Below are 45,910 nucleotides of genomic sequence, written 5' to 3' on the forward strand. Positions count from 1 at the left end.
GACGATAGAGGCCTACGACGTCGCCGCGGGCAAGGCGGCGGTGAAGGAGGCATGGGAGCACGCCAAGACCAAGGGCGAGCCCGCGGTGCTCATCTTCAGGCACCCGTGCATGCTGCTGCGCCCTGAACAGCCGTCGATCCCGGTCAATGTCGACCCGGAGAAGTGCATAGGCTGCAAGTTCTGCATTAACTTCTTCAACTGCCCCGGGCTCGTCTTCTCCGAGGAGACCGGCAAGGCGTACATAGACGAACGGTTCTGCGTGTCGTGCGGTGTCTGCGTGTCCGTATGCCCGCACGGAGCGATCCTCGCGACTTCCGGGGGGGTGGAGTAAGATGCAGTACATCATAGTGGGTATAGGCGGCCAGGGGATACTCTTCTCCGGAAGGGTGCTGGGCGCGGTGGCGCTTGCGAAGGAACAGCGCGTCACGGGCAGCGAGGTCCACGGGATGGCCCAGAGGGGCGGCTCCGTGATAAGCCACTTCAAGACCGGCGACTTCATCAGCCCGCTGGTGAGGGCCGGGGAGGCCGACGTGCTCCTCGCCTTTGACCAGAACGAGGGGATCCGCAACCTTCACTTCCTGAGAGAGGGCGGTGCCTTCGTGGTCAATGTGCACGACAAGGCCGCGTTCGAGAACGAGAAGCTTAAGGAGTTCCTCGAGCAGCGACGGATCTCCCTCTTCCCGCTGGAGGGATACAGCATCCTCAAGGAGCACATGGGGGGTAACTTCCTCTTCTTGAACGTGCTCCTGATGGGGGCCATGAGCGCTGCCGGGATCGGTGCACCGTCGTTCGAGGATACCGAAGCCGCGGTGAAGTCCCTGTCGCCCGCCAAGTTCGAGGATGCCAATATGAAGGTCCTCAGACTTGGCTACGAGGCAGTGGCGAAGTAGGGCAAAGGACAGTATCCGGTCGAAAGGGGGCCTCCGGAAGGAAGCCCCCTCTTTGGCCTTTTCCCTCGTGGAGCTCCTGGTGGCGCTGTGCATATCCGGGGCTCTCTTCGGGGCCCTGGCGCTCGGAGGGGCAAACCTCTTCGGTTCGCCCTCGCCGGAGACCACCAGGCGGGAGGCCGAAAGGGCGGCCTCCTGGCTGCAGAGGGTGCACCACAGGGCTCTGCTGTCGAAGAGGGGCTTTGATTTGGAGGTCCTGCCGTACATCTCCAACACGAAAATCGTCGTCTACTGGGCGGACGCCCGGAAAGAGACGTTCAACAGCGGGGGGAAGGCGTACTTTCTGAACCACGCCGTGGATCAATCCAGGTGCCGATACTCCCCGGTGTGGAACACTCTTACTCCCGCCTTGACGATCAGGGTGGGGGCGTCGAAGGTGCCCAGAAAAAGCTTCCTGACCGAAGCATACATCATCGTCTCCCCCTTCATGCGGATCTCGGTCACCTCCTCGCCGCCGTAACCGCCCCGCCCCCGCGCTCGGCGTCTTTTCTTCGCCCGCAGGATTGAATCTATCGCCCGATAGAGGTATAAAGGATCGGGTGGGATAATAATCGCCTTTTTTTCGCATCTGCTCATCCACTTAGAAATGGAGGTCATTGTATGGCGGCGGCAAAACCTTGGTGGCGCGAGACCATCGAGACTATCATCTGGGCCCTGGTCCTTGCCCTGATCCTGCGCACGTTCGTGGTGCAGGCCTTCTGGATCCCCAGCGGATCAATGATACCGACACTGGAGGTCGGCGACAGGGTACTGGTGGCGAAGTTCTGGTACCATCTGCAGAATCCGGAGAGGGGACAGCTCTTCGTCTTCAAATACCCGGTCGACCCGAAGCGCGACTTCGTAAAGCGGATAATCGGTCTTCCGGGCGAGATGCTGGAGGTGCGCAACGGCGTTGTATATATCGATGGGCAGCCGATACAGGAGGAATATGTCAAGAACCACGACCACTTCTCGCTCGCCGTCGGGCCTGTCTTTCGCGAGGTCCCGGTAAGGATACCCGACGACTCCTACTTCGCTATGGGGGACAATAGGCCGAACTCGCAGGACAGCCGTTTTTGGGGCTTCGTCCCGAAGCAGAACATTCGAGGCCCGGTCTTCTTCCGCTACTGGCCGCTGAACAGGATCGGGTTGGTGGACTGATGTCGCGCACCGTCTGGTATCCCGGTCACATGGCGAAGGGAAAGAGGCTGCTCGCCGAGCTCGCCGGGAAACTCGACATGATCATCGAGGTGAGGGACGCGAGGGCGCCGGAACTTACCTCGTCCCCGCTGATGGAGGATCTTTCAGGAGTCTGCCCGGTGGCGGTCGTCCTCTCGAAACAGGACCTCGCGGACGAAAGAGCCACCGCACGGTGGCTCTCTTACTTCGGGGAGTTCGGAGTCTCCGCCTGGGCGCAGAACCTGTTGAGGCCGAAGGTCGACCGCATCCGAAAAGATCTGGCCCTCTTCGCCCCCTCCCACAGGGAGGTCAGGCTGGCAGTGGTCGGCATCCCCAACGTGGGAAAGTCCATGCTGCTGAACGCGCTCGTGGGCAAGTCGTCCGCCAAGGTCGGTGGAATTCCGGGGATAACGCGCGGTGTCTCGTGGTACAAAGGCAAGGGGATTCTCGCGGTGGACTCGCCCGGTATTCTCGATCCGAAAGCGGATGCCTCCGTGCAGCTGAAGCTGGCGTGGCTCGGCTGCAGCAAGGCCGAGGTTATCGGCATAGAGAGCGCTGCGCTCGACCTTGTCTCGTTTCTTCGCAGCAGGGGGTTTTGGGGGATCGTCGAGGGAAAGTGGAACATCTCCGCCCCGGAGGAACTCGCCGACCTGGAGGTGCTGGAGGCCGTCGGAAGGCGGCTGGGCTGCCTGGTCGCGGGCGGCGGGGTCGACATGACTGCGGCGGCGAAGCGCCTGCTAGACGCCTTCTCGACCGGGCGCCTGGGCCGAGTGACCCTGGAGACGCCGGAGGCGCCGATGTGACGCCGGAAGGCTGCGATAGGATAGCCGGAACGGACGAGGCCGGGAGAGGCCCTCTTTGCGGTCCCGTCTTGGCCGCATCGGTGGTGCTGACCGACGAACAGGCGTCCGAGCTCCTCTCCCTCGGCCTGGCCGACTCGAAAAAGCTGACCGCCCGCAGGAGGGAGCTCCTGTTCGACAGGATGAACGAACTCCGGGTGGTCTGGCGGGCGCAGGCCGCCACCCACATCAGGATCGACGGGATGAACATCCTGCGCGCCACACTGTGGGCGATGGCGCGCAGCCTGGCCAGGCTTCCGCCGGTGTTCGACGAGGTCATAGTGGACGGGACTATCACGCCGCCCGGCCTGCTCTTCCCCGCGAGGGCCGTCCCGAAGGCGGACTCGCTGCATCCCCAGGTCGCCGCCGCCTCGGTGGTCGCCAAGGTGCTGCGGGACCGGGCGATGAGGGCCCTTGATTCGGTCTACCCCCAGTACAAACTGGCGAAGAACAAGGGGTACCCGACCGGGGAGCACAGAGCCGCGCTGCTTTTGCACGGGCCTTCCCCGGTCCACAGACGCAGCTTCACATGGAGGTCGCGCCTATGAGCATATCCAACGTTAGCGGGCCGCAGATCCGCCCGAACCTGCCGGACTCCCAGCAGCCCCGAATAGATGCCGACAGGCCGCAGCAGCCAGTCAGGCAGCAGCCGCCTATCCCTGACGGCGCGGTGGTGAGAGGCACGGTGCTCGCCGCGCGCGAGGAGGGTTCGTACCTCGTAAACGTGGAGGGAAGGACTCTGCTCGCGCAGGCCAACATCCAGATGTTGGTCGGGCAGCGCTTCAGGGCGATATGGGATTCCTCCGGCGAGGTACCCGTTCTTCGCCTCTCGGAGGAGGAGCTGGCTCTGCTGGGCAGGCTGTCAGCCGACGACAGGGATGTCGCAGGAGCGCTGCTGTCACGCGGCCTCTCCCTCGACCCCAAGGCCCTGGCGTCCATCCGTACCGCGTGGCTCGGCATGGGTGCACTTCCCGGGCAGCTCGCCCCGTTGGCGGAGCTTTGGGCCCGCGGACTTCCCATGACCGAGGCCAATGTGCAGCTTCTCTCATGGTACCTGTCTCTCGACGAGAAAAAGACGTCGGAGCTGTGGAAAAGGACCAGGACGGAGCTGCGCGATCGCCTCTCCCGAGGGGACGACCCGCGCAAGGCCGTGCGCTCGCTGCTTGCGGGCAGAGACGAACTGTCGGACTTCCTTCGAGGGCACGGTCTGCTCTCGTCCCCCGCGCGCGAGGGTGTGGACCCGTCGTTTCTCGCCGGGGCATTCCTGCCGGCGGGCGAGGAGTCCAAGCCCCTTAACGCCAGGGTATCGGCGGGCGTCTCCAGGCGGGGGGGCAAGTCCCTCTGGTCCGTCTCGTTCGACATGGAGGGCGACAGGCTCGGACCGGTGTCCGGCGTCGTGGAGACGGACGGGACGTCGCTCAGCGTCATACTCAGGGCGGAGCGCGAGCCGGCGTACGTGGAGCTGAGCAGGCGCGCGCGCCACCTGAGACGTGAACTGGAGGGAATCCCGCTCGTCCTTCAGAACGTGGCGGTCGCTCACGGCGTGCGAAGGCTGCGCACGCCGGGGCGGGGGTTGGACGTGACGGCATGACCCGGCAGGGAAAGAAACGCGCCAAGGCGGCCGCCGTCCAGTACGACCAGAAGACAGACGATGCCCCGAGGCTGCTCGCATCCGGAGAGGGATTCATCGCGGAGAGGATAATCGAGATCGCCAGGCAGGCGGACGTCCCGGTGGTGGAGGATGCCGCCCTGGTCAGCGCCCTGCTCGTCCTGGAACTTGGGGAGGAGATCCCCGGGGAGCTCTACGAGGCGGTGGCCAAGGTCCTGGCGTTCGTCTACAAACTTGACAAGGGAGAGAGTATATGACGGCGGAACACCTGCGGACCGGAGTTCGGGGCGAGGAATTGGCCGCCTCCTACCTGTGCGACCTGGGCTGGACGATACTGGAGCGCAACGTCCGCTTCAGGGGAGGCGAGCTCGACATAGTCGCCCGCGACGACGACGAGCTCGTCGTCGTGGAGGTGCGAACCAGGTCGCCGGGGTGGATGCAGACGGCGGAGGAGTCCGTCGGCCCCAGGAAGATAGGCAGGCTGGTCCGCGCAGGGCGTATATACATGGAGCATATCGATTGGGACGGCCCCTGGAGGATAGACCTGGTCGCCGTAACCCTGCACGAGGACAAGCCGGAGATAGAGAGGTTCGAGGACATAACCTACGGGAGGTGGCGCACGTGAGCTCCGTCCAGGGCATAACCCTCCGCGGCATAGAGGCGGTGAGCGTCGAGGTGGAGGTGGAGATAGCCGGTGGGCTCTTCTCCATCTCGATCGTCGGCCTGCCGGACGCGGCCGTGCGTGAATCAAGAGAGAGGGTGCGTGCGGCGTTGCGCCGTCTTGACATGGCGGTGAAGGGAAGGGTGGCCGTCAACCTGGCCCCCGCCGACCTACCCAAGGAGGGGGCTGTTCTCGACCTTCCCATAGCGATCGGCATAGCCTCCGCGATGGGGCACATCCCGCCCGTCCCGAGGGGCATCTTCCTGGGAGAGCTCGCGCTCGACGGCAGGCTGCGGGGTGTCAGAGGCGCGGTGGGGGCCGCGATACTGGCCCGAGAAACGGGAGTACCGCTCTTCGCCCCCGCCGACAATGCCGAGGAGATCTCACTGGTCAAGGGGTGCGAGGCCTACACGGTCGATAACCTCGCCGACCTGTTCGCCTTCTTTCGCGGGGAGACGTCCCTGCCCCCCGTGCCCGAGTACGAGCCAGGAGAGCATCGCATTCGTCCCGACCCGGACTTCGCCGACATACGGGGGCAGGCCGGGGCGAGGAGGGCGCTGGAGATAGCAGCGGCCGGACATCACAACATCCTGCTCATAGGTTCGCCCGGCAGCGGAAAGACCCTGCTGGCCCGGGCGCTGCGCGGTATACTGCCGCCGCTTTCGCACGAGGAGCTGCTTGAGGCCACCCTGGTGCGCAGCACCCTTGGACACCTCTTCGAGGGAAGCCTCGAGCCTCCTTTCCGATCCGTGCACCACACGGCCAGCACTGTCTCGATCTGCGGAGGCGGGGCTAACCTGCGCCCGGGCGAGGTCAGCCTCGCCCACAGGGGCGTGCTCTTCCTCGACGAGTTCCCCGAGTTCCGCCGCGATCTGCTCGAAGGGCTGCGACAGCCTCTGGAGGATGGTGTGATCACGGTGAGCAGGGCGTCAGGCTCCGCTCTATACCCGTGCCGCGTCCTGCTCGTGGTTGCTGCCAACCCCTGCCAGTGCGGCTGGGACGGGGATCCCGTCCAGCAGTGCGTCTGCTCGCACGTAGAGCGGGAGCGATACCGCCGCAAGATCTCCGGCCCCATACTCGACCGAATAGACCTTCACGTCTCCGTGCCTCGCCTGCTGCCGGAGGAGCTTGTTGCGGTGGAGGATGCCGGGGGCGAGGGCAGCGAGGCGATAGCGGTCAGGGTCAGAGCCGCCAGGGAGATACAGAGGGACAGGTGGGCCGACCTGGGATTTTCGTGCAACGCGGAGCTCCCGGAGCGGGTGATAAAGCGCAACCTGCTCCTGTCGTCCGACGTGCGCCCCTTTCTGTCGTCCATGGCGGGAAACCTGCGCCTGTCGGGCAGGGGAATCAGCCGCGTGCTGAAGGTGGCTCGCACGATAGCCGACCTGGCGGGCAGCGAAAGGGTCGAAGTCCCGCACGTCGGCGAGGCGATAGCCTACCGAGACGGAGGCGCCTTCCGATGAGTCCTCTGCTCCGAGCCCTGTTGCTTATATCGGCTTCTGGCGCCCCCGCATCGCGCCTGTGGAGCGCGATTGAGTCCGAGGGTCTGCCGCCGGAGGCCCTGTGGCAGGAGGGACCGCCCCTGTGGAGGCGCCTCGGCTGCTCCCAGTCCGTGATCGACTCGCTCCGGACCTTGTGCGAGTCCTCTTGGCCCGAGGAGGAGGCGGAGCGCGCCGATGGGCTCGGCGTGCGTTTGGTAGCCTTCCGAGACGACTCGTGGCCGAAGGATCTGTCCGGACAGCCGGACTCCCCTCGTCTTCTCTACGTCGCAGGCGAATGGCCCATGCGGGGTCCGTTCGTGTCGGTCGTCGGCACCAGGCGCTGCTCCCAGTACGGGTCGCGCGCCGCCTTCGAGATAGGCCGAGCGGTGGCCGACGCCGGTGGGACGGTCGTCAGCGGAGGAGCGGCGGGCATAGACAGGGCGGCGCACGAGGGATGCCTCTCCGTCGGCGGGGCAAGCACGGCGGTGCTCGGCACGGGGGTGGACGTCGCCTACCCTCGGGGGCACGAGCCTCTCTTCGAACGGCTTGCCGGGGGCGAGGGAACACTGCTGTCGGAGTACCCGCTCGGCTCGGGGCCGAAACAGTGGCGCTTTCCCGAGAGGAACAGGATCATCGCGTCTTTTGCCAGGCCGCTCGTGGTGGTGGAGGCGCCTGTCAGGAGCGGCGCCATGATTACGGCCCGGCTGGCGCTCGAGCTGGGGCGCGAGGTGTGGGCCGTGCCGGGGAGGATCAACGAAGGAACCTGCGAGGGGTCGAATCGCCTGATATACGACGGGGCTACGCCGCTCGTCTCCATACCGGACTTCATATCGTTGACGTTCAACCGGCAGCTCTCCCTCTTTTGCGACCTTCCACCGGACGACAGGAATACAGCGGTCTTGTCCGAAAAAGAACAAAGAATTCTTTGCCTTTTGGAAAAATCGGGCGACAGAACTGTTGACAACCTGGCCGTTGAAGGTAAAATGACTCCCGCTGACGTTTTTTCAAGCCTCGCCGCTCTCATGGCCGCGGGGCAAGTCTTTCAGGCGGGACCGGGCCGATGGAGCTCGACGCCGAAGTGAATAAAACCGAATCGGGAAAGGATGGAACCTGTTGTCCACTAATAATCACTCATCAAGGCACGGCCGACGCACACTGCCGCCCTGCGGATTCAAGAGAGTGCTGCACGACCTTGAGCGCAGGTACCTGGCGCCGGATGCCCAGGCCGCCGTATACCACTATTTGATAACCGAGGAGATCCCGTTCGAGGTGACCGAGAGGGCTATCCTCGAGGCCGTCTCTCTTGCACGTTTGAAGAACTCGACGGTCGACGCGCCTCTGTTAGCCTGTCTCGTCGACGCACTGCTGGACGACTGCTCCTTCGAGATACCCGGGACCGCGTCGGAGAGGCTGTATCCGGCAAGCTGCACCCTCTGCTGAGGAAAGGTCCGAAGGATGCCGCGTAAAGAGGATGTCTCCAAGGCGGAGGAAACGAAGGCCTTGAAGCCCTCCGGGAGGAGAGGCGCGAAGAAGGACGCGCCCAAGGGAAATAAGAAGACCAGGACGGGCGCCTCCGACGGGGCGAAAAAGAAGCTCGTCATAGTCGAGTCCCCTACCAAGGCAAAGACCCTGACCAAGATACTGGGCCCGAAGTACGTCGTCAAGTCCAGCGTCGGGCACATCAGGGACCTGCCAAAGAGCCGCCTTGCGATCGACGTCGAGAACGGGTTCACCCCGGAGTACATACTTGTCAAGGGCAAGGCCAAGCTGAAGAACGAGCTCGTGGCCTCGGCCAAGAAGGCCTCCCGGGTGCTGCTCGCGTCCGACCCGGACCGGGAGGGGGAGGCCATAGCCTGGCACTTGGCCGAGCTGCTGGGCATCCCGCCCGAGGACGAGTGCCGCGTCAGGATCTACGAGATGACGCCCTCCGCGGTGAAAGAGGCCCTGGATCGCCCCGAGCCGGTCGACATGAACAAGGTCGAGGCGCAGCAGACGCGCCGCATCCTCGACCGGCTGGTGGGCTACACCCTCAGCCCCCTGCTATGGAAGAAAATCCGCCGGGGTCTTTCCGCCGGCAGGGTTCAGTCGGTGGCCCTGGCGCTGGTCTGCGCCAAGGAAAGGGCGATAGAGGGCTTCGTCCCGAAGGAGTACTGGAACATCCTCGTCCTTGCGAAGGCCTCGGACGGCAGAAGCTATGCCCTTAAAGTCGACTCGTTCGGCGGAAAGAACCTCTGGAAGGAGGGCAAATCCCTTCTGATAGACTCGGCGGAATTCGCGGACGAGATAGCAGAGGAGATTCGCAAGTCGCCCCTCTCCGTGACGGATTTCAAGGTACGGGAGACGGCGCGCGCGGCGCCCGCCCCCTTCAAGACCAGCACCCTTCAGCAGGAGTCCGCCCGCAGGAACGGCATGTCGCCGCGCAGGACCATGAGAGTGGCCCAGGAGCTCTTCGAGGGGGTCTCCATCCCCGACAGAGGGCCGACCGGGCTCATCACCTACATGCGCACCGACAGCCTGAGGATAGCCCCGGAGGCGGTCGCAGCCTGCAGAGCCTACATATCCTCCTCCTACGGCAAGGGCTATCTACCTACGAAGGCAAACGAACATGCGTCAAAGGGCAGGTCACAGGACGCGCACGAGGCGATACGCCCCACGGACGTGGGGATCGCACCGAACAGCCTCGAGGGCGTTCTCTCCGGCGACCAGATGAAGGTCTACTCGCTTATATGGCGAAGGTTCGTCGCCTCTCAGATGACCAAGGCGAAGGTGGCCAACGCGACCCTGAAGGCGGAGGCCGGGAAGGCCGGCATGAGGCAGCTCGGCGAGTCGCTCGTATTCCCCGGATGGAGCGCCGTCTGGCCTATCGACCTCAAGGGGGAGGCCATCTCGCCCGCGAAACCGGGAGAGCCCCTGGGAGTGGAGGAGATCGAGCGGGAGCAGAAGTTTACCCGCCCCCCGGCCCGCTACTCCGAGGCTACCCTGATCAAGGTGTTGGAGGAGGAGGGCGTGGGACGGCCGTCCACCTACGCCAGCATCGTAGAGACTCTGTACGACCGAGGCTACACCGTTCGAGGCGACGACAGGCGCATCCAGCCTACAAGCCTTGGCATGACGGTGGACTCTTTCCTAAGAAAGTACTTCGACGAGAAGAGTCCCTCGGCAATAGTCGACACCAAGTTCACCGCCGACATGGAGGAGAGGCTTGACGGCATAGAGGGGAACAAGGCCTCCGGCGTCGCTGTGCTCGAGGGTATGTGGAGTGCCTTCACCAGCGCTATGCAGGAGGCCGAGAAGGCCCCGGCTGAGAAGCTGCCGCCGCCCGAGCCCACCGGGGAGGACTGCCCCGAGTGCGGAAAGCCCCTGGTGATAAAGAACGGGCGCTTCGGCGAGTTCATAGCCTGCACCGGCTACCCCGAGTGCAAGTTCACAAAGCCCAAACTCACCAAGACGGGCGCGGTCTGTCCCAAGTGCGGCGAGGGAGACGTGGTCAAGCGCAGAAGCCGCAAGGGGAAAGTCTTTTACGGTTGTTCCCGCTACCCGGACTGTGACTTCGTCTCGTGGGGCCCGCCGTCGGGCGAGAAGTGCCCCCAGTGCGGCGTCCACCTGTTCATGAAGGGAACCAAGACCGAGGAGTGCCCTAAGTGCGGCTTTACCCGACCGAAGGAGAAGGCGGACGGCGATGAGTAGCCTCGTATCGATAGTCGGTGGAGGGCTCGCGGGCGCCGAGGCGGCCTGGCAGCTGGCGCGCCGAGGCATACCGGTCGATCTCTACGAGATGCGGCCGGAGAAGACCACCCCCGCCCACACCACCGGCCTGCTTGCAGAGATAGTATGCAGCAACTCGCTCGGTGCGGACGGGCCGACCAGCCCGGCCGGCATCCTCAAGGAAGAGCTAAGGAGGCTCGACAGTTTGATACTCTCCTGCGCGGATGACTCCCGCGTTCCGGCGGGCAAGGCTCTGGCGGTGGACCGAGACAGCTTCTCGGAAAAAGTTTCCGACAGGCTGGGCGATATGCCAGGCGTGAGGGTTATTCGAAAGGAGCTCGCGGCCCCGCCCGGGGGGCCCGCGATCATCGCAAGCGGACCCCTGACCTCGCCGCCTCTGGCCGACGAGCTGAAGAGGCTGGCGGGCGCCGATCACCTGGCCTTCTTCGACGCGGTAGCCCCGGTGGTAACGGTCGACTCGATAGACATGTCTAGGGCCTTCCGCGCCGGTCGGTGGGGCCAGGAGGACGACTATATCAACTGCCCCTTCACCCGCGAGGAGTACGAGGCCTTCTGGCGCGCGCTGGTCTCCGCGGAAAGAGCAAAACCTCACGACTTCGAGGACTCCCCCTCATTCTTCGAGGGTTGCCTGCCGGTGGAGGTAATGGCCTCTCGCGGCTTGGACACCCTGCGCTTCGGGCCCATGCGACCCGTCGGCCTGCCCCTGCCGGACACGGGCAGGGAGGCGTGGGCCGTGGTGCAGCTTCGCCAGGATAACCGCGAGGGAACCCTATACAACCTCGTCGGCTTCCAGACCAATCTGAGATGGGGGGAGCAGGAGAAGGTCTTCCGCATGATCCCCGGGCTGGAGAAAGCGGAGTTTGCACGCCTTGGGGTCATGCACCGCAACATCTACGTCAACTCCCCGGCGGTGCTCGACGGCAGGCTGAGGTTTCGCGGAGGTAGGGAGGATCTCTTCCTCGCCGGACAGATAACCGGGGTGGAGGGGTACGTCGAGAGCACCGCCATGGGCTGTGTCGCCGCACTAAACGCGGCCGCTCTCGTACGTGGGACGCCCTTCCCTGACTGGCCGAGGGAGACCGCTATCGGCTCGCTGCTGCACTACCTTGCGGACGCTAACCCCGATCGTTTTCAGCCCATGAACATGAACCTTGGCATAATGCCGAGGCCCGAGGGCAGGATACGGAACAAGGCCAAGAGGTGCGAGATAGTTGCCGCGGCGGCCTCCAGAGCGCTCGGAGTCTTCCTGGAGGGGCTGAATCGAGATCTCCCCGTCGGCGGGACCGAGGAATAGGGTTTTTTCTCTTAATTATCTTGGAAAATTAAATTGACTCAAAGAGCCAAATAATCATATGAACCAGCTGTTCATGAGCTTTTGGACACCTCCACCGAGATCAAATAGATTCTTTAGAAAAATAGCGAGTATCTAGAAAACATGATAAAATGACTTCATGTTGGAGAACATATCCTCAAGCATGGATGCATTTATCGATCATCTGCGCATGGAGAGGGAAAGCTCGCCTCACACGGTGACGAACTACGCCGTGGACCTGGCGCAGTTCAGCGAGTTTCTGGCCATGCGCGGCGCGGAGAGCCTCGCCGATGTGGACTCGCGCGCGATCCGGTCCTTCGTCCGGGAGATGATGGGATTCGGGTACTCGAACACGACAGTCGCAAGAAAGCTCTCGGCCGTCAGGAGTTGGTCCGCCTTCCTGAAGGAACGTGGGTTGATCGAGACGGACGCCGCGAGGGGGATCAAGGGACCGAGGACGCTGGAGCCCCTTCCACGTGCCCTCTCCCGCGAGGACGTCGCCAGGATGATCGAGCAGGGGCCCGAGGGAAGGACGTTCGCGAGGGACCGAACCATCCTCGAGTTGCTCTACGGGTGCGGTTTGAGAGTCGCGGAGCTCGTGTCGCTGAAGTGGGAGGATATGGAACCGGTCGAGGACCGGATGCTCAGGGTCCTCGGCAAGGGCGAGAAGGAGAGGATAGTGCCCTACGGGAGGTTCGCCCTGGAGGCGCTTCTGGAGTGGAGGGATCTGCTGCCCGAGGGGGCCGCGCTGGTCTTTCCCGGTACCAAAGGAAGGCCGATCACCGTGCGCACCGTGCACAGGGTAGTGGTGAAGGCGGCTGCGCGGGCAGGGCTCAACGAGGTGACTCCCCACACGCTGCGCCACAGCTTCGCCACACACCTGCTGGAGGGGGGGGCCTCGCTGGCGGCGGTCAAGGGGCTTCTCGGACACGAGAGCATGCTCACAACTCAGCGCTACGTCGCTGTGAGCGCGGAACACCTGAGGGAGAGCTACCGGCTCGCCCATCCGCGCGCAAAAGGAGAGGACTGACTTGTTCAAGGGAACGACCGTGGTCTGCGTCAGGCGAGGGGACATGGTGGCCTTGGCCGGTGACGGGCAGATAACTATGGGAGACCAGATAGTGAAGTCGGGCGCCAGGAAGGTGCGCAGGCTGTACAAGGGCTCGGTGCTGGCCGGGTTCGCCGGGAGCACCGCCGATGCCATGACCCTGCTGGAGCGCTTCGAGTCCCGCCTGGAGGAGAACTCCGGCGACCTGATGCGCTCGGCCGTGGCGATGGTCAAGGAGTGGCGCACCGACCGGGCTCTGAGAAGGCTGGAGGCGCTGATGATAGTCGCGGACGCGAAACTCTCTCTTCTGATGTCAGGCTCGGGCGACATAATCGAGCCGGAGGACGCCATAGCGGCGATAGGCTCGGGCGCCGGGTTTGCCAAGGCTGCCGGGGTCGCGCTGCTCGAGACCTCCGACTGGTCTCCGTCAAGGATAGCCAGGCGGGCGATAGAGATCGCGTCGGAGATATGCATATACACGGACAACGTTGTGACAGTGGAGGCAATCGGCGAATGAACTCGGACCAGTTTGAGACGGAGCTCACCCCCAGGCGTATCGTCGAGTTCCTTGACAGGTACATAGTGGGACAGGACAAGGCAAAGAAATCAGTAGCCATCGCGCTCCGGAACCGGGTACGCAGGAGAAGGCTGCCCCGTGAGATAGCCCGCGAGATTGCGCCGAAGAACATACTGATGGCCGGGCCCACCGGTGTAGGCAAGACGGAGATTGCCCGAAGGCTCTCAGATCTCGTCAATGCTCCGTTCGTCAAGGTGGAGGCCACCAAGTTCACCGAGGTCGGCTACGTGGGCCGCGACGTCGAGTCCATCATCAGGGACCTGGCCGAGACGGCCGTGGCCATGGTGAAGAGCCGCATGATCGAGGAGGTCCAGGTCTCGGCGGCCGAGAGGGCCGAGCAGAGGCTGGTGGACGCCCTTCTCCCCGGCTCCGAGAGGAGAAGATCGATGCCGGACATCATGAAGATCTTCGGCGGAGAGAAAGAGGAGGCGCCCAAGCCCGCCCCCGAGGAGGAGCGAGCGAGGGAATCCACTCGCAGGAAGCTCCTGGCACTGCTCGAGGAGGGGAAGCTAGATGACCGGGAGGTAGAGATCGACGTGGTCGAGAGCCAGTCCGTCGGCATTCCGATACTCGGCGGCTCGGGCATGGACTCGATGGGGATCAACATAGGCGACATGCTCGGCGGGCTTCTCCCCAAGAGGTCCAGGAGGCGCAGAGTGAAGGTGTCCGAGGCAAGGCGCATCCTCCAGGCGGAGGAGGCGGAGAAGCTTGTGGACATGGACGCGGTCGTCCGCGAGGCACTGGAGAAAGCGGCCGAAGAGGGAATAGTCTTCATCGACGAGATAGACAAGGTCGCCTCCCGCGGCGGAGGTGGAACCGGCCCGGACGTGAGCCGCGAGGGGGTCCAGAGGGACCTTCTGCCGATAGTCGAAGGCTCTCCCGTGCCGACCAAGTACGGCACGTTGAACACGGACCACATACTCTTCATAGCGGCCGGGGCCTTCTCCAGCGTGAAGCCTTCGGATCTCGTCCCGGAGCTGCAGGGGAGGTTTCCCATAAGGGTGGAGCTTCAGCCCCTGTCCAGGGAGGACCTAGCCAGGATACTCGTGGAGCCGGAGAACAGCCTGCTGACCCAGTACTCGGCTCTTCTGGGGGTGGAGGGAGTGGATCTGGAGTTTCAAGACGACGCGGTGGCAGAGATAGCGCTACTCGCGGAGAGGATGAACGCCGAGATGGAGAACATCGGCGCGCGCAGGCTCCACACCATGATCGAGCAGCTTCTTGAAGAGGTGAGCTTCGAGGCCCCGGAGAGCGGCGCGAGAAAGTATCCGATCAGCGCGGAGTTTGTCAGAGAGCGACTCGAGCCCCTGATCTCGGACGGCGACATCAGAAGATATCTTCTGTAGGTGGTAAATAAACGAATTGTGTACGAATATCCGCGCAATGCGGATCATCACTCAGGAGGGATATAAAAATGGCAGCGAAGAAAAAGAGCACGGTTGAAAAAAAGAGCGAACGCACGGCGAAGGAGGTCTTCCCCCACATGGAGGACGAGGATCCCGGGCTTAAGGATCTCCTCGAGCAGACCAGGCAGGTTGGCAGGGCGCTTCAGAGCAGGCGCGAGGGCACAAGGCCGGACTTCAACAAGCTGGCCAAGCTGCTGGGCGAGTTCTCCACCGCGAACGTATATCTTATAAACAGGGAGGGAATGCTCCTGGGCCACTCGTGGGTGTCGGAGTACCACTCCGAGGAGCTCTCCAACTACATCGAGAAGGGCTACATGCCGGAGCACTTCGTCGAGAAGATGAACCAGATCAGGGAGACATCCTACAGCGAGACTGACGGCTATCTATTCGACGACGACGACGGAGACACGCCCGTAAAGCACATGGTCTACATACCCATCTACGGCGCTGCAGAGCGCCTGGGCACCCTCTTCTTTGTCCGCTTCTTCGACAGGTTCACCATCCGCGACCTGGTTCTGGCGGAGTACCTGGCGACACTCGTGGGCATCGAAATTCTGCACGAGAGGACCAAGATCATCGAGGAGCGTGCCCGCGAGCGCCTGATAGTCCAGATGGCGATGAGAGCCCTGTCGTACTCCGAGGTCGAGTCGGTAAAGCACATCATAAACGAGCTCGGATCGTTCGAGGGAGTCGTCATAGCGAGCAGAGTCGCGGACCGGGTCGGAGTCACCCGCAGCGTCATAGTCAACGCGCTGCGCAAACTGGAGAGCGCAGGCATCATAGAGAGCCGCAGCCTGGGAATGAAGGGGACCTTCATAAAAGTCCTCAGCCCTCTCTTCACCGAGGAACTCGGGCTACTTCTGGACGACTAGCCGGGAACTTAAGTTATCGGCGCGTCTCGCCGATAACAGGAACGCAGGTCATTATTGGGAGGTATGCGGTCATGATGGGCGACTTTAACTGGAAGGTGATGGAGAAGACCATGGAGGGGCTTTCGAAGCGATTCGAGGCCACCTCGCGCAATCTTGCCAACGCCAACACGCCCGAATACGGCCGCCGCAACGTCTCGTTCGAGGACGAGCTTCGCGACCTCGTCGACGGACCCAGGAGACTGCCGATGACCGTCACGAACGAGGGGCACATCCCCTCCATGCCGATGGCGGTCAGCGGAGTCATCCCGCTGGAGACAAGGATCTACGACGAGAAGTTCAGACTCGACGGAAACAACGTCGATCCGGAGAGAGAGATGGCGGTCATGTCCCAGACGAGGATGGCCTACAACGCCATGACCCGCTTCGCGGCGAAGAAGAGCTCTCTGTACCGCCTCGTGATAGGAGGTAGATAAGCCGTGAGGATGTTCAGATCCCTTGACGTCTCCGGAAGCGCCCTGACGGCCCATCGCCTGTGGATGGACGCGATATCGTCCAACCTGGCCAACGTCAACACCACTCGAACGCCGGAGGGCGGCCCCTACAGGAGGCGCGTCCCGGTATTCGCCGAGATGCTCGACAAGACGATAGGCGGATACGAGGACATAGGCGGAGTACGTGTGACCGAGATCGCCAGGGACAGCCTGCCGCCTCGCCTCGCCTACCAGCCGGAGCACCCGGACGCGGACGAGGAGGGGTACGTCGCCTTCCCCAACGTCAACGTCGTCAGGGAGATGACCGACATGCTGGTCGCAAGCAGGGCCTACGAGGCCAACCTGGCGGTGGCCGACGCCGCGCGCAACATGTGGTCGGGCGCCCTGGAGATCATGAGAGGGTAGCCGGGCGTTTTTTCAGTAATAATCGTGGTTTTTCCAAAGGACGGTTCTTTAGTCCTAGCCGTGATGATCCGGGAGGCTTGTCATAAGCCTCCCGCTTTTGTTATAAATTAACGGTTGTGTTACAATGACGATAATTGAGCTCTCATCACTATCGGGGAGGTTATCCAAGTGAACCATTTGAAGCTCGATCTGACGAAACTGGCCGACGTAAAGAAGGGGCCGGCCGTCTCTCCCGTGGCGGAGTCAACCGGCTTGAAGCGCGGACTCGGCCTCACATTCGAAGACCTCCTGGAGAGTTCCATAAAAAACGTGAACGACCTTCAGCAGGATTCGGACAAGATGGTCAACAGACTGGCGACCGGCGATGTGGACGATATTTCAGAGGTCGTACTGTCGGCCCAGCGTGCCGAGTTTGCCCTGCGCCTGATCACCGAAGTGCGCAACAAGCTCGTGGACGCGTACCAACAGCTCGGGCGCATGTCGGTTTAGGTTAGCCGATGGACTGGTTGCGCCAGGCGCTTGCACGGGGCGGCCTATTCTGGTCGTCGTTGAGGCCGTGGCAGCGATTATCCATAGCCGGAGCAGCGGCGGCCGTCGTGCTCGCTCTGGTCTTTGCCGTTTTCTGGGCCGGACGATCGCCGTACGAACCCCTCTTCACGGCCCTCGAGGTGGAGGACCAGTCCGCCATAGTGGCCTGGCTCCGCGAGAACAAGGTGGACTACAAGCTTGACCCTGCAGCGAATGCCATCTTGGTCCCGAGGACGCTGGTCTACGAGACCAGGCTCAGCTTGGCGCAGGGCGGTCTTCCTAAGGGGGGCAGTGTCGGATACGAGCTGTTCGACACGGCCAAGATGGGCCTGAGCGAGTTTCAGCAGAAGGTCACCTACACAAGAGCCCTGGAGGGAGAGCTCGAGCGCACCATACGCCAGATCGACGCCGTCGACTACGCGAAGGTGAACATAGTCATCCCGGAGCAGCGCCTCTTCCTCGAACAGCAGCAGCCATCCACGGCATCGGTCCTCATACGGCTCAAGACCGGGATGAGCATAGGGGCCGACCACGTCAAGGCCATAGTCCACCTGGTCTCGCACGCTGTCCAGGGGCTTCTCCCCGAGGATATAACGGTGGTGGACACGTCAGGAAAGGTCCTCTCCGACCTCCTCGACGAGGAGTTCTTCATCTACACCGGCGCGGGCGAGGGACGCACCGTCTCATCCGTTCAGCGAGAGCTGGAGCGGCAGCAGGAGCGGGAGCTCGAGAACAAGGTCCGCATAATGCTCGAGAAGGTCTTCGGTCCGGGAAAGGTCGTTGTCAGGGTCAAGGTCGACCTCGACTTCGACCGAAGGACCAGTGCCACCAAGGAGTACATCCCTGGAGAGACCGGGAAGGGGGTCATCCGCAGTCAGCAGCAGATGGAGGAGACCTACACCGGAACGGGAGGACCGGTAGGGGGCGCGCCCGGTACCACCACCAACATCCCCGGCTACGCCATAGCCCAGCAGCAGGCCGGGCTGACCGAGTACGAGAAGACCGAGACCACCAACAACTACGAGATCACGACCAGGGAGACGCAGCAGGTGGCGACCCCCGGGGCGATACTGCGCATGACCGCCTCCGTCCTCGTCGACGGAGAGCTTGAGCCTCAGCGGATAACCGAGCTTCGCGCACTGGTGGCGCCCGCGATCGGCCTTAAAGAGGCCAGGGGCGACCAGCTTGAGATCAACGGCATGCCCTTCTCCACGACCTTCGCCGATGCCCTGGCCGAACAGCTGGCTGCGGAGCAGAGGATGAAGCTGATAATCTCCGCTGTCGTCGCTCTCGTCCTGCTGGCTGCGGCCGCTCTCGCCGCGTTCTACCTGATCCGCAGGAGGAGAATGCGTGTCAGGGCGGTTCAGCCGGAGCCGCAGCACTTCCCGACGATACAGGAGCTTCTCTCCTCGCCGGAGCTGCTGGAGGCGCAGGGCGAGCTGGCGGTGCTGGAGGAGCAGCTTCGCGCCTACGCGAGAAGCAAGCCGGAGGAGATAGCCAACCTGGTTCAGGACTGGCTGTCCGAGGAATAGGGGCGGGAGGATCCAGCAATGGCTAAGAGCTTGACGAAGGGGATGCCCGGAAAAGAGAAGATAGCCATCCTGATGGTGGCCCTGGGGAACGAGGTGGCCGCCGAGGTCTACAAGAGGATGGACGACACGTCCATAGAGATAGTCACGCTGGAGGTCGCGAACCTCCGGAAGGTGACGCCCGAGATGCGTCTGGCCGTGCTGAAGGAGGCCCAGGAGCTCCTTCTCGCCCGCGAGTACATGGCCCGCGGCGGAGTCGAGTATGCCAGGGATATCCTGGAGAGAGCGCTCGGCCCGGAGAGGGCTCACAACCTTCTCACTCGCATCACCGCCAGCCTGCAGGTCCGCCCGTTCGACTTCATGCGCCACACGGACGCGCAGCAGGTGCTGGGCTTCATCCAGGGCGAGCACCCGCAGACGATCGCCCTCATACTGTCGTACCTGGAGCCGACGCAGGCCGCGGGCATCATCGGAGGGCTGCCGGCCACCATGCAGGCCGAGGTGGCCAAGCGCATAGCCAAGATGGACCGCATCACCCCGGAGGTTCTTCGGGAGGTGGAAAGAGTGCTGGAGAGAAAGCTGAGCACGGTAATGGGGCAGGACTTCACCCTCGCCGGCGGCATCGACGCCATAGTGAACATCATCAACCAGGTGGACCGGGGCACGGAGCGCAACATCATGGAGCACCTGGAGGAGAACGACCCGGAGCTGGCCGAGGAGATCAAGCGCAGGCTCTTCGTTTTCGAGGACATCATCAGGCTCGACGACCGCTCGCTGCAGAGGGTGCTCCGCGAGGTCGAGATGAAGGACCTCTCGCTGGCCCTCAAGGGCGCCACGGACGAACTGCGGGCCAAGTTCTTCAAGAACATGTCCAAGCGCGCCTCCGAGATGCTCAGGGAGGACATGGACTACATGGGTCCCGTGCGCGTGAAGGACGTCGAGGAGACGCAGCAGAAAATCGTCAACGTCATCCGGGCGCTCGAGGACGTCGGCGAGATAGTCATCTCCCGCGGCGGAGAGGAAGAGCTTATTGTATAAGTTCTCGAAGGCGAAGATCATCCGCGCGGTCCGAGTGCTGCCCGAGGCCGTGAAGATCGGCCTTGCCCCGGAAGAGGCCGAGGCGCCCGAGGAGAGCCTCGATTCTCAAGGCCCTCGGGAGGCGGAGCGTGGCGGCGACGAGTCGCTGCAAAAGGAGATTGAACGCCTGAAAGTCGAGCTGGAGAACGAGCGGCTCGAGAACAGCGACCTCGTCTCCCGCCTGTCGCTCTCCGAGAAGGAGATGGTCCGGGAGCGGGAGAATCTGGCCGCAGAGCGCGACCGGATGAAGGCCGCCATGCAGGCGGAGGCCGAATCGCTCAAAAAGAAGGCCGCCGTCGAAGGGGCCGAGGAGGGGCGCAAGGCGGGCTACGAAGAGGGCGCCGCCACGGCCAGGGAGGAGATCTCCAGGGAGTACGAGGAGAAAGTGTCATCCCTGGTCTCGGTCCTGGAGGGAGTCCATGCGTCCCTGAAGGGGAGCGGAGAGGATCTTGCCGCTCTCGTCATGCCGCGCCTGATACGCCTATGGGAGCTTATGCTCTCCAGGATGCTCCACCGCGAGGTCGAACTCTCGGAGGACACGGTCGTCCCCGTCCTGCGCACCCTGATGGAGCGCCTCAGCGACAGGGAGAGCATACTGGTCTACCTGAACCCCGGCGATGCGGAGCAGACGGCCGACCGCAGGGACGAGTTCGGCGACCTGTTGCTGGGCGTGAAGCACCTGGAGTTCATACCCGACCCGAACGTCGAGAAGGGCAGTTGCGTAGTCGAGACCAACCTTGGTATATACGACGCCCGGTGGCGAACACAACTTGAACAGATACAAAAAGAGATAGACCATCTCTTCATCGAGGGTCGAAAAGATGCTATCGAAAACGACTGACGAAGGGCTGCTGGATATCCTTCGGCACAGGCTGGAGGACGTCCAGCTCACCAGGATAAACGGGCGCATCGTGCAGGTGGTCGGCTTGGTGGCGGAGTCCAGGGGCCCCGACGTCCGCGTCGGGGATCTTTGTTCAATACGCTACAGAAACAGCGACTCCTCCCTCTCAGCCGAGGTGGTCGGCTTCCGCGGAGAGAGAGTCCTGCTGATGCCGCTAGGCAACCTCAAGGAGATAGGCCCCGGATGCGACGTCCTGTCCATGGAGCGCCCACTCGGAGTCAGGGTCGGGCAGGCCCTGCTCGGCAGAGTGCTCGATGGACTGGGACAGCCTCTCGACGACAAGGGACCGATAGCTGCATCCGATTTTTACCCCCTCCACGCAGAACCCCCTCACCCTCTACGCAGAAAGATGATATCCTCCCCCCTCCCGGTGGGAGTGAAGGTAATAGACGGAGTGCTCACCCTGGGCACGGGGCAGCGCATAGGAATATTCGCCGGCTCCGGAGTGGGGAAGAGCACCCTCCTTGCCATGATGGCCCGGTACACGGAGGCGGACATAAACGTCATAGCACTTGTCGGCGAGCGAGGCAGGGAGGTTCGGGAGTTCCTCGACCGAGACTTGGGCCCGGAGGGGCAAAAGCGCTCGGTCGTCGTGATAGCCACGTCCGACCAGCCGCCGTTGATCCGCCTGAAGGCCGCCATGACCGCCACCGCGATAGCCGAGTACTTCCGCGACTGCGGCAAGAACGTGCTTCTGATGATGGACTCCGTCACCAGGGTGGCCCGCGCCCAGCGCGAGGTCGGCCTGGCCGTCGGTGAACCCCCCACCACCAGGGGTTACACCCCGTCCGTCTTCGAGTTCCTCCCCCGCTTGCTCGAGAGGGCCGGCGCGGGAGAGACAGGCAGCATAACCGGGATATACACAGTCCTGGTGGAGGGTGACGACATGAACGAGCCCGTGGCCGACACGGTGCGAGGCGTGTTGGACGGTCACGTCGTCCTGTCTCGCAAGATTGCCGCTCGCAACTTCTACCCGTCCGTCGACGTGCTTGAAAGCGTCAGCCGCGTCATGCCCTTCATAGTCGACGAGGAGCACCTGGAGGCGGCCGGGCGGGTGCGGGAGCTGCTTGCCGTCTACGGCGAGGCGGAGGACCTGATTAACATCGGTGCATACAAGAGAGGCAGCAACCCCAGGGTGGACTGGTCCATAACCCACCTGCAGAAGGTCCGTGATTTCCTCAGGCAGCCCGTGGAGGAGATGGTCTCATTCACGGACGCCGCCCGCGAGCTGAAGAACCTCGTGCCCGACTCGTCCGCCGTAAAGAAGAGCGAGCGGGATGCCGAAACAATAACCGGAACCGGCGAATAGTTACCGGAGGACGTCATGAAAGAAAAAGTGGACAGGTTTCAGCGAATACTGAAGACCAGGGAGAAAAGCCGCGAGGAGGAGCAGCTCCTGCTCGCCGACCAGAGAGGCGAGGAGGAGAGGCTGGTCACTCGTCTCGATGTGCTGCACACCGAAAAGAAAAAGGCCTTCGACGAGTTCCGCACTCAGCAGGGAGAGCTCGTCTCGCCGCGCGAGATGTGGTTTCACCGCAGATCCATAGATGTTGTGGACAAGCGAATCTGCGACGGCAACTCCTCCCTCTGCGACGTCCGTCAGGCCATAGAGGCCACAGAGGTGAGACTTGTGGAGAAGCATCGCGAGGTCAGGATAATGGAGAACTACATAACGTCCATGCTGGACGACTGGCGCACCTCTATACTGAAAAGCGAACAGTCCGAGATGGATGATATAGCAGGAATACGCCACGGCAACGGCACGAGAGGCGGAAGCGGATCATGAGGCTGAATCTGTCGGGCATTGTGCGCGTGCAGAGTCGAATAGAGGAGATCGAGCGCAGGGTGCGGCCAAAGAAGGACGAGCCGAGGCAGGAGGAGAAGGAGCGCTTCGTCGACGTTCTGACGAAGGAGGAGGCCAAGCGACCCTCGCTCCCGGCACCCGCCCCCGCCCCGAAGCTCGACGAAGTCGAGGAGAGGGAGAAGCCGAGGGCTAAGAAGCCGTCCGCCGACTGGGAGGAGAAGCTCCCCGAGCTGGCCGCCAGGTACGGGCTCGACGAGGCGCTTGTAAGGGCAGTGGTGCGGATGGAGTCCGGCGGCAGGATCGACGCCGTGTCGCACAAGGGAGCGATGGGACTGATGCAGCTGATGCCCGGAACGGCGAAAATGCTCGGGGTGGACGATCCTTTCGACCCGGCGCAGAACCTCGAAGGGGGAATTAAATACCTCTCCAGGCTGTCCGATAAATACGAGGGAGACCTCTCCAAAGCGCTGGCCGCGTACAACGCGGGGCCGGGAAGAGTGGACGCCTGCGGTGGCATACCTCCCATAGCCGAGACGCAGAACTACGTGCACGGTGTCCTTGCGATCTACGCCCGTAACTCGAAGGGAGAAAACTGATGCCCGAAGAGCGCGAAGATATCGAGCGCGAGGGGCGTGAAGAGGCGGAGGCCCCCCTCCCTCAGGCCAAGAAAAAGGTCAAGGCCAAGAAGAAAAAGAAGAAGACCGGCAAGCTGGGGATCCTCCTCCTGGCGCTCGCGGTACTGGCTGGAGTCGGCGCGGGCATGCACTTCGCCGGCACCTGGGACGCCAGGCCCTACGTCTACGAGATAGTCCCCAGGATACCCTGGGTCGGCAAGAGGCTGGCCGGGTTCGCCGGGATACCCGAGGAGTACACACTGACAGTGGAGCAGCGTCGAAAGCTCGAGCTGGAGCGTTGGAACCAGCGTTTGGACGAACTGGAGCGCGAATTGATTGAGAAGGAGGCCCTGCTGGAGGGTCTCTCCGACGAGCTTGACGCGAGGGCCGAGGCCCTCGACAGGAGGGAGGCGGAGTTCGCCCAGCGCGATGACGCCCCGCCCGAGAGCACCGAGGACGAGCAGGAGTACCTCGACATGTTGATGAAGACCTACCAGGAGATATCGCCCAGGCGTGCTGCTCTTATCTTGGAGCAGGTGAGCGAGGATCTGGCGGTGAGGATGCTCGCCGCCATGCCCCAGGATGCCAGGGCGTCGATATTGGGCCGCATGGAGGCGGTCCTTGCAGCGAGGCTGACGGAGCGGCTAGCGGCCGGAGCGCCGTGATAACAATACCGGGAGGTGCCACTCATGTATTCAGCCTTCTTTCCCGTCGCGGGCGACCCTCTGTCCGGCCAGGCGCAGGACGCCGGCATAATGCCGCCGTCCAGAACGGCCGGAGACCCGGAGAGGACGGACAGTTTCGCCCGCCTGCTCTTCTCGACCAGGGAGGAGCCCGCGCAGACGCCTGGAGACACGGAACAGACCCCGGAGACACCCGCCGGGAGCATCCTCTTTTTCCCCCTTGCGGAAACCGACCTGTTTCCTGACGAAGAAGACGACCTTGCAGACGACGAACGTGCCCTTGAAATACCCGTGCCTCCTGCGGAGGCCGGGGCGGCGTTTGTCGCGGAGTTCCTTGCCGCGGCGAAGCAGCCGCCTATTACCATGACGACACCTGCCGCCGAAGTGATGGCAGTAGGCCCAGAGGCGGTGGAATCACCGGACTTAGCCGATCCCCGGACGAGCGACGAGAATCGCATGCCGGTGGAGGTTGAACCCGGCGAGCCGCACAGAGATGGTGGCTTCGCTCTTCCCGAGGGCATGCAGCCTGTGCGAGAGGACGATCCGGACGCAAGGGAACTGCTGTCGAGGCCGATTCCCCGCGCGAGGCCCGCAAGCGGCGGCGCACGACAGGAGAGAGCCAGTCCGGTGGAACGGCCGGACGAACGACGGACCTCCCCGACACGCCCCCTTCCATTCATCGAGAGCGCACGGACGGAGCCCGTCAGGACCCTTATGAGCACGGGCCGCGTCCTTGGCGATGCCGGCACATCCGCAGGCCGGGACGAGATCACCGTCGTCCCGACCCTCGAGGAACCCGCCCGGGCCGATGAGACGGCCAGGGCGGCCGGATTCACCCTGTCCATGACCGACAATGTGCGCCCCAGGAGGGGCTTCGCTCTTACCTTCGCACTCGACGGTGGGCAGAAGGCCGGGCCCGTGGAGGCCGAGGCGAACATGCCGGAGCGCCCGGCCCTCTTCGACGACGAATCGGACGATCTCTTCAGGGATGACTCCCCCGAGCGACGCGACCACGCAACCGGCGGACCGGCCGAGCCGTCGGGAGACGAGACCTCGGCGAGGGACAGAGGCGAGAATGTAGCCTCCGGCCTCTCCGCGACGTTCGACCACGAAAGTGGCAGAGGCGCGAGCGCCGCCTCCGGCCTCACCGCGGCCGTCGCGGGAGAGAGGGAGCTGAAGGCCGAGGCAGAGTCCGATCTCTCCACGAACCGCATCCCCGAGGGGCGCGATCGCGAGAGGACCATATTTCCCGAGGAGCGCGACATCTTCGGCGAGAGGGCGCGCGAGACCGCCGCTCCAGCCCTCCCGAGGGCCGCGACTGCTGATACGAGAGAAACTCCATCCGACCCGGTTCGCGCGAGCGCCGATCCGAAGGGCGCGGCCACGCCCGCGAGGAAACCCGCCGACCAGCCATTGAAGAGCGGAGCGAAGGACCAGGAAACCCCGAACCCGACCATGGTCGCACCACGCCCCTGGCACGCCGAGCCCCTCGCCTCGAGGTCGTTCGAGTCGGTCGCCAGGGAGACGGTGCTCCAGGGGCGCGGAGGAGAGGCCCTTGAGGACGGAGTTCAGCACGTGGTGCGCTTCCTCAGGTCCGAGGGACGGCAGGCGGCGAGCATAATCGTCGACCCGCCCGCCCTGGGGAGGATCGAGGTGGAGCTCGTCGCCGTCGCAAAGGGCATCGAGGCCTCGATTAAAGTGAGCAGCGATCAGGTCCGACAACTTGTTCAGGATCATATAACAGTCCTTCGGAACCATCTCGAACAGCAGGGAGTCCACCTGGGCGAGTTCGTCGTAGACCTTCGCGACAGCAGCGAGGGCAGGCAGGATCGCGACGGATCAAGCCACAAGCCGCGCCGCGGGCGGACAACCCCTCTGACGGGAGCCGAGGATACCGAGGACATAACGCCATCCTTCAGGATGGATTTGGAGCACGGGCTGCTTTATCTGCTGGCCTAGGAGGTGTGGAGAAAAATGAGCGTAAACAGCGTAACCAACGGATATTCGACCACCGCGACCAACTCCCCTGCGACCGAGGCGGTTCGCGATGTCAACAACGACCTGGGGAAGGACGCCTTCCTCAAGATACTGATAACACAGCTGAGCAACCAGGATCCCTTGGATCCCTTGAAGGACAAGGACTTCATAGCTCAGATGGCCCAGTTCAGCACGCTGGAGCAGATGACCAACATGAACAAGAGCATCGAGCAGATGGCGGCGCTGAACAAGGCATCCGCGGTCAGCTACATCGGGCGCATCATAGAGTACATGGACGACGACGGTCTGCCCGCCTACTCGCAGGTCGGGTTCGTGCGCTTCGAGAACGGCAAGGTGATACTCAACACCGCCGACGGCGATGTCCCGCTCGAGAAGGTGATATCGGTAGCGTGACAACCGTCGCGCATACCGTGCGAACAACAGGCCCCAAGGACGGAAGGCCCTTATCTGATCGGAGCAACGGAGTGCACCGTCTTTTTCCATACAGCAAGGAGGAGTTACCATGCTTCGATCTTTAATGTCGGGCGTGTCGGGCGCCAGGGGGCATCAGACCTTCCTGGACGTCGTCGCTAACAATATAGCGAACGTCAACACAGTGGGCTTCAAGAAGTCCAACATCACCTTCCAGGACCTGCTCTACCAGACCCACAGGGGCGCCATGCCCCCGGCGGAGGGCAGGGGCGGGGTGAACTCGATCCAGGTCGGCCTCGGGGTCCGCGTCGCGGCCATCGAGACGATCCACACCCAGGGGAACATCAACTTCACCGGAGGCAACACGGACGTAGCCATCCAGGGCGAGGGCTACTTCGTCGTCATGGACGGCAACAGCAGGCTCTTCACCAGGGGGGGCAACTTCACCGTGGACTCGGAGAACAAGATTGTCCAGTCGGGGACCGGGTACAGGGTCCAGGGCTACCAGATGGTGCCGGACCCCAACGACCCGACAAAGTTCAACAGGAGTTCCACCCTTACGGACGTAACCATCCCGATCGGCTCCAAGATGGAGGCGCGCGCCACCCAGACCGTGGGCTTCAGGTGCAACCTCGACAGCAGATCGGCTGTCGTCGAACCCGCAGACTGGGACCCGGCCACGTGGGACCCGTACGCCGACCCGCCCATGGACCCGCCGCCTGCCGCCAGCTCCCACAGGTCGCAGATAGAGATCTACGACTCCTTGGGCAACCCGCACGAACTGATCGTGCAGTGGGTTCACACAGGAGACCCGGCGGACAACGAGTGGAGCTGGGTAGCATATCTGACTGACGGAAACCCGCCGTTTATCGATAGAGGAGTACTTAACTTCGGCCCCGACGGCAAACCCGTGGCGGGAGCAGTCACTCAGCCGCAGGTTACGATCGACTTCACCGCCCTCGGCGCGGCCTCGTCCGACATAGTCCTCGACTTCGCCGGAGAGTCATTCGAGAAACCTCCAATCGAGGGCGTTACTCAGTACGGCTCCCCCTTCACCACCAAGGGCTACTACCAGGACGGCTGCTCGATGGGCGTGATGGACAGCTTCGCCGTCTCGGCCGACGGCACAGTGATGGCCACCTACGACAATGGCCAGAACGTCCCGATGTTCAGGCTGGCGCTGGCCACCTTCGTCAACGCCTCCGGCCTCACCAAGGTGGGTGACACTGTCTTCAGGGAGAGCAGCAACTCCGGCCTCGCCAGAATAGGCGTTCCCATGGAGGACGGAGCGGGCGCGCTTATTGGCGGTGCGCTGGAGATGTCCAACATCGACCTGACGGAGGAGTTCACCAGGCTCATCCTGGCCCAGAGGGGCTTCCAGGCCAACGCCAGGGTGATAAACACCAGCGACCAGGTGCTGGAGGAGCAGATAAACATAAAGAGATAGCCCAGATAAGCGCCAGGGGCGATCGGTGAGATGACACGCCCCGGGCGAGCAAGGACTTAAGAACGGACGAAAAATCGCCGAAACCAACATGTACAAAACGCCCTCCACGGACGGCCGGGCACCCAACTCAAAGCAAGGGATTGCTACATACACTAGAAAAGCAAGGAGGAATGCGCTATGCTGCGATCCCTTATGTCAGGCGTCTCGGGCGTCAGAGGGCACCAGACCTCGCTTGACGTCGTCGGCAACAACATCGCCAACGTCAACACCGCGGGGTATAAAAGATCCACCATCACCTTTCAGGACCTTCTGTATCAGAACACCAGCAACACGATGGCCCCCGGAGATCAGAGGGGCGGAGTCAACGCCAAGCAGATAGGACTGGGGATGCAGGTCTCGGCCATAGAGGTGCTGCACACCCAGGGCACTACGGAGTTCACCGGCAACAGAACCGATTTCGCCATCGAGGGCGACGGCTACTTCGTCATCAAGGACGGCGACGGCAACCTGTTCACAAGAGCGGGCAACTTCGTGCTGGACGCCGAGAGCGACCTCGTCCAGGCAGGCACCGGCTACAGGCTGCAGGGCTACCAGATAGTGCGTGACCCGATCGACCCGCTGCAGTTCAACCAGGGCTCCACCCTGACGGACATCAACATCCCCACCGGGCAGAAGATGGAGGCCAGGGCCACCACGGTGGTCGGCTACCGGTGCAACCTGGACAGCCGCGCCGCCACCTACCTTCCGATGGGCCTCACCTGGAACAACTTCTCCACGGTCGCCACGCTGAACAACCAGAGGTACGACGTCACGATGCAGGAGGGCACGACAGCCGACTCCTTCATGACCCTGACAGTTGGCGGCCAGGACCTGGTGATGAGGCTGACCGGCGTGGACGCCGGCACCGGCAGGCCGATGCTCGTCTGCGACGGCTTCTTCGATGACGGAGCCACCGTCTACTCGGTCGAGTTCGACCCGGCCACCTGCGTCCTCTCGCTCAAGAGCATCGACCCCAGCAACCCGGAGGAATGGTCGCTGAACCTCGAGGACCACATGGACTACCAGCAGTTTACGATAGTGGACGGCACCACTCGCTACTCCTATCTCGCCGAGTTCACCGACATAGCCGCGGACGGGAGCAGGAGCCTGCGCCTTTGGGGGAAGGACGAAAGTGGCGAGATGGCGGTGTTCGAGTACACGGTCAGGATGAACGATGACGGCTCGTTCGACATACCCGACGGAGCGATCGACGGGGTCACTCGGCTCGGCGGCTTCGCCGGCGGCGCCTACGTCACGATAAGCAACGCCACCGGCGGAAGAGGGATCGAGCTGACCAGCAGCGTCGAGATAGTCGACTCTTCTGGAATAACTGGCCTCGTCGGAGTGAGGCCGACCATACTTAGAAATATCGAGATTGACGGCAAGGAATACGATGTAACGATTACGGAGGGAAACCCTGGCAGCGGCTATGTCACGATGCGCTTTGTCGACCGAGGCGATCCGAACAACACGGGGACTTTACAGCTTAACTACAATGGAGCAACTGATGGAGTTATCCATCTGACTGAGAGTGGAACGGTTACTCTTGATGGCAAGGCCTATGAAATCACTCCTAACTCGGCTGTTCTAGATACTGCTACTTCCCAAGGGAGTGTAACCTTAAGGGACGTACTTACGAGTACCGATCTTCCGCCATTGCAATTCCAAATCGGGTTTTGGCATGATCCCCTCGCGGATGCTAACTCTCCACTAGGGAACGGATTTGGAACTAATTTATTCGGGGAGTTTGATTCGCGCGGGGCGGGGGACTACAGGTTTACCGTATTGGGTGGGGCTGCTAATGATCCGAGGTTTGTGGAGATAGAAACCAATAATTTCCGCCAGTACGTTAGAAACGTGCCTGCAGATACGACCGTGACGGTTGGGGGCAATCCATATGATGTGAGCCTTACCCCGGGTTCTACTTCCGATAATGTTATGACACTGACGTTCACTAGAGGCGGTGTGTCGAGTACTGTTGACTTCGGAATGGCCGGCGTGGTCGGGAATCGTGTGGTATTGGAAGCGACTGCGCCTATTACCCTTCCTGGGGCAGGAGGCCCGACCTTTAATCCGACGGTGTCGCCGTCACATATAGTCTACGATCCTGCCACCGGCGTGATTAACTTCGATAATGGAACGGACAGCTTTACCTACGACCTCGGGAACTACGGCAATTTTCATGTTTTTCCCGATAATAGCACCCCTGCAAATCACTATGCAGTGGACTTCGTCGAGGCAGGCAGCGGGGCATTCACGATGAGGGTATGGGATGCCTCGGGTACGGCGACCGGAGCCCCGAACAGCTTCAACATCCCCGTCACCCGGGACGGCAACATGCAGGCCCTGTCGACGATCAACCAGCGCATCGCCAACGTCCACAACACGAAGATCGACGTCTACGACTCGCTCGGGAACAACTACACTCTGGAGGTCTCCTGGGAGAAGCAGGACAATGGAATCTGGCGTTGGCGGGCGTGGATGCCGGACAGCGAGATCTCGCTGAGTAACAACACGGGGCTCATCCGCTTCGGGCCTGACGGCAAGATCGACACCACGGACACGGGCATGTACAACGCCAGGCCGATCATCAACGTCCAGTTCGACGAGGTGGGCGCGATGGAGTCGGAGATCAGGCTAGACTTCTCCGGCGAGAGCTTCCAGAAGGAGCTGCTCGACGGAGTGACCCAGTACGGCTCCGAGTTCACCACCAAGGGCTACTACCAGGACGGCTACACGATGGGAGTGCTGACGGACTTCGCGGTTGCGCAGGACGGCACGGTGAACGGCATCTACAGCAACGGCCAGAACATACCGCTGTACAGGGTGGCCCTGGCGCTGTTCGCCAACCCTGCGGGCCTGGTCAAGATAGGCGACACGGCCTTCAGGGACAGCAACAACTCCGGCGTACCGCAGATCGGATCTCCGCTTGAGGACGGCGCGGGTGCCATCATCGGCTCGTCGCTGGAGATGTCCAACGTCGATCTAACGGAGGAGTTCACCAAACTGATCACCTCCCAGAGGGGCTTCCAGGCCAACGCCAGGATGATCACGACCAGCGACCAGGTGCTGGAAGAGCTGATCAACATCAAGCGCTAGGGCAGGGGTGAATAGGATATGATCTTGGTGAGGCGGATCAACGGCGAGAGGTTCACGATCAACGCCGATCTCATAGAGACGGTGGAGTCGACCCCCGACACGGTGATCCGCCTCGTCAACGGTCATCGCTACGTCGTGGCCGAGCCTATGGACGAAATCGTGGATTTAGTGGTAAAGTACAGGAAGAAGGTTTTTTTCTCCTTCATCTCCGGAGAAGCCCTCGCCGTGAGGGCGGAAGAGGAGGAGGAGTAAAAGAGTCGTTGACTCGCGCCGGACGGCGTCTCACTTTCGAGGGGCGGGATTTGTTTGGATCTTTCCACTGTCGTCGGTCTTTTAATCTGCTATATCCTGGTGTTCGGAGCGCTGGTGGTCGGAGGGCAGCCGATGGCCTTCGTCGATTTTCCGTCGATACTGATCGTCGGGGGAGGCACTATAGGGGCGCTTATCACCTCCTATCCGTTCGACAGGATGAAGGGCCTCCCGAGGGTCATGAAGATGGCGTTCGTCGGCGATCCTCCGGATACGGTGGAGCTGGTCCAGACGATCGTGAGCTTCGCGGAGAAGGCCCGCCGCGAGGGATTGCTGGCGCTTGAGGCGGACGCTTCCGAGCTTGAAAACGAGTTTTTGAAGAAGTCGATCCAGCTGGTTGTCGACGGTACGGACCCGGAGCTGGTGAAGGGGATACTGGACACGGAGATTGGCATCCTCGAGTCGCGCCACTCGGACAACAAGACCCTGCTGGACTCGATGGCGGAGCTTGCGCCGGCGTTCGGGATGCTCGGCACTCTGATAGGGCTGATCCAGATGCTGGGAAACCTCACCGACCCGGACGCGCTCGGGCCGGGCATGGCGGTGGCGCTGGTGACGACCTTCTACGGGTCGTTCGTGGCGAACGCATTCGCCATACCGCTGGCCAAGAAGCTGGCCTCTCGCTCCGCGCAGGAGGTCCTGTCGATGGAGCTGATGGTGGAAGGGGTCCTGTCGATCCAGGCGGGCGAGAACCCTCGAATTGTCGAGGAGAAGCTCAAGGTCTTCCTGTCACCCGCACTGCGGAGGACTCTAGAGGAAAAGGTGAAAGCGGCGAAGGAAGGAGTGGCATAGCATGGCGCGGAAGAAGAAGGAAGAGTCACAGCCCGGCGCCCCTCTGTGGCTGCTCACCTACGGTGACATGGTCACGCTGGTGCTGACCTTCTTCGTGCTTCTGTACTCGATGTCGTCCATAGACGTACAGAAGTTCGAGCTGATGATCCTCTCATTCCAGGGCGCTATGGGATTCCTGCCCGGGGGAAAGACAGTGCAGCAGGATTCGTCAGTGTTCGGAGGGCAGACGTCTCAGAGCGCAGGCGAGTCGCCCAAGACCAGCACGGAGATGCAGCAGGTCGCCAGGAATCTGCGCAACTACCTGCGAGCCGAGGGCCTTGAGAAGGAGATCGAGGTCCGGGTCGACCAGAGGGGGGTCACCGTCTCGCTGTCCGACCAGTTCCTGTTCGACTCCGGGCGCGCAGACCTGAAGCCCGAGGGTATGAGGGTCATGTACAAGATCGCCGAGTTCGTCAAGGACGTGATACCGGCCGTAGCCGTGGAGGGGCACACCGACTCGGTACCTCTCCTGGGCGGAATATACCGCGACAACTGGGGGCTGTCGGCCGCGCGCGCTGCCGCGGTGGTCTCCTATCTAGATAGTCGAGCAGGGTTCGATCCGCAGAAGCTTCAGGCTGTGGGCTACGGCCCAAGCAGGCCCCTGGTCCCGAATGACACGCCGGAGCACCAGGCCCTTAACCGCAGAGTGGACATAGTGTTTCTGTCGAAGTATCCGAAACAGTAGGGGGAGAAGAAGATGAAGCGGATGATGATCCTGTCTCTTGTAGGGGTATTGCTGTTTTCCTTGGGTTTCGGCGGCGGCATGATGGCCGGAAGGCTCTGGCTGACGCCCGAGGGCTCGACTCCGTCCAACGTGGAGGAGCCAGGCCCGGTCTTCTTCGTTGGCGACTTCATCGCGAACCTGACGGGGACGGGAAATCACGTGGCCAACTTCAAACTGTCGCTTGAGACCAGCGGGCCCAAGGCGTTCGAGATGGTGGCGTCGGCGAGCTGGGTGGCGCGCATTCGCAACGAGGTCGTCCTGCTGGTGAAGGACAGGGTCTTCGACGAGCTGACGACCGCCGAGGGGATCATGAAACTGGCCGAGGATATCAAGAGAACCGCGAACTCCATGATGCCGACGATAAAAGGCAAGGCGCCCGTGGTGCGGGTCCTGTTCGAGGGTTTCATCCTGCAGTAGCGCGAACCTCGGCATATAAGCGTAGGGAGAGGGGGGAGAGACCGTGACTCCAACAGTTATGTCGCAGAGCGAGATAGACTCTCTGCTGGCGGCGATGTCCACTGGAGAGGTGGATGTCGACTCGATCGCCAAGGAATCCGATGAGAAGAACATAAAAAGCTATGACTTCCGCAGGCCGGACAAGTTCAGCAAGGACCAGCTGAGGGCGATCCAGATGATCCACGAGTCCTTCGCCAGGCAGATGACCACGGCGATGTCGACGATGGTGCGCTCGATGGTCTCGGCCGAGATAGCGACCGTCGACCAGCTCGCCTACGACGAGTTCCTGCGGTCTCTCATGCAGCCCACGGTGATCGGCATACTGGAGATGTACCCGTTCAGCGGAAACGCTCTCATCGAGATAAAGCCCAACCTTGTCTTCGCCATCATCGACAGGATGCTCGGCGGACGGGGCGAGTTCACCGGCAAGGTGAGGGAGCTGACCGATATAGAGAGGACCGTGGTGGAGCGGATGATCATGAGGATGCTCGAGCTTCTCGAAGAGGCTTGGAGCACCGTCGTGGACGTGCGCTTCAGGTACGAGAACCTGGAGAGCAACCCGTTCTTCGTACAGATATGCCCGGGAACGGACATGGTGCTGCTGGTGATCCTGAAGCTGAAGGTCGGCGACGTCGAGGGTATGGTGAGCATCTGCATCCCCTACTTCCTGATGGAGCCGATAATGGACAAGCTAAGCTCGCAGCAGTGGTTCGCCTCGACGGGACGCAAGATGGACGAGAGCACGGGCGAGTACATAAGGAAACATCTTGACAAGGTGCGTGTGCCGCTTGCGCTCGAGCTGGGGCACACGATTCTGAGCGTCGCCGACGTGATACAGCTCTCCGTGGGCGATGTGATAAAACTGGACGAGGGGTTGGACGACCCCCTGGAAGTCCGGGTCGGCAACATGGTGAAGTTCAAGGCCGTGCCGGGTACGGCGAACGGCAACTTTGCGGCGGAGATAACCGAGATAGTACGTGCCGAGGACGAGGCCGAACCGGAGGAGATCCCCCGCGAGGAAGGAGGCGCAGGCGATGATTGACGAGCTTCTTAGCCAGAGCGAGATAAACGCCCTTCTGTCGGGCGGCGGTTTGTCGGAAGATGGAGGGGCGGCCGCCGACGGCGACTCCGGAGGGCTCTCCCCCGAGCAGAGGAGCGTCCTCGACGATATAGCGAACATATTCTCCTCCTCGGTCGCCAGCGTCTTCGGGATGCTGGCCGGCAAGGAGGTAACGGCGGACATCAAGCAGTCAGAGGCCCTCTCCCAGGAGGAGTTTGTGGCGGCCTCCGAGGAGACGCCCTTCGCATTCCGCGTCCAGGCGGGCGGCCTTGATGATGCACCGATCACGGTGCTCTCGACGCAGAAGTGCGCCCTCACCCTGGCCGATTTGATGATGGGCGGCGAGGGGACCGAGCTTCCGGACGAAGCGGGGGAGCTCTACCTCAACGCAGCGCAGGAGGGCTTGAGCCAGGTCGTCGGAGCGGCCTTCACGAGCATGAGCAGCCTTCTGGCGGGCAAGAGGCTGATGCCGGAGAATGTCTCTTCCACCCTGGAGGAGGGAGATGACTGGCTTCCGTTCCCGTCGAACGACGCGGCGGACATGATATGGCGGGTGGCGGTGACCCTTGAGATCGAGGGCCTGGGTGGCTTCCCGCTCGATATTCTTTTTCCGCTGGATACGGCGAAGAGCGTGGCGGACGAGGTACACGCCGCAGTGGCCGAAAAGCCCGCGGCAGAGCCGCATGCGCCGCAGGCGGCACCCCCGCGGCCGGCCACCGCTCAGCCACAGGCGGCACCGCCGCCCCAGCAGGTACAGTTCGACCCGGGAATGGCAGGCACCGCTCCGTCTTTCGGAAATGTGTACGACCAGTCCTCGGTAGACGTGAGGCCCGCTGAGTTCGTGCCCTTGATGCAAAGGGGCGTCATCGGACTCGGAGGAAGGATCGAACTGGTAGCCGATATCCCCGTAAGGGTTACTGTAGAGTTGGGAAGAACAAGGAAAAATATCGCGGATATATTGAGCATGACTCCCGGTTCCGTGATAGAATTGGACAAGATGGCGGGCGAGCCGGTCGATGTTCTTGTCAACAGCAAGCTGATAGCCAAAGGCGAAGTGGTGGTTATCGACGAGAATTTCGGCGTCCGTATCACGGAGATTGTGACATCCGCCGGTCGAGTCCATTCACCGCAGCAGTGAATTGGCCAACGGACTTTACAGTTATAACCGAGAGAGGGATGTGGAAGTATGGGCAAAACAGTTTTGATAGTTGATGATGCCGCTTTCATGAGGATGATGCTTAAGGACATTCTGTCGAAAAACGACTTCGAGGTGGTGGGCGAGGCGGAGAACGGAAAGGTCGCCGTGGCCGCCTACCAGAAGTTGCAGCCCGATATCGTGACGATGGATATCACCATGCCCGAGATGAACGGCATCGATGCGGTAAAGGAGATAAAGGCCCTGGACGCGGGGGCGAAGGTGGTCATGGTAAGCGCCATGGGTCAGCAGCCGATGGTCATCGAGGCCATACAGGCCGGGGCCGTGGACTTCATCGTCAAGCCGTTCCAGCCCGACAGGGTCGTCGAGGCTCTGAACAAGGCGCTCGGTTAGGAGCGCGGGATATTTCATGGTCTTTCGGGGCGCTGCGGGGCTGCTTCTGGCGCTTCCCGCCGCGGCCTCCGCTTCATCTGCGGACACACCCTCTCTGACGAGTTATCTACTGAAAGTAGGCCTCAGCCTGGCTCTTCTAGCAGCCGCCGGGTACGCTCTTGTCCGTCTTTCGGGGAAGCGAGTACCTCTTCAGGCGAAAGGCGTGCTTGTGTTGTTGGCATCCTTGTCGCTCGGCAGGGATGTTATTTTTATCGTCAGGTGCGGCCCCGATGTGATCGCCATACTCTCCGGCAAGAGCGGCGGTCGCGCGATAGGCAGGTGGCGATATGATGAGTGGATTGCCGGTGTTGAAGAGGTTGACGGCGATTAGGCGACCTTCGCTTGTGCTGGTGTCCGCGGCCGTCCTCATGGGGTCGGTGGCGGCGTTCGCCGAGGAGGGGGCGGGATTCATCCCGATACCGCTGCTGCAATTCGGGCTCGGCGTGGCCGAATCGCCGCGCGACGTGGCGACCACGCTGCAGATACTCGCGCTGCTGACGGTGCTCAGCGTGGCGCCGGGCATCCTGCTGATGATGACCTGTTTCACGCGTCTCCTGATAGTCCTCGGCTTCGTCCAGAGGGCGATCGGTCTGCAGCAGACCCCTCCGGCCCAGGTCATATCCAGTTTGGCTCTCTTTTTGACGCTGTTCATCATGGCCCCTACCTGGGGCAAGGTCTACGACGAGGCCCTGTCGCCCTACCTGGCCGGCTCCATCAGCTCCGCCCAAGCGTGGGAGGGGACTATAAAGCCCGTGAGGGACTTCATGTTCAAGTTCACCCGCCAGGAGGAGCTCTCCCTGATGATCACGATGTCGAAGATGGAGCAGCCGCATAATACGGATGACGTGCCCACGAGGATCCTGATTCCCGCTTTCGTGCTCAGCGAGCTGAAGACCGCCTTCCAGATGGGGGTGGTCATCTTCATACCCTTCATCATCGTCGATATGATCGTGGCCAGCGTGCTGCTTGCGATGGGCATGATGATGCTGCCGCCCATGATGATATCGTTGCCATTCAAGATCCTTCTCTTCGTCATGGCGGACGGGTGGAACCTGGTGGTGACCAGCCTGCTGAGGAGCTTCTCATAGAGAGGAGGCGTTTTGCTTGTTCCCGGTCAACATGAACGATGTGCTGAGCTCGGCGATATGGCTCGCATTGACATCCGCGCTGCCCATCCTCCTGGTTGCGATGCTGGTGGGTTTGACCATCGGCATTCTGCAGACCGCCACGTCCATACAGGAGCAGACCCTGATATTCATCCCCAAGATAGTCGCGGTCCTGACCGCCCTGTTTGCCTTTGGACCCTGGATGTTTCAGCGGGTGGGGGACTTCGCTTCTCTCCTGTTCGGTCAGCTCGACCGATTCATAAAATGACAGCCGATCAGACGGCATTCGTCTCCCTGCTCGTCTTCTATCTGCTGACGGGCATTCGTTTCACCGGCATGATGTTCACCGCGCCGATCTTCTTCGCCTCGGCCTCGCCAATCCAGCTCCGCTTCTGGACCGCGTTCATCCTCACTCTCATAGCCGCCGGCGCGATGCGCGCCGACGTGCCGCTGGTCCTGTTCGAGGACTGGACGTCGATAGTCGTCCTCGCGATAAGGGAGCTCCTCATCGGCGCTCTCACAGGCTTCCTGGCGGCGCTGCCTCTGTACGTGCTCCAGATATCAGGAGAGCTGATAGGCATCAGCATGGGGCTTTCGATGCTGAGCGTCATGGACCCTCTCAGCCAGGTACAGGTCTCGATAATCGGGCAGCTGCAGTTCCTCGTCGGGATGTGGTTCTACTTCAAGTGGAACGGACATCTGCTGATGACTCAGGCCATCGTGGAGAGCCTGACACTGGTCCCTCCGGGGAAGCTCGCGCTGGCCGCCGCCTGGGACATGGGGCTGGGCGCTTGGCTGGAGCAGGCCTTCGTGCTCAGCCTTCGGTTCGTGCTGCCCTTCTACGGGGCGATACTCCTGGCGGATACTGGCCTGGGCTTCCTGGCCAGGACCGTCCCCCAGATGAACATCTTCGTCCTCGGGCTTCCCCTCAAGATCACCCTCGGCTTCTTCGTGCTGATGGTGGTGCTCCCCGAAACGGTAGACCTGATGACCGACAACATCGAGCGTTTCATCGAGTTCGCGCTAATGGGGATCACCGCGTGGCGATGAGGTTCGACCTCCAGTTTTTCGCACAGGAGCGCACCGAGCCTGCCACTCCCAGGAAACGAAGGAAGGAGCGGGAGCAGGGTCGGGTCGCCAAGAGTCAGGACCTCGGCGCAGCCGTCGTCATACTTACAGGGCTCTTCTCCCTCCTTGTCTTCGGCCGCTTCATGCACAGTTACATGAGATCGCTGCTGATCGACCTGGTGGCCTTCATGGGAGGGGAGACGATCCGCGAGGCGGGCTGGCTCCGCGTGCTCTCCCGCGAGGTTCTGCCGGCTATTCTGCTGCCGTGGCTTCCCCTCGGGTTGACGACGGCCATAGGAGCACTCCTGGTTACCACGGCCCAGGTCGGAATAGAGATCACCCCCAAGCCCCTTATACCCAACATGGGTCGCTTCAACCCGGTATCCGGTCTGAAAAAAGTATTGTCCCTCCGCTCCGTGATGGAGCTGCTCAAGGGGCTCCTGAAGGCGAGCTTGTTCGCTCTTGTGATCTACTTCGCCATGAAAAAGGACATGCCGGAGCTAGTGGCTGCCATCCGTATGCCGTTGCCGGACGGCGTCGCCCTCCTATTCTCGAAGCTTCTGGGGCTCTGCTTCCGCCTCGCGTTTCTTCTGCTTGTGATAGCTCTCTTCGACTACGCCTACCAGAAGTGGGAGTTCGAGAAGTCGATCAAGATGAGCAAGCAGGAGCTGAAAGAGGAGTACAAGCAGATGGAGGGAGACCCCCAGATAAAGAGCAAGATCCGCCAGAAGCAGAGGGAGCTGGCGCGGAGCAGGATGATGTCCTCCGTGCCGAAGGCGGACGTGGTTATAACCAACCCCACCCGACTGGCGGTGGCCCTGGAGTACGACCGGGAGATCATGGAGGCGCCGGTGATCGTGGCCAAGGGCAGCGGTTTCGTAGCCGACAAGATTCGCGCCCTTGCGGAGGAGCACGGAGTCCCCATAGTGGAGAACAGGCCGCTCGCCTGGTCTCTGTTCGAGTCGCTCGAGGTCGGCGACGAGATCCCGGAGCATCTGTACAGGGCGGTTGCCGAGGTGCTGGCCTTCATCTACAAGCTGAAGGGCGGGGGGAGAAAAAAGCCGGCCGTTCCGGTGTCCGGAACGCGGGCCGACGGCGCCCCCGAATCGGGGCTTTTCATGTAGAATAGGACGGTAGGCAGGCAAGGGAAGGATGGGAAAAGTGCAGGAATCCACCGCAGGAATGTCTCCTTTTAAGAAAATGCTCCACTATTCGGACATAGGGATGGCCTCGCTGGTCATTCTCATCGTCGTGATGATGGTCATTCCCCTGCCGACGTGGCTGCTGGACATCCTTCTGTCCGCGAACATCACCATCGGCGTAGTTGTGCTGCTGGCGACCTTCTACGCGCAACGGGCGCTCGACCTTGCGGCCTTTCCAACCCTTCTGCTGATTGTCACCCTCTACCGGCTGGCTCTGAACGTGTCCACCACAAGGCTGATCCTGCTACAGGCGGACGCGGGCGAGGTGGTCAGCGCGTTCGGCAACTTCGTCGTCGGTGGTAACTATGTTGTGGGCGCGGTGGTCTTCCTGATACTCGTCATCATCCAGTTCGTGGTGATAACCAAGGGCGCGGAGCGAGTGGCGGAGGTCGCGGCGCGCTTCACGCTGGACGCGATGCCCGGAAAGCAGATGGCGATCGACGCGGACCTGAACGCCGGTCTGATAGACGAGGCGGGGGCTAAGGAGCGTCGCCTAGACATCCAGAGGGAGGCGGACTTCTACGGAGCGATGGACGGCGCCTCCAAGTTCGTCAAGGGCGACGCGATCGCGGGCCTCATCATCACCGTGATAAACATCGTCGGGGGACTCGCCATCGGCGTGCTTCAGAGGGGGATGCCTCTTGAGACGGCTCTGACGACGTACAGCCTTCTGACGGTCGGGGATGGATTGGTGTCGCAGGTGCCGGCGCTGCTTTTCTCTACCGCGACGGGAGTCATCGTGACTCGCGCGGCGGGGCAGGCGGACCTCGGCAAGGAGATCTTCTCATCCCTGACGGCCTATCCCAGGCCCCTTTTCATCGGATCCGCTCTGCTCTTTGCCCTGGCGGCGGTGCCCGGTCTGCCGAAGATTCCCTTCCTGGTCCTAGGGGCGTTCCTGTGCCTGATGGGGTACTGGGTCTACCGAGAGGGGAAGATACAGGAGGAGGAGGGGGCGAGAAGGGATCCGGGAAGGGGCGCTCCCGGCGTTCCGGTCGGGGAGCCGGAGAGGCCCGCTCCTGCATCGCCCGAGGACGTGATGCGCCTGCTGACGGTCGATCCGATGGAGGCGGAGATCGGATACGCGCTGATTCCGCTGGTCGACCCGGCCCAGGGAGGGGACATGCTCGACAGGATCGGGACCATCAGAAAACAGATGGCTATGGATCTCGGCATCGTGGTGCCCCCGATTCGCATCCGCGACAACATCCAGATCAAGCCGACTGAGTACATTCTCCGCGTGAGGGGCGCGGAGACGGGGCGGGGGGAGCTGCTTCCCGACCACTACCTGGCGATGAACACGGGAGGGGCGGAGGAGGAGCTGGTCGGCATTCCGACCGTCGAGCCCGCATTCGGGCTTCCGGCCGTCTGGATTCCGCCCGAGATGCGAGACAAGGCGGAGTCGCTCGGCTACACCGTCGTGGATGCTCCGTCGGTGCTGGCCACTCACCTGTCGGAGACGATAAAGAGATATGGCGCGGATCTGCTCACCCGCCAGGAAATCCAAAAACTGGCCGATATGGTGAAGGAGGCCGCGCCGGCGGTCGTCGACGAGATGATGGCCTCTCTGTCCCTAGGGGAGATCCAGAAGGTGCTCCAGAACCTGGTAAGGGAGCAGATACCCGTGCGCGACCTTGTGACCATCTTCGAGGCGCTGGCGGACTACGGGAAGATCTCCCGCAGCGTGGACTTCCTCACGGAGAGAGTGCGCGAGTCGCTTGCGCGGCTGATCACGCTGAAGATCCAGGACGAGGACGGTGTCGTCACCGTGGCGACCCTGTCCCCGAACTGGGAGGCCAAGGTGATGGAGGCGGTTGAGGGGGATCTTATGCGGGGCTGGCAGTTCAACATGGATCCGCGAGAGGTGCAGAGCATGCTCGCCTCGGTCTCCAAGGCGGTGGAGGAGATGTCGATGCAGGGCCACACGCCGGTGCTTCTGGTGCACCCGGATGTGCGCCTTATAGTTCGCCGTCTTATGGAAGGGTCGTTGCCAACATTGTTCGTTATATCCTATAATGAAATATCACAGGGCGTGCAGCTAAAATCGATTGGGATGGTGGAGTAAATGCCGGTGCGAGTTCGATCCCAGATAACCTTCGAGGCAAACGATGAGGCGGAGGCCTTCAGGACCGCCAGGGACCGTCTTGGCTCGGAGGCGGCGATCCTGTCCCAGCGGCCGGTCAAAAAGGGCGGCTTCCTGGGCTTCTTCCGCAGGACGGTGCTTCATGTCACGGCCGGGATTCTCGAGACGGACGACAGGCGCGAGGAGACGGACGGGGAGAAGAAGGAGCGACTCGCGGCTTTTCAGAAGCTGCTGGAGTTCAAACAGGCTATGGCCGCGTCCGAGTCGAAGACCTCCGCGGGTGACGAGCTGCTGTCTAAGCGCGACGCGCCGGCCTCGGCGGGGGTCTATTCCCCTGTGGCGAGGCGGCATTCGGAGCCTGTTCAAAAGGCGATCGTCGGAGATGCAGATGACAGGGCCGAGCTCTCGTCCGCCGGTCGGGATCTTGCCATGGACAAAAATTCCGCGGCCGAGCAGGAGTACAGGACAAGGCTGGAGCGCGAGGTCAGCGAGCTATCCGAACGGCTTGACAGGGTGCTTAAAAGGCTGGAGATAGATGAGAAGCCCCCCTCCGGCCTGCCCGTGGCGCCGCGCACTGCCGCTGCAAGCGGCCCCGGACATCTCGGCGTGGAGGAGGCAGCAGCTCGGATGAGGGCGCACGAGGTGAGCGAGGTCCATACTCGGAGCCTGGCCCAGGAGTACCAGATCCAGAGTCCGGGCGTTCCCTTCAAGAAGTGGCTGTCGGACAGGATTCCTGTCGCGTCCGATGACAACTGGGAGGCCCTTGGAGGCGGCAGGGTCATGCTTATCGGCCCGACAGGCGTCGGAAAGACCACCACCATAGCCAAGCTCGCCGCGATCCACTCGCTTTTTGAAAAGAGAAACGTGGTCTTCCTGACTGCGGACACCTATAGGATCGCCGCCCCGGAGCAGCTTCGAACGTACGCCAAGATCCTGTGCGTGCCGATGGAAGTGATCTACGATGCGGTCGAGGTCCCGGGCATCCTGGAGCGATACGAGGACGCGGATCTGCTCCTCCTCGACACGGCGGGTCGCTCTCACAAGGACGGGCGCAGGATGGACGAGCTGAAGGTCCTGTACGAGCATTTCCGGCCGGATGCGGTTCATCTCGTGCTCTCCGCCAACATGAAGTATCGCGATATGCTCGACGTCATCCAGAGGATGGGCGTCGTTCCGATCGAGCACGTGCTGTTCACGAAGCTCGACGAGACGTCCACGTTCGGGGCGCTTCTGAACATCATGATGGACTTCGACAGGACGGCCTCCTTCTTCACCACAGGACAGAACGTGCCGAACGACATCGAGATCGCAAGCGGCGCGAAACTCGTCGAACTTCTTCTTGAGAAAAAGGGAGAAGCGGGTCGTGCATGAGATGACGACGGTGCCCCTTGACCAGGCCGGCGAGCTCAGAAGGATAACCGAAGAACGGCGCAGAGGGCTTAAGGGGCTTGCCGGGCTCAGGTCGATATCGGTGCTCAGCGGCAAGGGAGGCGTCGGGAAGAGCAATCTCGCGGTCAACCTGGCCGCGGCTTTCGCCCGCAGTGGCAGAAAGGTCGTCCTGCTGGACGCGGACCTGGGCATGGCGAACGTGGATCTTCTGTGCGGTGTCTCGTCGAGTTACAACCTTGCGCATCTTGTGAGGGGCCAGAGGAGCGTGGAGGAGGTGCTGCTGCCCCTCGAGAACGGGGTTTTGCTTCTTCCCGGAGGGGCGGGCGTGCAGGAGCTCGCGGAGCTGGACGAAGTTGAACAGTCTCTGCTCATCGACAAGCTCGCGGACTTGGAGAAGTACGCCGATGTACTGCTTATCGACGCAGGTGCGGGAATTCACAGGAACACCCTGTCCTTCGGGAGGGCGTCGGATGTGGCGCTGTTGGTCACGACCCCGGAGCCGACCTCCATCAGGGATGTCTACGGAGTGTTGAAGACTCTGTCCATCAGCGCGGGCGGGAAGCTGGAGGTGACCCTGGTGGTCAACATGGCCTCCTCCCACTCGGAGGGAAGGGAGATCGCGGAGCGAATCCAGATGGCGGCCAACCAGTTCCTGAGCCTGCCGGTGGCGTTCGGCGGCGTGGTAGTCACGGATGAAAAAGTCCGCAAGGCCGTCCGTATGCGGGTCCCTTTTTCCCAGGCCTTCCCGGACTGCCAGGCCAGCAGGGACGTCGCAGCCATAGCCGCGCGCATGATGATGGACGAAGAGGAGGCGCCTCGGGAGGGGAGAGGGGCGAAAGCATTCTTTCTGAGGTTGGCGAGAAGCCTCGGGTTGGGGGGGTAGCGAGTGGAATCGGAAGCGTTTCTCTCGATGCTCTCCGGAGTTATCGGCAGTAAAGTGTCAATAGTGATCGATGCGGGTCTTTACAAGGGCGTGTATAATTCCAGGTTGGAGGATGTGAGTTCCGAGGCCATCGGGCTGGCGCACCCGATGCTTCGCGGTGCGCTGCTTCCCGTGCACAGGAGCGTGCACATCAAGATGAGCGTCGAGACCGGAGGAGCGCTCTTCGTGACCGAAGCGTCGATAGTCAGGGGCCAGACACAGGACACTGTGCCTATCCTGTGGGTCGCCCCCGTGGGAGAGGCCTCCAGGGTGCAGCGCAGGCAGTTTGTACGAGTTCCTTGCCTCTTGAGGACGGGGTTTTTTCGCTTGGACGGCGAGAACTACAGGCCGGAGATGCAGGAATGGTCCTTCTCCGTCGCGAAGGACATCAGCCTCGGCGGAATAGGGCTGTCCATCCCGCAGGACAAGGAGTATCTGTACGTGCAGGGGGGAAGATATCTCCTCGAGATCACGTTCCCGGACAGTCTCTTCTACCTGGTCGGAAACCTGGTGAAAAAGCTGCCGAGGGATGGTTTTCAAGAGATAGGATTGGCTTTCGAAGGATTGCCGGGCCTTATTGAAAAGACGATGAGGGCCTTTATCCGCCAACAGGAACTGGCGGAACGTCAACTTTAGAGAGCGATGTGAACAGACATGGCGAAACCAAAGATCAGAGTGCTTGTCGTCGACGATTCATCCTTTATGAGAAAGGTCATAAGCGATATACTGAGAAACGCCCCCGGCATCGAGGTCGCAGGCACGGCCCGGGACGGTGAGGACGCGCTTAGAAAGATAGAGGAGCTCTCTCCCGATGTGATCACCCTCGACGTCGAGATGCCCAAGAAGGACGGCATCGCTACCCTCGAGGAGATAATGTCGAACCGCCCGATTCCCGTGATAATGGTCAGCAGCCTGACCCAGGAGGGCGCGCAGGTCACGCTGAAGGCGCTGTCCATGGGGGCGATAGATTTTGTGGCCAAGCCGTCGGGGCACATCTCCCTCAACATGAAGGATGTGGCCGAGGACCTCGTCGCGAAGGTGCTGGCGGCTAGCACGGCACGCCTTCCGCCTCCCCGGAGAGCCGGAAAAGCCGCCGGACGGCGTCCGTACGAGGAGCCAGTCAGGCACCCTGTAAGGTCGTTCTCCTCTCGGTTCATCAAGGGGCGTCCGGAGATGGTCGCCATAGCCACCTCCACCGGCGGGCCAAGGGCGTTGCAGCAGGTCTTCTCTCGGCTTCCGGGAGACTTCCCCGTCCCGATTGTGATCGTGCAGCATATGCCGAAGGATTTCACCCTCTCCTTTGCAAAGAGGCTGGACTCCCTCTCGGAGCTGGACGTCGTGGAAGGGGCCGAGGGGATGGAGTTGCGTCCGGGACTGGCCGTTGTGGCGCCTGGAGGTTATCATATGATAGTACGGAGGAAGACTCAGGGCAGATTCTCGTGCGCGATCTCCGACGCGCCGCCGGTCCTGTCCGTGAAGCCCTCCGCGAATGTCCTCTTCAACAGCGTCGCCAACGAGGTAGGCGGCGGCACTGTAGGGGTTATCCTGACCGGTATGGGACGGGACGGCGCGGAAGGCGCGTCGGCTCTGAAGAACAAGGGCGCCAGGATAATCGCCGAGTCCCAGGAGACTTGCGTGGTCTATGGAATGCCGAAGGCGGCGGTGGAGATCGGCGTTGTCGACGAGCTGTTGCCGCTGTATTCGATTCCCGAGGCCATAATAAGAAGTGTAAGAGAAAGATAGATAACTAGACTTTACAAGGCTGGAGATGATCTGCCATGACGAATATGGATATGAGCCAATATCTGGGCGCCTTTCTCGATGAGGCAGGGGACAACCTCAAGCACCTCGACGATTTGGTGCTGTTGATCGAGAGGGACCCCGGAGATTCGGAGGCGATAGCCGAGATCTTCAGGTCTGCGCACACCCTCAAGGGTATGTCGGCCACGATGGGCTTCGACAGGATGGCCTCATTGACCCACGCCATGGAGGATATGCTGGAAAAGATCCGCCAGGGGGACAACGAGCTGACCCCCGGGACCATAGACCTGCTCTTTCGCTCGCTGGACACGCTGCAGGCGATGGTGGACGCCATCCGGAGCGAGGGGAACGACTCCTCGGTGGAGACGGACGACCTGGTGGCGACCATACGCACCGCCTCCATCTCTTTCGAGCCGGAAGAGGAGCCGGAGAAGGAGCTGGACTCCAGCCTCTCGGATCAGGAGAAAGAGTGGGTGGACGAGGCGGCTGCCAAGGGGCTCTCCGTCTTCGAGATCTTCGTCACTCTCTCTTCCGGGTGTCTGCTGAGGGCCGCCAGGGCGTACATGGTTGTCAACAGGCTTGACGAGACCGGCGACATAATAAAGACGGTCCCCCCGGTGGAAGCCCTGGAGAGAGAGGAGTTCGACTTCAGCTTCTTCGTCTACGTGTCGACCCACTATAAGGCGGAGGAGCTGGAGGATCTGGTCAATAGGGTCAGCGAGGTCGAATCCGTCACCGTAAGGGAACTCTCC

Annotated in this window: 50 protein-coding genes; all 50 read left to right on the forward strand. The window is 62.1% G+C overall.

The genetic code is table 11. The features are described 5' to 3' along the window. Positions 1-331: 4Fe-4S binding protein (locus GX181_02495; GenBank protein NLM70817.1), on the forward strand; the 331-nt coding region annotated here is incomplete at its 5' end. 1 nt (position 332) lies between these two features. Beyond that, the gene (locus tag GX181_02500; protein NLM70818.1) at positions 333-890 is read left to right on the forward strand and encodes an indolepyruvate ferredoxin oxidoreductase; all 558 of its coding nucleotides are present in this window, start codon (positions 333-335) and stop codon (positions 888-890) included. Positions 891-942: 52 nt separating this feature from the next. After that, positions 943-1,407, forward strand: a complete 465-nt coding sequence (locus GX181_02505) for a hypothetical protein (GenBank protein NLM70819.1) — start codon at positions 943-945, stop codon at positions 1,405-1,407. A 140-nt stretch (positions 1,408-1,547) separates the two neighbouring features. After that, positions 1,548-2,087, forward strand: a complete 540-nt coding sequence (gene lepB / locus GX181_02510; protein NLM70820.1) for a signal peptidase I — start codon at positions 1,548-1,550, stop codon at positions 2,085-2,087. Next, on the forward strand, positions 2,084-2,908 hold the full coding sequence (locus tag GX181_02515; protein NLM70821.1) for a ribosome biogenesis GTP-binding protein: 825 nt from the start codon (positions 2,084-2,086) through the stop codon (positions 2,906-2,908). Before lepB ends, GX181_02515 begins: the two co-directional genes overlap by 4 nt. After that, positions 2,905-3,492, forward strand: a complete 588-nt coding sequence (locus GX181_02520; GenBank protein NLM70822.1) for a ribonuclease HII — start codon at positions 2,905-2,907, stop codon at positions 3,490-3,492. The genes GX181_02515 and GX181_02520 overlap by 4 nt, the downstream gene beginning before the upstream one ends. After that, a complete protein-coding gene (locus tag GX181_02525; protein NLM70823.1) occupies positions 3,489-4,535 on the forward strand; it encodes a flagellar hook-length control protein FliK in 1,047 nt (348 codons plus the stop codon). Before GX181_02520 ends, GX181_02525 begins: the two co-directional genes overlap by 4 nt. Continuing rightward, a complete protein-coding gene (locus GX181_02530; protein ID NLM70824.1) occupies positions 4,532-4,810 on the forward strand; it encodes a flagellar biosynthesis in 279 nt (92 codons plus the stop codon). The genes GX181_02525 and GX181_02530 overlap by 4 nt, the downstream gene beginning before the upstream one ends. After that, complete coding sequence (locus GX181_02535; GenBank protein NLM70825.1) at positions 4,807-5,178, forward strand: YraN family protein; 372 nt, start codon at positions 4,807-4,809, stop codon at positions 5,176-5,178. The genes GX181_02530 and GX181_02535 overlap by 4 nt, the downstream gene beginning before the upstream one ends. Further along, positions 5,175-6,677: a YifB family Mg chelatase-like AAA ATPase gene (locus tag GX181_02540; GenBank protein NLM70826.1), complete on the forward strand. Its 1,503-nt coding sequence runs from the start codon at positions 5,175-5,177 to the stop codon at positions 6,675-6,677. The genes GX181_02535 and GX181_02540 overlap by 4 nt, the downstream gene beginning before the upstream one ends. Then, on the forward strand, positions 6,674-7,777 hold the full coding sequence (dprA, locus tag GX181_02545) for a DNA-protecting protein DprA (GenBank protein ID NLM70827.1): 1,104 nt from the start codon (positions 6,674-6,676) through the stop codon (positions 7,775-7,777). Before GX181_02540 ends, dprA begins: the two co-directional genes overlap by 4 nt. 31 nt (positions 7,778-7,808) lie before the next feature. After that, entirely contained in the window at positions 7,809-8,135 is a 327-nt protein-coding gene (locus GX181_02550; protein NLM70828.1) for a hypothetical protein, read from the forward strand. Between the two features lie 15 nt (positions 8,136-8,150). Beyond that, positions 8,151-10,382, forward strand: coding sequence for a type I DNA topoisomerase (topA, locus tag GX181_02555; GenBank protein NLM70829.1), 2,232 nt, complete (start codon positions 8,151-8,153; stop codon positions 10,380-10,382). Beyond that, positions 10,375-11,715 carry a methylenetetrahydrofolate--tRNA-(uracil(54)-C(5))-methyltransferase (FADH(2)-oxidizing) TrmFO gene (locus tag GX181_02560; GenBank protein ID NLM70830.1) on the forward strand — a complete coding sequence of 447 codons (1,341 nt, stop codon included), beginning with the start codon at positions 10,375-10,377 and terminating at the stop codon, positions 11,713-11,715. The genes topA and GX181_02560 overlap by 8 nt, the downstream gene beginning before the upstream one ends. Positions 11,716-11,872: 157 nt before the next feature. Further along, positions 11,873-12,763: a tyrosine-type recombinase/integrase gene (locus GX181_02565; protein NLM70831.1), complete on the forward strand. Its 891-nt coding sequence runs from the start codon at positions 11,873-11,875 to the stop codon at positions 12,761-12,763. A gap of 1 nt (position 12,764) precedes the next feature. Beyond that, entirely contained in the window at positions 12,765-13,298 is a 534-nt protein-coding gene (gene hslV / locus GX181_02570; GenBank protein NLM70832.1) for an ATP-dependent protease subunit HslV, read from the forward strand. After that, positions 13,295-14,704, forward strand: coding sequence for an ATP-dependent protease ATPase subunit HslU (gene hslU / locus GX181_02575; GenBank protein ID NLM70833.1), 1,410 nt, complete (start codon positions 13,295-13,297; stop codon positions 14,702-14,704). The genes hslV and hslU overlap by 4 nt, the downstream gene beginning before the upstream one ends. Positions 14,705-14,841: 137 nt before the next feature. After that, entirely contained in the window at positions 14,842-15,636 is a 795-nt protein-coding gene (gene codY / locus GX181_02580; GenBank protein ID NLM70834.1) for a GTP-sensing pleiotropic transcriptional regulator CodY, read from the forward strand. Positions 15,637-15,707: 71 nt separating this feature from the next. Continuing rightward, positions 15,708-16,109, forward strand: coding sequence for a flagellar basal body rod protein FlgB (gene flgB / locus GX181_02585; protein NLM70835.1), 402 nt, complete (start codon positions 15,708-15,710; stop codon positions 16,107-16,109). 3 nt (positions 16,110-16,112) lie between these two features. Continuing rightward, entirely contained in the window at positions 16,113-16,532 is a 420-nt protein-coding gene (flgC, locus tag GX181_02590) for a flagellar basal body rod protein FlgC (protein NLM70836.1), read from the forward strand. Between the two features lie 234 nt (positions 16,533-16,766). Next, positions 16,767-17,021, forward strand: a complete 255-nt coding sequence (gene fliE / locus GX181_02595) for a flagellar hook-basal body complex protein FliE (protein NLM70837.1) — start codon at positions 16,767-16,769, stop codon at positions 17,019-17,021. A gap of 8 nt (positions 17,022-17,029) precedes the next feature. Next, the gene (fliF, locus tag GX181_02600; protein NLM70838.1) at positions 17,030-18,592 is read left to right on the forward strand and encodes a flagellar M-ring protein FliF; all 1,563 of its coding nucleotides are present in this window, start codon (positions 17,030-17,032) and stop codon (positions 18,590-18,592) included. Between the two features lie 18 nt (positions 18,593-18,610). Beyond that, positions 18,611-19,627, forward strand: a complete 1,017-nt coding sequence (gene fliG / locus GX181_02605) for a flagellar motor switch protein FliG (protein NLM70839.1) — start codon at positions 18,611-18,613, stop codon at positions 19,625-19,627. After that, positions 19,620-20,507, forward strand: a complete 888-nt coding sequence (locus tag GX181_02610; GenBank protein NLM70840.1) for a hypothetical protein — start codon at positions 19,620-19,622, stop codon at positions 20,505-20,507. The genes fliG and GX181_02610 overlap by 8 nt, the downstream gene beginning before the upstream one ends. Further along, positions 20,488-21,876 (forward strand): flagellar protein export ATPase FliI, encoded by a 1,389-nt coding sequence (fliI, locus tag GX181_02615; protein NLM70841.1) that lies wholly within the window; start codon positions 20,488-20,490, stop codon positions 21,874-21,876. The genes GX181_02610 and fliI overlap by 20 nt, the downstream gene beginning before the upstream one ends. A 15-nt stretch (positions 21,877-21,891) precedes the next feature. Beyond that, positions 21,892-22,353: a flagellar export protein FliJ gene (fliJ, locus tag GX181_02620; protein NLM70842.1), complete on the forward strand. Its 462-nt coding sequence runs from the start codon at positions 21,892-21,894 to the stop codon at positions 22,351-22,353. Beyond that, on the forward strand, positions 22,350-22,967 hold the full coding sequence (locus tag GX181_02625) for a lytic transglycosylase domain-containing protein (GenBank protein ID NLM70843.1): 618 nt from the start codon (positions 22,350-22,352) through the stop codon (positions 22,965-22,967). The genes fliJ and GX181_02625 overlap by 4 nt, the downstream gene beginning before the upstream one ends. Further along, positions 22,967-23,650, forward strand: a complete 684-nt coding sequence (locus GX181_02630) for an MgtE intracellular region (protein ID NLM70844.1) — start codon at positions 22,967-22,969, stop codon at positions 23,648-23,650. The genes GX181_02625 and GX181_02630 overlap by 1 nt, the downstream gene beginning before the upstream one ends. Before the next feature lie 24 nt (positions 23,651-23,674). Beyond that, on the forward strand, positions 23,675-25,627 hold the full coding sequence (locus tag GX181_02635) for a hypothetical protein (protein ID NLM70845.1): 1,953 nt from the start codon (positions 23,675-23,677) through the stop codon (positions 25,625-25,627). A gap of 15 nt (positions 25,628-25,642) precedes the next feature. Beyond that, positions 25,643-26,059 (forward strand): flagellar hook assembly protein FlgD, encoded by a 417-nt coding sequence (locus GX181_02640; protein NLM70846.1) that lies wholly within the window; start codon positions 25,643-25,645, stop codon positions 26,057-26,059. A 109-nt stretch (positions 26,060-26,168) separates the two neighbouring features. Then, complete coding sequence (locus tag GX181_02645; protein ID NLM70847.1) at positions 26,169-27,524, forward strand: flagellar hook protein FlgE; 1,356 nt, start codon at positions 26,169-26,171, stop codon at positions 27,522-27,524. A 177-nt stretch (positions 27,525-27,701) separates the two neighbouring features. After that, entirely contained in the window at positions 27,702-30,662 is a 2,961-nt protein-coding gene (locus tag GX181_02650; GenBank protein NLM70848.1) for a flagellar hook-basal body complex protein, read from the forward strand. 18 nt (positions 30,663-30,680) lie between these two features. After that, positions 30,681-30,914 (forward strand): flagellar FlbD family protein, encoded by a 234-nt coding sequence (locus GX181_02655; protein NLM70849.1) that lies wholly within the window; start codon positions 30,681-30,683, stop codon positions 30,912-30,914. A gap of 54 nt (positions 30,915-30,968) precedes the next feature. Beyond that, a complete protein-coding gene (locus GX181_02660) occupies positions 30,969-31,763 on the forward strand; it encodes a motility protein A (GenBank protein ID NLM70850.1) in 795 nt (264 codons plus the stop codon). A gap of 1 nt (position 31,764) precedes the next feature. Beyond that, positions 31,765-32,487, forward strand: a complete 723-nt coding sequence (locus tag GX181_02665) for a flagellar motor protein MotB (GenBank protein NLM70851.1) — start codon at positions 31,765-31,767, stop codon at positions 32,485-32,487. Positions 32,488-32,499: 12 nt separating this feature from the next. Beyond that, entirely contained in the window at positions 32,500-32,943 is a 444-nt protein-coding gene (locus GX181_02670) for a flagellar basal body-associated FliL family protein (GenBank protein ID NLM70852.1), read from the forward strand. A gap of 43 nt (positions 32,944-32,986) precedes the next feature. Beyond that, complete coding sequence (gene fliM / locus GX181_02675) at positions 32,987-34,024, forward strand: flagellar motor switch protein FliM (GenBank protein NLM70853.1); 1,038 nt, start codon at positions 32,987-32,989, stop codon at positions 34,022-34,024. After that, on the forward strand, positions 34,017-35,180 hold the full coding sequence (fliY, locus tag GX181_02680; GenBank protein ID NLM70854.1) for a flagellar motor switch phosphatase FliY: 1,164 nt from the start codon (positions 34,017-34,019) through the stop codon (positions 35,178-35,180). The genes fliM and fliY overlap by 8 nt, the downstream gene beginning before the upstream one ends. A 48-nt stretch (positions 35,181-35,228) precedes the next feature. Then, positions 35,229-35,591, forward strand: a complete 363-nt coding sequence (locus GX181_02685; protein ID NLM70855.1) for a response regulator — start codon at positions 35,229-35,231, stop codon at positions 35,589-35,591. A 16-nt stretch (positions 35,592-35,607) separates the two neighbouring features. Further along, positions 35,608-35,961, forward strand: coding sequence for a hypothetical protein (locus tag GX181_02690; protein NLM70856.1), 354 nt, complete (start codon positions 35,608-35,610; stop codon positions 35,959-35,961). Further along, positions 35,918-36,718 carry a flagellar type III secretion system pore protein FliP gene (fliP, locus tag GX181_02695; GenBank protein NLM70857.1) on the forward strand — a complete coding sequence of 267 codons (801 nt, stop codon included), beginning with the start codon at positions 35,918-35,920 and terminating at the stop codon, positions 36,716-36,718. The genes GX181_02690 and fliP overlap by 44 nt, the downstream gene beginning before the upstream one ends. Positions 36,719-36,749: 31 nt before the next feature. Beyond that, positions 36,750-37,004: a flagellar biosynthesis protein FliQ gene (fliQ, locus tag GX181_02700; GenBank protein ID NLM70858.1), complete on the forward strand. Its 255-nt coding sequence runs from the start codon at positions 36,750-36,752 to the stop codon at positions 37,002-37,004. Next, positions 37,001-37,786 carry a flagellar biosynthetic protein FliR gene (locus tag GX181_02705; GenBank protein NLM70859.1) on the forward strand — a complete coding sequence of 262 codons (786 nt, stop codon included), beginning with the start codon at positions 37,001-37,003 and terminating at the stop codon, positions 37,784-37,786. The genes fliQ and GX181_02705 overlap by 4 nt, the downstream gene beginning before the upstream one ends. Further along, a complete protein-coding gene (gene flhB / locus GX181_02710) occupies positions 37,783-38,928 on the forward strand; it encodes a flagellar biosynthesis protein FlhB (protein ID NLM70860.1) in 1,146 nt (381 codons plus the stop codon). Before GX181_02705 ends, flhB begins: the two co-directional genes overlap by 4 nt. A gap of 28 nt (positions 38,929-38,956) precedes the next feature. After that, positions 38,957-41,068 carry a flagellar biosynthesis protein FlhA gene (gene flhA / locus GX181_02715; protein ID NLM70861.1) on the forward strand — a complete coding sequence of 704 codons (2,112 nt, stop codon included), beginning with the start codon at positions 38,957-38,959 and terminating at the stop codon, positions 41,066-41,068. Between the two features lie 6 nt (positions 41,069-41,074). Next, positions 41,075-42,457: a flagellar biosynthesis protein FlhF gene (gene flhF / locus GX181_02720; GenBank protein NLM70862.1), complete on the forward strand. Its 1,383-nt coding sequence runs from the start codon at positions 41,075-41,077 to the stop codon at positions 42,455-42,457. A gap of 1 nt (position 42,458) precedes the next feature. Continuing rightward, positions 42,459-43,358, forward strand: a complete 900-nt coding sequence (locus tag GX181_02725; protein ID NLM70863.1) for a MinD/ParA family protein — start codon at positions 42,459-42,461, stop codon at positions 43,356-43,358. Between the two features lie 3 nt (positions 43,359-43,361). Beyond that, a complete protein-coding gene (locus tag GX181_02730; protein ID NLM70864.1) occupies positions 43,362-44,033 on the forward strand; it encodes a hypothetical protein in 672 nt (223 codons plus the stop codon). 18 nt (positions 44,034-44,051) lie between these two features. Next, a complete protein-coding gene (locus GX181_02735; protein NLM70865.1) occupies positions 44,052-45,140 on the forward strand; it encodes a chemotaxis response regulator protein-glutamate methylesterase in 1,089 nt (362 codons plus the stop codon). Positions 45,141-45,190: 50 nt separating this feature from the next. Beyond that, positions 45,191-45,910 (forward strand): chemotaxis protein CheA (locus GX181_02740; protein ID NLM70866.1); only part of this gene is annotated, 720 nt, incomplete at its 3' end.

Source organism: Synergistaceae bacterium, assembly GCA_012521675.1.
Classification (GTDB): domain Bacteria; phylum Synergistota; class Synergistia; order Synergistales; family Aminobacteriaceae; genus JAAYLU01.

Coding starts and splice junctions, on each gene's coding strand:
- GX181_02500 (NLM70818.1), top strand. CDS start 333: ATGCAGTACATCATAGTGGGTATAGGCGGCCAGGGGATACTCTTCTCC.
- lepB (NLM70820.1), top strand. CDS start 1,548: ATGGCGGCGGCAAAACCTTGGTGGCGCGAGACCATCGAGACTATCATC.
- GX181_02525 (NLM70823.1), top strand. CDS start 3,489: ATGAGCATATCCAACGTTAGCGGGCCGCAGATCCGCCCGAACCTGCCG.
- GX181_02530 (NLM70824.1), top strand. CDS start 4,532: ATGACCCGGCAGGGAAAGAAACGCGCCAAGGCGGCCGCCGTCCAGTAC.
- GX181_02535 (NLM70825.1), top strand. CDS start 4,807: ATGACGGCGGAACACCTGCGGACCGGAGTTCGGGGCGAGGAATTGGCC.
- dprA (NLM70827.1), top strand. CDS start 6,674: ATGAGTCCTCTGCTCCGAGCCCTGTTGCTTATATCGGCTTCTGGCGCC.
- topA (NLM70829.1), top strand. CDS start 8,151: ATGCCGCGTAAAGAGGATGTCTCCAAGGCGGAGGAAACGAAGGCCTTG.
- GX181_02560 (NLM70830.1), top strand. CDS start 10,375: ATGAGTAGCCTCGTATCGATAGTCGGTGGAGGGCTCGCGGGCGCCGAG.
- GX181_02565 (NLM70831.1), top strand. CDS start 11,873: ATGTTGGAGAACATATCCTCAAGCATGGATGCATTTATCGATCATCTG.
- hslU (NLM70833.1), top strand. CDS start 13,295: ATGAACTCGGACCAGTTTGAGACGGAGCTCACCCCCAGGCGTATCGTC.
- codY (NLM70834.1), top strand. CDS start 14,842: ATGGAGGACGAGGATCCCGGGCTTAAGGATCTCCTCGAGCAGACCAGG.
- flgB (NLM70835.1), top strand. CDS start 15,708: ATGATGGGCGACTTTAACTGGAAGGTGATGGAGAAGACCATGGAGGGG.
- fliF (NLM70838.1), top strand. CDS start 17,030: ATGGACTGGTTGCGCCAGGCGCTTGCACGGGGCGGCCTATTCTGGTCG.
- fliG (NLM70839.1), top strand. CDS start 18,611: ATGGCTAAGAGCTTGACGAAGGGGATGCCCGGAAAAGAGAAGATAGCC.
- fliI (NLM70841.1), top strand. CDS start 20,488: ATGCTATCGAAAACGACTGACGAAGGGCTGCTGGATATCCTTCGGCAC.
- fliJ (NLM70842.1), top strand. CDS start 21,892: ATGAAAGAAAAAGTGGACAGGTTTCAGCGAATACTGAAGACCAGGGAG.
- GX181_02625 (NLM70843.1), top strand. CDS start 22,350: ATGAGGCTGAATCTGTCGGGCATTGTGCGCGTGCAGAGTCGAATAGAG.
- GX181_02630 (NLM70844.1), top strand. CDS start 22,967: ATGCCCGAAGAGCGCGAAGATATCGAGCGCGAGGGGCGTGAAGAGGCG.
- GX181_02635 (NLM70845.1), top strand. CDS start 23,675: ATGTATTCAGCCTTCTTTCCCGTCGCGGGCGACCCTCTGTCCGGCCAG.
- GX181_02640 (NLM70846.1), top strand. CDS start 25,643: ATGAGCGTAAACAGCGTAACCAACGGATATTCGACCACCGCGACCAAC.
- GX181_02645 (NLM70847.1), top strand. CDS start 26,169: ATGCTTCGATCTTTAATGTCGGGCGTGTCGGGCGCCAGGGGGCATCAG.
- GX181_02650 (NLM70848.1), top strand. CDS start 27,702: ATGCTGCGATCCCTTATGTCAGGCGTCTCGGGCGTCAGAGGGCACCAG.
- GX181_02655 (NLM70849.1), top strand. CDS start 30,681: ATGATCTTGGTGAGGCGGATCAACGGCGAGAGGTTCACGATCAACGCC.
- GX181_02665 (NLM70851.1), top strand. CDS start 31,765: ATGGCGCGGAAGAAGAAGGAAGAGTCACAGCCCGGCGCCCCTCTGTGG.
- GX181_02670 (NLM70852.1), top strand. CDS start 32,500: ATGAAGCGGATGATGATCCTGTCTCTTGTAGGGGTATTGCTGTTTTCC.
- fliY (NLM70854.1), top strand. CDS start 34,017: ATGATTGACGAGCTTCTTAGCCAGAGCGAGATAAACGCCCTTCTGTCG.
- GX181_02685 (NLM70855.1), top strand. CDS start 35,229: ATGGGCAAAACAGTTTTGATAGTTGATGATGCCGCTTTCATGAGGATG.
- GX181_02690 (NLM70856.1), top strand. CDS start 35,608: ATGGTCTTTCGGGGCGCTGCGGGGCTGCTTCTGGCGCTTCCCGCCGCG.
- fliP (NLM70857.1), top strand. CDS start 35,918: ATGATGAGTGGATTGCCGGTGTTGAAGAGGTTGACGGCGATTAGGCGA.
- fliQ (NLM70858.1), top strand. CDS start 36,750: ATGAACGATGTGCTGAGCTCGGCGATATGGCTCGCATTGACATCCGCG.
- GX181_02705 (NLM70859.1), top strand. CDS start 37,001: ATGACAGCCGATCAGACGGCATTCGTCTCCCTGCTCGTCTTCTATCTG.
- flhB (NLM70860.1), top strand. CDS start 37,783: ATGAGGTTCGACCTCCAGTTTTTCGCACAGGAGCGCACCGAGCCTGCC.
- flhA (NLM70861.1), top strand. CDS start 38,957: ATGGGAAAAGTGCAGGAATCCACCGCAGGAATGTCTCCTTTTAAGAAA.
- GX181_02725 (NLM70863.1), top strand. CDS start 42,459: ATGACGACGGTGCCCCTTGACCAGGCCGGCGAGCTCAGAAGGATAACC.
- GX181_02735 (NLM70865.1), top strand. CDS start 44,052: ATGGCGAAACCAAAGATCAGAGTGCTTGTCGTCGACGATTCATCCTTT.